Below are 57,671 nucleotides of genomic sequence, written 5' to 3'. Positions count from 1 at the left end.
GGATACTTCTTTAAATTTAGCGTATTGATTCTTCTCCTGTACAAAGGACTTAACCACACGAATCCCACGGAGGTTTTCCTTTGCAATGCTGTTCATCCTGTCCATCAGGGACTGGAATTTACCAAAGCGCGGTCCCATCAAGCCCATCACGACTGCCATGATTCCCATGATGATGATGACCATGAGCACGATAATCCACCAAAGTTCTGGCAAAGTGCGCACTGCCATGATAAAGGCACCAACAAAGAGCAGAGGTACCCGCATCAAGATCGTAAAGAGCATCATGACAAGGTTCTGAATTTGGTTGACGTCGTTGGTCATACGAACCACCAAATTCCCTGCATTAAATTCCTCTACATTGGCATAAGAAAAGCTCTGAATTTTCCGAAAGGTCTTCTCACGAATATCCGCAGACACTCCCTGAGAAATCTTAGCTGCCATGATTGTATTGGTCAGACCAGCCAAGAGACCAATTCCCGCAATCAGCAAGAGGAACTTACCGACACGGACAATTTCTTCCTTATCATTAGCCAAAACAGCAGTCAATACATCCTGTAAATAACTAGGTTGCATCAAGGTCGTTGCTACGACAATAGACGTCAACAAGACCGATGCCAAGGCATACCATTTGTAACGTAAAATGGCTTCTTTAAACATGATTCTTCTCCTTATAGTGTTGAATATTATCTTTTAATTGATCGGCTACCTGTCTGATCAAATCAAACTCTTCCTTTTGAATACCTCGAAAGAGAGAGTGGTGCATCTCCTCATGGAAGGATTTTAGGTGACAAATCTTGCTCCGACCTTTCTCTGTCAAGACCAACTGCTTATAGCGTCTGTCAAACTGAGAAGGTAAAACCCGAATAAAGTCATTTTTCTCCATTCGCTTAACTAGATTGCTGGCAACGGATTTGGAAATCTTCAACTCCGCTTCAATGTCTTTGACAAAGGTTTCAACTTCAGACCGTTCTGCTATGAAACGCAGGGCCCATCCCTGTGGTCCAGCTAGGTGCTCCACATCATATTCCTTTGCAATGGTTTCACTGATTTGTTCAATCTGATTTAATAGATTCCGAAAATCTGTAATAGTATGTCCCATAATAGCTCCTTTCTACGAAAATAATTACCATGAGAACTATTATAGTTCTCTTAGGAACTATTGTCAATTATTCCGTTTGCTATTTTCTGAAAATATTTTGTTGTTTCAGCACCATTACTTACTCAAAAACTATAATATATATACTGTATAACTTATATAAGATTTTATGTATCAATTATGGTATAATATATCTAAATTACACCAACTAGAAAGGATTTTTTATGACCAAACAAACCATTGCCATCTTGGGACCCGGTTCATGGGGCACCGCCCTAGGACAAGTTCTCAACGACAACGGTCATACTGTCCGTATTTGGGGAAATGTCCCCGAACAAATCGACGAAATCAATAAAGAACATACAAATAAGCGCTATTTCAAGGATGTTATCCTAGATGAAAACATCAAGGGCTATAAGGATTTGACTGAAGCCTTGGACGGTGTTGACGCTGTTCTTTTCGTTGTACCAACCAAGGTAACACGTCTCGTTGCCAAGCAAGTTGCACAAGCTCTCAAACACAAGGTAGTTGTCATGCACGCTTCAAAAGGCTTAGAGCCTGATAGTCACAAGCGCTTGTCAGAGGTACTGGAGGAAGAAATTCCTGCTGAACTCCGTTCTGAAATCGTCGTGGTTTCAGGGCCAAGTCATGCAGAAGAGACTATCGTCCGTGATTTAACCTTGATTTCTGCAGCTTCAAAAGACTTGGAAACAGCCAGCTACGTCCAAAATCTTTTCAGCAACCACTACTTCCGACTTTATACAAATAATGATGTCATCGGTGTAGAAACAGCAGGTGCCCTTAAAAATATTATTGCTGTCGGCGCTGGCGCTTTACACGGACTTGGTTATGGTGATAATGCCAAGGCAGCTATTATCGCTCGCGGTTTGACAGAAATCACACGTCTAGGCGTTGCTATGGGTGCAAATCCTCTGACTTACAGCGGTCTTTCTGGTGTTGGTGACTTGATTGTTACCGGTACATCTGTCCACTCCCGCAACTGGAGAGCTGGAGATCAGCTCGGTCGCGGTGAAAAACTCGAAGATGTAGAACGCAATATGGGAATGGTGATTGAAGGTATTTCAACAACTAAGGCAGCCTATGAGTTGGCTCAAGAATTAGATGTTTACATGCCTATTACCCAAGCCATCTACAAGGTCATCTACCAAGGTGCAGGTATTGAAGATGCCATCAAAGAAATCATGACGGGTGAATTCCGCCATGAAAATGAATGGTCATGAAGGAGATGCAATGACAAAAAAAGTTAGAAAAGCCGTTATACCAGCTGCAGGATTGGGAACACGTTTCTTACCTGCTACTAAGGCACTTGCCAAAGAAATGTTGCCAATCGTTGACAAACCAACCCTCCAATTTATCTTCGAAGAAGCGCTTCGTTCTGGCATCGAAGATATATTGGTCGTAACTAACAAATCAAAACGGTCCATTGAAGACCATTTTGATTCCAATTTTGAATTGGAATACAACCTCAAAGAAAAAGGTAAAGATGACCTCTTGAAACTGGTCGATGATGCAACGGCCATCAGACTTCATTTTATCCGCCAAAGCTATCCAAAGGGACTAGGAGATGCAGTCTTACAGGCTAAAGCCTTTGTTGGGAATGAACCTTTTGTTGTCATGCTGGGTGATGACCTCATGGACATTACCGATCCTACAGTCACCCCAATAACCAAACAATTGATCGAGGACTACGAAGCAACACATGCTTCTACAATCGCAGTGATGCCAGTTCCACACGAAGAAGTTTCATCTTACGGTGTGATTGCACCTCACGGCGAAGGAGTCAACGGTCTTTACAGTGTTGAAACCTTTGTGGAAAAACCAAAACCAGAAGATGCACCATCTGACCTTGCCATCATCGGTCGATACTTGTTAACACCTGAAATCTTCAATATCTTGGAAAATCAAGAACCAGGTGCCGGCAATGAGATCCAGTTGACAGATGCCATTGATACTCTGAACAAAACGCAACGTGTTTTCGCTCGTGAATTTACTGGCAAACGTTATGATGTCGGAGATAAATTTGGTTTCATGAAAACATCAATTGATTACGCATTGACCCATCCACAAGTCAAAGATAACGTCAAAGACTACATCATCGATCTTGCTAAACAATTCCAAGCTGAAGAAGAACAATAAAAAACTAGCAATCGCTAGTTTTTTTCTTATATCAAATAGAATATCCCTAGTAGAAAAACAATCAAGCTCATATAGCCAATGAAACTGAAAAAAATCTGTTTTCCTGTAAAGAGATTCTTTTCCACAAGAGGTGGAAGGAAAATCACAACCAAGCATCCTCCAATAGCTCCTCCAATATGTCCTGCCATGCTAATGGTTGGATTAAAAAGTCCCAAGACCAAGTTCAATCCCAAAAGGACCATATAACGTTGACCGAGAACCTGTAGATAAGGGCTACGACTAAATTTTCTCAAAAGAGCCATGGCTGCAAATAGACCAAAGAGCGAGGTCGACGCACCTGCGCCAACTACATCTGGTGTAAAGAAGAGAACAAAAAGGTTCCCCATTATCCCAGACAAGAGATAGAGGAGAAAGAAGCGCCGTGACCCAAACAGTCCTTCTAATTGATAACCCAAACCAAGCAAGGTAATGCTGTTAAAGATAAAATGTTCCCAACCAATGTGGACAAAGATAGGGGAAATCAACCGCCACAACTGAGTCGGATCATACCTCACCACTTGACCGTACATACCACCGAATTCAAAAATCGTATAGGCTGTAGTGGTCTGCCCAAATCGAAATATTTGTATCAAAAGAAAAACAAGAGCCGTGACTGCCAACAAGGCATTGGTCACAGGATAGCGCTTATCAAAAAAGTTCTTCAAAAATCAACAACTCCTTTACTGGAATATCAAATACATCTGGTTCAAAATCATAGACTTGAAAGTCTGCCAAGGTCGATACCGTCTCCCCTTGATAATCTGCTAGGTAGCGATCATAAAAACCGCCTCCATAACCCACTCGAAAACCCGCTTGATTCCAAGCTAAACCAGGAACATGGATCAACTTAACCACAGACTTATCCACAGGTTGTGAATAAGTACCAGATTCCCAAACTCCAAACCTGGATTTTACCAAATCATCAGGATTATATTCTACAAAATCCATACGCCCTTGTGAATAGGTCTTAGGGATGAAAATCTGCTTGCCATCCTTTTGAGCCTGTTCAATTATGTAAGAAGTATCAAACTCATGGGGCATGGAAAGGTAGGTCCCAAGCGACTTTGAGCCTTGATAGGCCTCCGAAGCAAGAAGGCGTTCCGTTAACTGCTGGCTCCATCTGGCTCGCTGACTACTAGTCAGGTCTTTCAAACTTTGCAAGACATCTTGCCGAATGCTCTTTTTATCCACAGAAACTCCTTTTCTTTCAGAAAAAGACTGGAAAAACCAGTCTAGTTTGCTTTTATTTTCAAAAAATCGCTCAACTTATCCACAGCAAAGGGAAGCACTTCCTCTTTGGGACTGAGACGAGGATTGTGAAGGGGATAAGGCGTATCCACACCCAACCAGAACATAACACCTGGAACCTTGTTGAGCAGGTAGCCGAAGTCCTCTCCCGTCATAGCAGGTGGGCAGTCAATCATTTCCACGCCGTCGACTTGTTCAAAATAAGTCATCAGTTCATCAGCCAGCTGGGGATTGTTCTCCACAGGCAGATAGCCGCTTGGATTGAGCTCGATCTCCAAGTCCACTCCAAAGGACAGGGCAATTCCCTCTGCTACTTCCCGCACTCGCTTTTGCACCAAGAGGCTCATGTTCTGAGTCAAGGACCGAATGGTCCCGTGCAAAAAGGCCGTCTCAGCAATGACATTGTTGGTCATGCCTGCGTGCATGGAGCCGAAGGTTACCACCGCTCCCTCGATTGGGTCGACATTTCGACTCACAACCGACTGCACCTGGGTCACAAAGTAGCTGGCCGCCACCAAGGCGTCATTGGCGGTATGGGGAAATGCTGCGTGGCCACCCTTTCCTGTAAACCGTATCTTGACTTCACAGGTCCCAGCAAAGAGGGTCGCACGGTTGGTGGCCATTTGACCAACTTTGAGGTCTGGCCGGACATGGAGCCCATAAAATTCATCTGGCAACCAATCCCCAAAAGCACCCGCTTCATACATGAGCATACCACCTGCTAGATTTTCCTCCGCAGGCTGGAACAAGAAGAGAAGGTTGTTTCTCGGTTGCTGCTCTGCCATTTTCTCCAAAAGCCCCAAGGCAATGGTCATGTGGAAATCATGTCCGCAGGCGTGCATTCGGTCTGGGTGGAGGGACTTGAAGTCCAGGTCCGTTTCTTCCACGATAGGCAGGCCGTCAATATCTGCCCGCCAGCCAATGGTCTTTTCAGGAGCAGAACCTGTCAGATAGACCAGGATACCTGTCTTCCATGTACGGACTTGGGCAAAAGAGCAATCTTCCAGCAAGTTCTCAATAGTTTCCATAAGAAAGGCGTGGGTCTTGAACTCCTCCATGCCCAGCTCTGGAATCTGGTGGAGGGACCGGCGTGTCGCGATTAAATCTAGCATAGCTACCTCTTAGAGTGTCCGCAAAGCCTCTTCCAAGGCTGTTTTTTGTTGGGTTTGAGCGTCGATTTCCTTGATGATGCGAGCTGGCACACCTGCCACTACTACGTTTTCAGGGACGTCTTGGGTCACAATAGCACCCGCCGCGACAACAGAGCCGCTACCGATTTGCACGCCCTCGATAACAACAGCATTGGCACCAACCAAGACATTGTCGCCAACACGCACTGGCTCGGCAGAAGCTGGCTCGATAACACCTGCAAGAACCGCACCTGCACCGATGTGGCTGTTTTTACCAACCGTCGCACGACCACCAAGGATAGCACCCATGTCAATCATGGTACCTGGGCCGATTTCCGCACCGATGTTAATCACCGCCCCCATCATGATAACGGCATTATCGCCAATGGTCACTTGGTCACGGATAATCGCACCTGGCTCGATACGGGCATTGACATTCCGCTTGTCAAGCAATGGCACAGCTGAATTTCGGCCGTCTTGCTCAACCACGTAGTCTTCATTTTCAGTCAAGTTTGCCAAAAGGGGCTCGACATCCTTCCAGTCACCGAATAGGACATTGCCAAGCTTTGTCACTTCAGCAGGAACAGGCCCAGCCAATTCACCTTCAAAAGTTACTTTAACAGTTGTCTTCTTCACAGCATTACCAATAAAGGCAATGATTTCTTGTGCAGTCATTTTTTGTGCAGTCATAATATTTTCCAATCTAAAAATAATATTTTTTCTATTATATCAAAATTTTCTGAAAATTTGGGAAGAAATGCAAAAAAATGAAAAAGAGGCCCTCAGTTCCCAATGTTATTAAGTTAGCTAACCTAATAACATTGAGCAGGAGCCAAATCTTTCCCTGTTATTCATTTAATAATGTTTGTGCCTGTTCATGCACAGTTGTCATCGTTTGTTTTAGTTGATCACGAACTGTTTTTAAACTATCCAAAACAGTAGCTCGTGCTTCTTCTGGAATCACTGTCGAGTCATCCCCTAATGTCGCAAATTGTGAATCCAGTGCTGATTTTTGTTGTTCAAGCATCGTTACAATTTGCTCACGATATGGTTTTAAAGTAGTCTGTGCTTCTTCTGGTAACTGAACAATTAGCTCATCAAAGTCAGCAACATAAGAGTCCATCAATGAGTTCAATGATGTTTTATATTCTCCGATAGTCTGAATCGCATCAATTTCTGCATCTGCCAGATAAGTCACTGTTGACTCTTTTAAAGTAACAGTCGAGGATTCAGATGTAGACTCTTTAGTAGAGGATTTCGTTGTGGATGTTTGTTCCGTTGAAGAGCTTTTTGACGTTGTTTCTTCCTTACTATTAGAGCAAGCCACCAAAGTAGTAACTGTTAGAAGAGCTGAGAAAATCAGCAACCATTTCTTTTTCATTATAAAACTCCTTTTGTTTATTACTACTAGATAATATTATTTTTAAGTATGAAAGTCAAGTATATCTAGAAAACAATTTATCTTTTTAGAATATACAAACCAGTAACCCTCTCAAATGCAGAATCATTATGAGAATCGCTAGGTTTTGATGGGATATTTCATACCATTCCTGACTAAACACTCGGATAAAGCTTAATAAGCTTGCAATAGTAATCTGCCAGATTGACTAGAAATTTTATACCGAACAAATTAGCATATTCATCTCCTAAAAATTGTTAATATCCCTAGTATGTATTACCATGCAATTTTGTAAATTTTTACAGTAAGCTACTGGGTCGACTCCATACAGCCCACTGCATGATCTCTAACCAATCCCTGTTGATTTAAGACTAGACCATGAAGAACTCCGCCGTAAACAGCTCCTCCGTCAATTCCCATTTTCCCATCTGGACTGGTCCAGATTTGACTAATGCGAAGTTGAGTTTGAAAGAGGTTATACACAGGTGTATGTCCAAAGACAATTATTTTTCCTGTGGTATTTTCAGCCTCATGGAAAGGGGTGCGTAACCAAACCTTATCATGATTATTGGTTTCACGCCAATCTGGTAAGGTCAAATCAACTCCTGCATGGACGAAGATATAGCGCTCAGTCTCCATATGATAGGGGCAAGATTTGACAAAATCAATCAGGTCCTCATATTGTTCCATCACTGTATTGGCATCCACCAGGCCATCTACCGGTGCATCCAAGGGACGCCCCAGTAAAGAATTGATGGTCGTATCTCCACCGTTTCTCCGATAGTGGTCGTAGCGGTCCAAGGGGTCACGCAGCCAAGCCAAAAACATTCGTTCATGATTCCCAGTCAGGCAGATAGCACCTTTTTCTCGGACTAATTGCCAAACCAACTCTAGACAAGCCTTTGAATTTTCTCCACGGTCAATTAAATCCCCAAGAAAAATCAGCTGTTGCCGCTCTTCATCCCATTTCTTCAAAATATCAAGTAGCAGTTCAAACTTTCCATGAACATCTCCAACTACAAAAAACTCTCTTTTCATAGACTCTATTCTACCATATTTAATAATCAAAGAAAAACTGACCGTTTCCGATCAGTTTGGTTTTCTTACAAACGTGCGTTCAATTCTGCACCGAGTTCTTCAAATCCTGGCTTACCAAGAAGAGCGAACATATTTTTCTTGTAGGCTTCTACACCTGGTTGGTCAAATGGGTTGATCGCATTGAGGTAACCAGAGATAGCAATCGCCAACTCGAAGAAGTAGAAGGTATAACCAAGTGTGAACTCATCTTGTTGTGGAAGGGTCACAAACATGTTTGGTACGCCACCATCTGTGTGAGCAAGAAGTACGCCGTCCGTTGCTTTTTTGTTTACAAAGTCAACGTCCTTACCTTGCAAGTAGCCAAGGCCATCAAGGTCCTCTGCCATTTCAGGAATCAAGATATTTTTTCTTGGTTTGTCAACACGTACCACTGTCTCAAAGATGTTGCGGTTTCCTTCTTGGATGAATTGTCCAAGAGAGTGCAAGTCTGTTGAGAAGTTAGCAGATGTTGGGTTGATACCTTTTTGGTCCTTACCTTCTGACTCACCTGCCAATTGTTTCCACCACTCGCTGAAGTATTGCAGTGATGGCTCGTAGTTAGCCAAGATTTCTGTTACATAGCCTTTTCTGTAAAGGATGTTGCGAACAGCAGCATATTGGTATGCTTCATTTTCAGCAATTTTATCAGATGTATAGGTCGTGCGGGCTGCGTTTGCACCTTCCATAAGGGCATCAATGTCTGCACCAGCTGCCGCGATTGGCAAAAGACCAACTGCTGTCAGGACTGAGAAACGGCCGCCGACATCATCTGGAACAACAAAGGTTTCCCAACCATTTGCGTCCGCTTCAACCTTAACAGCACCTTTTGCCTTGTCAGTTGTAGCATAGATACGCTTGTTAGCTTCTTCTTGACCGTATTTCTTCACAAGCAATTCTTTGAAGACGCGGAAAGCAATGGCAGGCTCAGTTGTTGTACCTGATTTAGAAATCACGTTAACTGAGAAATCCTTGTCTGCCACGTAGTCTACCAGGTCTGCAAGGTAGCTTGATGAGATAGAGTTTCCAGCGTAAAGGATTTGTGGAGCTTTGCGCTCTTCACGTGTTTGCAAGTTTACAAAGGCATTGCTCAAGAAATCAATAGCTGCTTTAGCACCAAGGTAAGAACCACCGATACCGATAACTACCAAAACTTCACTTTCATTTTGGATTTTAGCTGCAGCTTCCTTGATACGAGCAAACTCTTCTTTGTCGTAGTTTTCTGGCAAATCCAACCAGCCAATAAAGTCGTTACCAGGACCTGTTCCTTGACGGAGCATTTGGTCTGCAAGGGTAACTTGTGGTTGCATGTATTCTACTTCTTGAGCTCCAACGAATTGGCCCAAAACTTTTGAATAATCAAATGTAATATGTGTCATGTTTTTCCTCCATTTATGTACCATAATATGATAACGCTTTATCATATTTTTTTCAAGAAATTTATCAATTTTCATTTATTTTCATGAAATATGTTGTATAAATCTTAATTTTTGTGAAAATCTAACGAAATTTTCGCGTTTGTAATAATCCTCCAAAGTCTCTCCCGACTGGGTTACTGTAATCCATTTCGGGAAAATCTTAGATAGTAGGTAAAGCGGAATGAGGGCAGGATACCAAATGAACATGACTTCAAAGATGAACCGGTCGTTGTTGCCTCTTGAAATGTAACGTTGGCGGTATTCTTCTTTGAGAGAAGGGTGGGGAATATAGATATGAAATGGTACACCACCGCGTATAGACATGGCCAGCAACATTCTCATCAGAAAATTCAGCGCTACTAGGACTGTCTTTCCTTGTCTATGAAGAGTGTAGGCCTTATTGACATAGATTGTTTTATAGCGTCTATCCTTCAGTGGACGTTTGGTGGATTTTCGCTCCTCTTTCGTTAAATGACGAACACTGCTATTATCGTACTTAATGTCGGACATTTCTAAGTCCACAACATCTGTATATTTCTTAGCAAGTGTCGTTTTTCCCATACCTGGAAAGGCAAATAAAAACATAGGCTTTCCTCCTTATTCCTCAGTAGAATAGCAGAGCATCCAAAAAGTTTTCTTAAGCCACCCCTATCTTGCCCCTCATTTCTAAAAATAAGATAAGAAAAACCCTCTGAAAGCCTGATTTCAAAGGAGTTTTAGATTATACGCAAAAAGAGCACACACTCGACCTCGCTTAGGGCTGCTGGATTCCTCCCCTGACCCGCTTCACGCACGAATGTTGCTCCGCTTATTATTATAACACAATTTGACCAGAGTGCAAGTGGGGACCTAACAAGATGGATTGTCTGCATGGTCCTCTTGGGCTTTCATGATAAGCTTAGCAGCCTTCTGACTTTCTCTGCGTTGTCTAAAAAAATCTTGCATGATATTGGCACATTCCGCTTCTAAAATACCTGTTTCTACCTTGACACGGTGGTTGAGCCGCTCATCTGTCAGAATGTCATAGAGACTCCCTGCAGCTCCAAACTTTTTGTTGGTTGCTCCATAGATAACCTGCGGAATGCGTGCTAGGCCAATGGCTCCGCTACACATCACACAAGGTTCAATCGTCACAAAAAGGGTCGAATCAAGCAAGCGCCAATTCCCCTCAACATTGTTAGCCTCTTGGATTGCCATAACCTCAGCGTGCATGATTGCCTGATTGAGTTCCTCACGCGCATTATGCCCTCTGCCAATAATCTGGCCATCCTTGACAATCACACAACCAATTGGAATTTCATCCTTTTCTAGCGATTTTCTAGCTTCCTGCAATGCTTGAGTCATAAAATACTCTTTTTCTTCATGTGTATAGTTCATAAATCTATTATAGCACAGCCCTGATAACAGTTCAAAATCACTTCTTTATTCTCTACTATCAAAATTAATCTAACACTACTTCTTCCTTGTCACACATTTCTTTCAAAATGCTGCCCTTCTATCACCTTAAAAATATAAAAATACCTCCTCAGTCGAGAAGGTAGGGGGAGCAATATTGATATTCACAGATATTAATATATCGTTTATTGTCGATATTGTCAAGAAAATTTTTAAAAAAATATCAAAAACAGCCTCGAAAGGCTGTCTCTGATATTTTCTATTACAATTCGCCAACTAATTTCACAACATTTTCTACTGTGAAGCCATAGTTGTCAATAACTGTTTGGGCTGGAGCTGATGCACCAAATGTGTCAATACCGAGAACTTTACCGTCAAGGCCCACATACTTGTACCAACCTTGAGTTGCACCCATTTCAATTGCCAAGCGACGACGGATGGCATTTGGAAGGATTTCTTCCTTGTAGGCAGCGTCTTGTGCATCGAAGAGTTCAGTTGATGGCACAGAAACCACACGAACCTTAGTGCCTGCTGCTTCTAGTTCTTTGGCAGCTTTAACAGCCAAGTTAACCTCTGAACCAGATGCTAGAAGGATAGTATCAAAGCCTTCTGCTTCGTAAACCACATAGGCACCTTTGGCAACCTTGTTAAAGTCGGTTCCTTCCTCAACTGTCAAGTTTTGACGAGTGAGAACAAGGGCTGATGGTGTAGACTTGCTGGTCAATGACAAGTACCAAGCTGCCTGTGTTTCACGCGCATCTGCTGGACGGAAGACATTGAGGTTTGGCATAGCACGAAGTCCTGCCAAGTGCTCAATCGGCTCGTGAGTTGGACCATCTTCACCGACTGCGATTGAGTCATGAGTGAAGACATAAGTCACTGGAAGTCCTTGAAGAGCTGACAAACGAACCGCTGCTTTCACATAGTCTGAGAAGACGAAGAAGGTACCACCATAGACACGAAGTCCACCGTGGGCTGCCATACCGTTCAAGATAGTACCCATAGCAAATTCACGCACACCAAACTGGATATTGCGGTTGAGTGGATTTACTGAATCTTGCAAACCATCTTCCTTGATATAGGTCATGTTTGAGTGAGCCAAGTCAGCTGAACCTCCAAGGAAGGTTGGCAAAACTTTAGCCGCTGCGTTGAGGGCATCTTGTGATGAGTTACGAGTTGCTTGTGAGAAGCCATTTTCGTAAACTGGGAAGTCTTCTGGCTTGATTTCAACTACGTCACGACCTTCCAAGATAGCTGTTACTTCAGCTGCTAATTCTGGATGAGCTACTTTGTAGTCTTCAACTAATTTCACCCAAGCATCGTAGGCTGCTGCACCGCGGTCTGCTACATTAGCTTTGAAGTCCGCATAGACTTCAGCTGGAATTTCAAATGGACCATAGTTCCAATCAAGCGCCTTACGAGTTGCTTCTGTTTCTTCTGCACCAAGTGGAGCACCGTGAACGGCATTTGTACCTTGTTTGTTTGGTGAACCATGACCGATAACAGTCTTGATTTCGATAAGAGATGGCTTACCAGCTGCTTTTGCCTTTTCAATAGCAGCAAAGATGGCATCTACATCTGTACCGTCTGTTACGAGGTCTGTATGCCAGCCATAAGCATTGTAACGGGCACGTACATCTTCTGTGAAGGAGTCTTTTGTTTCGCCATCCAAGTTGATGTCATTTGAGTCGTAGAGAACGATAAGTTTTTCTAATTTTTGAAGACCTGCGTAAGAAGCCGCTTCTGCAGAAACACCTTCCATCAAGTCGCCATCACCACAGATTACGTAAGTATAGTGGTCAAAGATTGGGAAACCATCACGGTTGTACTTAGCTGCAAGGAAACGCTCTGCTTGCGCAAAACCTGTCGCAGTTGAGATACCTTGTCCAAGAGGACCTGTTGTTGCATCTACACCTGCTGTGTGACCAAATTCTGGGTGACCTGGTGTTTTTGAACCCCACTGGCGGAAGTTCTTGATTTCGTCCATGCTCACTTCTTCAAAACCTGAAAGGTGAAGTAATCCATAAAGGAGCATTGACCCATGACCTGCTGATAAGATAAAGCGATCACGGTTCACCCAGTTTGGCTGAGCTGGGTTGATACGAAGTTCTTTAGTAAAAAGGCTGTAGGCCATTGGAGCCGCACCCATGACGACACCTGGGTGACCTGATTTTGATTTTTCGATGGCATCAATACCAAGGAAACGAATCGCATTGACTGAAAGATTTGACATGTTTTTCTCCTTTTTTAAAGTCATGAATTTATTATACCATAAAGCGTTTTCTATGTCTGTTTGAAATGAAGCGAGAAATAAATTGTCCGTAGAAAAGAGGCAGGACTTTCGTCCCGCCCTTGGAGTGAACAGTAGTAATTCGCACATTTCATACTTTATCAGAGTTTATAGTACCTCTCCTCGTCTCTATGGAGCAAGAGAGTTCTCAATCTTATAACAAAGCCTTAAATTGAATATTTGAGTCTTCTAAGAAGCAATCATCAAAGCCACGTGGGTGGTGATATTCAATACGGTCCTTGTCCATCGGATAAGTATACTTGCCGCCAACTTCCCAGATGAATGGATGGAAATCATATTGCAAGCGTTCCTTACGCATTTTCCAGAGCTGCAAGATTTCATCTGTTGACGCCATGAAGTTAGACCAGATGTCATAGTGAACAGGGATGATTACCTTAGCACGCAAGTTTTCTGCCATACGGAGAAGGTCGATTGAGGTCATCTTGTCTTGGATACCGATTGGGTTGTCACCGTAGTTGTTGATAGCAACGTCGATGTTGAAGTCGCGACCGTGTTTTGCAAAGTAGTTTGAGAAGTGGGAGTCTGCACCGTGGTAGATGGTTCCGCCAGGTGTTTCAAAGACATAGTTGACTGCCTTGCGAGCCATGAGTTCATCTGTCACAGGAAGTCCTGCTAATTTACCACCATTTTCGTCATAACCTTCGATGGGAAGTGTCACCAAGCAAGTACGGTCGAAGGATTCTACAGCGTGAACCTTGATGTCTTTGAATTCAAAGCTATCACCTGGTGCGATGCGGATAATACGGTCAGCAGGCACACCCCATTTTTCCCAGATGTCGCCACTTTCAACTGGCCCGACAAATTTGACGTGGTCCAACTTTGGATTGTTGATGATGGCAGCGGCTGTGCTGATGTCCATGTGGTCACTGTGGACGTGCGATACTAGGTAGTAGTCCAATTCATTGATGGCAAATGGGTCGATAACCATTGGCTGAACACGCAAGTTTGGTTGCAATTTGCGCACACCTGCCATGTTAGCCATCTGGTGTCCCCAAACCATATCTTTCACTTTTTTAGTGGATTTTCCACGTGATGACCAGAGGTCCATGACCACGTTCGCACCACCTGGTGTTTTAATCCAGACACCGCAGTTTCCAAGCCACCACATAGCAAAGTTGCCTTCTGGCACTACTTCTTCTTCAATTTCTTCATTGAGCCAAGTTCCCCATTCTGGGAAGGTTGAAAGAATCCAGGATTCTCTTGTAATATCTTGAACTTTAGCCATTTTCCATTCCTCCTATAAGGTACGTTTCTATGCTTCTAGTATATGCTCCAAAGGCAACAAAAAAAAGACCAAATAAAACACAGGCTTGTGTTCACACTTGGACTTTACCCTAATACAGATCTGTTTCAATATCTTGACTGGATAAATTGGTTAATAATTCATTGGTAATCAGTTTTTGTAGCCGTTGTTTGAGTTCTCGAGCGGTCCTTCCGTCTGTGATATATCCCGACAAAAGCTTGTCTAGTTCTACTGCAAAAACTTGTTTTTCATCTGCCAAACTACGATATTTTGCAAAATGAGTCATGTTTAGCACATCATCAAAATCTAAAATGGGGTGAACCTGCACCAAAGGGAAATCCGTTTCCAACCCATCGCTGGTTGTAATCAAGAAATCAACCTCTAGTAAGTCTTCGACACTCTTGAATTGTTCAGTGGTAAAGACGGCGCCAATCTTCTTATCTGGCAAGTGATGCTGACATTGTTTATAAAGTAAGCGTTGGACTGACACCCCTTCATCACAGATTAAATAGACAATCTGTGTCTGTGCCTTGCGCGTCCCACTACGTCGAATAGCACCTCCTAGATGAATCGTCAAATAGGCAATATCTCCATCGGATAACTCAATCTGCCACTCCTCCTCCAAAATCTTTCCAGAAACCCGTGTCATAGCAAACAGGGTGCCGTATTTATCTTGGATTTGTTGGACCATTGGATTTTTAGATAGGATGCCGTAGGTTTTTCTGAACAACAGAGCCTTGCAATGCGCCAAGAGATGTTTGGCTAATTCATCTGGATTTTCCAATTCAAATGGTGAATGTATCTCAAAATGATGAATAAATCGCTCTACCACACGCTTCAAGTCAATGAAATCTTGGCTGAATACATGAACATCGCTATCCTTTCGATAGGATAGAAGTAAAATGGCAATCAGGGAGATTTCTATTTCATCCAATTTCAAATCAAAGGTTTGCAACAAGGCATCTTTCAATTCCTGAGCAACTCGGTACTCTATACGCTCTCGAACTTGTTCAAATTCTTTGAGAATGGCTCGTTCTTCCAAGTCATCCAGCTCCATATTGCGATAGCTAAGGAGCAAGAAAGGCAATACTTTGAGCATAAACTCGATTTCGTAGCGATTGATCTTCTTGCCCAGTTTCTTTTCTAACTGCGATACTTGTCCCTGTAAAAATTGTGCCATTTCTTCGGAGAAGAGCAACTGACACCCTACCAACTCAAACAACTTATCTTCTAGAACCTGCAAAAAACCTTTATTGGCGTCCAAGAAGATGGTATAGAGAAGCGAGTGGACATATTGGATTTTATTTAAAGGGTGACAAACCAGACTATAGCCCTGACTCTTAGATACATAGAGGGTCATCTTGTATTGTTCTTGAGCCAACTGGGTTCGAATTTCATTCAAATCATTTAAGACCGTATTACGAGAGACTTCTGTCAACTCCATTAGCCGTTCAATGGTCACTCTTTCTGGTGTGATACAGATATATACCAACATCAGCTGAATGCGCTCAGGCATGCTCATGACGTAGGTGTACGAATCAATAGAATCGAGAAGATCTCGACAGGCTAGTTTTTGCGCTTCGGTAAGTCGAATACCGATGCGAGGTAAGCTTTCAATACTCTCTACAGTTGTTGGTAAGGCATCATTGATTTTTTCTAGATGGTAATAGATTTTTCGACGTGATTGTTGCAAGCCCTTGGAAATAGCCATGATTGTCTCTGGTTCCTGCAGACCAATCAGGTACCTCAGTAGAGCGCAACTACTCTTATCTAATAACAAGATTCTCCTCCTCTTTCCCCCGTCCCGTTACTATCTTAACATAATTACCTTAGATATTCTAATAATTATTAAAATTCATCTGATTATTACTTGTTTTATATTGCATAAATATCTTTAGTTAGAATTAATAGATGCTTTTAATAATTTCTACTCGGGTAATCAATTCTCCGTGCATGTTATCTATCCGAAGGGCAACATTTTTCAAATATACACAAGCACCAATAGCAATGGTTTTCTCCTCTTCATTGAGTTTTCGTGTCACAAAATCTCTCAAAGTCTCGCTACCTTCACTTGGAATTTTTACTCGTGCGATGATATTAGCCACTTTTACTTTCTGGCTGGCACGCATGATAATATTATTGGAATCATCAAACTGAGTGAAGAGGTATTTTCGCACTGCAAATAGGATGGCGACCGAAATAATTCCAATCAAGTAATCACTACTAGAACCATGCTCTACAATCAGTTGGCGAGCAATGGCAACCAGGAGTACCTCAATCACGGTGCTAGGTGACTGTTTGCAAAGCATTTTGATAAATTCGACTCCGACCGCCAAGGTCATTGCACGACTCAGAAAATTTTGAATAAACGTATCCGCTTGGATATCACCAGCCAATGAGCTGAGTAGGTCTGCAAAAAGAAGCGTTGACAAGGCTAAAAGGGCTAAACCAAGTATGGCAGATAAAATCAATTCTAAATAGTAGGCTGTTTCTGTCAGACTATCCTGTAAAAATTTTCTCATCTTTCTCCTCATCAAAAGGGAAAAAGCAGTTCTCCTTTTTGGGGAGTCTGCTACTTTTCCCTACTGTTTTTTTCACACAAGAACTTAATGTTCGTCACCCTTTTGTCCATAGTAGGCATTAGGACCATGTTTACGGAGGTAATGCTTGTCCATGATATAGCTTGGCGCTGGCTCCACCCGTGGATTGATTTGTTCGGTGTAGCGGTTCATCCGAGCCACTTCCTCAAGGACAACGCTATGGTAAACTGCCTGAGCAGGATCCTTGCCCCAGGTAAATGGTCCATGATTGCGGACAACAATTCCTGGAACAGCGACTGGGTCGATACCACGACGCTCGAATTCCTCGATGATAACTGCACCGGTTTCTTTTTCATAGGCCGAGTTTACTTCCTCAGCCGTCAAGGAACGGGCACATGGTACCGGACCGTAGAAATAGTCCGCATGAGTTGTCCCATAAAATGGAATGTCACGTCCAGCCTGAGCCCAACCAACTGCTTCTGTCGAATGGGTATGTACAACAGCATGGACATTTGGCCAAGCCTTGTAGAGGGCAACATGGGTCGCCAAATCAGACGAAGGATTCAGATCTCCTTCCACTACATTTCCGTCCAAGTCGGTCACCACCATGTTTTCTGGGGACAATTTTTCATAGTCCACACCAGAGGGCTTGATGACGATGCGACCAAGTTCTCGGCAGACTTCTGATACGTTGCCCCAGGTAAACTTGACAAGCCCATGAGCAGGCAGGGCGACATTAGCTTCATAGACCCGTTGACGCATTTCCTGTAAATCTTTTGGCATTAGTTCAACCCCGCTTTCTCAATCAATGGATAGAGGAAATCTTGTGCTTCCTTGATAGCAGCACGTGTTTCCTCAACCGTTTCGCAATTTTCTGACCACATCTCAATCAAGAATGGACCTTGGTAATTGGTCTTTTTCAATACTGCAAACATATGCTCCCAGTCCACACAGCCCTGACCGAATGGGACATCACGGAATTGACCTTTGGAGTTCTCGGTTACCGCATAGGTATCTTTGAGGTGAAGAGCTGCGATGGAACGGTGTCCCAGATAAAATTCGCTGTAAATGTCATTGTGCCAAGCAGACACGTTTCCAGTATCTGGATAGACAAAGAGATAAGGCGAGTCGATTTCTTTCTCAACAGCTAGGTATTTTTCAATGGAGTTGATAAATGGATCATCCATAATCTCAATAGCCAACATGACCTGAGCCTGCTCAGCCCAGTCACAAGCCTTACGAAGATTCTTGATGAAACGCTCTCTGGTTTCAGGTGATTTTTCCTCATAGTAGACGTCATAGCCAGCCAACTGGATGACACGGACACCAAGGTCCTGAGCCAGTTGGATACACTGTTTCATGGTTTCTAAGGACTTGGCTTCAAGAACAGGATCATTGGAGCCAAGCGGGTAGCGACGGTGACCAGAGAAGCAAATAGTCGGAATGCGGACACCTGTTTCATAGATGGCTTTGACCAGCTCTAAACGCTCTTCCTTGGTCCACTCCAAACGAGCCAAACGTGCATCGCTCTCATCCACCGACATTTCCACAAAGTCGAAACCTAATTCTTTGGCAAACTCCAAGCGTTCCTTCCATGTGAAGTGTTTGGGCGTTGCCTTTTCATATATTCCGATTGGTCGTGCCATAGGCCTTACCCCCAGATACGACGGATTTCGTCTTTAAATTCACGCGCCGCAGCTGCTGGATCCGCCGCTTCTGTAATACCGCGACCTGCGATAAAGGTGAAGACATCTACTCCCTCAAAGAGTTTAAGGGTATCAACGTCCAAACCACCAGTTACAGAAACACGGAAGCCCATGTCAACCAATTTTTTCACTTTATTGAGGTCTTTTTCGCCCCAAGTTTCGCCAGCAAGGAGGGCGTCGCGTGATTGGTGGTAAATCGCTTGGGAAATGCCAGCATCCAACCAGAGTTGAGCCTGTTCATAAGTCCAGTCACCATAGAGTTCGATTTGGATTTCACCCTTGTCACCACGCACTTCCTTGATGGCCTTCAAAGCAGCTTCCATAGTTGGAATAGTTGCAGAACAGATACAAGTCATCCAGTCCGCACCACGAACGGCATTGTTTTTAGCAACCGTACCACCCGCATCCGCACACTTGGTATCTGCAACGATAATTTTGTCTGGGAAGAGGCTACGAAGCACTTCTACCAATTCGCTACCAACTTGAAGCAAACAAACGGTACCTGCCTCGATAACATCCACTTCATGACCAACGGAGACAACTGCTTTAATCGCTCCCTGCAAGTCTGAATGGTCAAGGGCAACTTGTAAATTTGGAATATGTTTCATGTTTTTTCTCCTAACTTTCTAAATCTAAACCTTCTAGGTAAGGACTGTTTTTGGACTCTTCCACCATTGCCAAGACTTCCTCAGGAGTTTGACAAGCAATCAAACGCTCAATGGAATTTTCCAATTCAAAGAGGGCAATAATTTGTGGAATAGCTACAGATGTATGAATCTTTGGATCGGTAGCTGCAAGAGTGAGCAGAACAGACACTTCTTTCCCATCTGAGAAGACGACTGGTTTTGTCAAGGTAATCAAAGCAAAGGAATCCTTCAAGACGCCAACACCTGCTTGGGCGTGAGGCATAGCCATACCAGGCATGAGCACATAGTAGGGACCATATTCTTCTGTCGAGGCAATGATGGCATCATAGTATTCTTCTGTCGCAGCACCGCTGTCAATCAGCGGTTCAACAGCCTTGTGAACAGCCTCCTGCCAGGTTTCCGCTGTCAATCCCAAGCGAATGGAATTATTTTCTGTAAATGATTTTTGTAAATTCATAGTTTTTCCCTTCTACACGCTATATGAAAGGGGGAGGGAAACTCCCTACCCCTAACGGCTATTTATAGCACTGCTTGTAATTTTGTTTTGATTTCGTTGTCGTCCATGAGGTTGTCAAGACCAACCAAGTGACCTTTCGTGCGACCTTCCAACTCAGAAATCAAGTGGTTAGAGGCTACGACAATATCATATCCTGCCGCCAAACCTTTTGCTTCACCAACTGAGCAGGAAGCTGATTGAAAATCTGTTACGCCGAGTTGACGAAGGGCATTTTCTACCTTCATCTTGATGACCATAGATGAGCCCATGCCATTTCCGCAGGCTGTTAAAACTTTAACCATAATTTCACTCCTATTTTATTTTTAATACATTATGTTCTGATTTTACAGACCAAGGATACTATTCTGCTTGTGCCTCGCCACGATAGTATGCTTCCTTATCTTTTGCTTTCGCAAATTGAAGTTGCGGAATAGCCAATAAGAAGAGGCAGACAAGAACATAACCAGCAATACCGAGGTACTTAAATGCAAGTCCAAATGGTAACCATGGCACTTCAAAGTCAATGTTTCCGTGGTAACCACCACTTAATTCAAGCAAGCCAACGCAGACTGCACCAAGAGCAACTTGAAGGACACCTGAGATGAAGGAAAGGATAGCTGCGGCTTTCCAACCACCACGTTTGTCAGCGTACACTGCGATTGCTGCGTTATCAAAGAATACAGGTACGAAACCAGTGATGATGAGGATTGGACTCTTGAAGACAATCAAGAGAACGATTGTAATCAACTGACCGATTAAACCGAAAGCAAAACCTGAAAGAACTGCGTTAGAGGAACCGAAGCCGTAAGAAGCTGCAACGTCCACCGCTGGGAATGAACCTGGAAGCAATTTGCTTGAGATACCTTGGAAGGCATTTGTCAATTCTGCTACGAACATGCGGACACCTTGCATCAAAATGAAAAGATATACTGAGAAGGTGAAGGCTGTTTGAATCACATACATAAAGAAGGCTTGTTTAGCTGGGTTGTATGGAGCACCTGAAGTGATAACTTCTGGATTTGCCATGATTTCTGGACCCAAGATGAACAAAATCAAACCGAAGAACACAAGCATCAAGGTTGCTGAAGCAACAACTGTATCGTGGAAGATGTTGAGGAAGCTAGGTAGCTTCAAGTTGTCCAAGTTTTCTTCTTTTTTACCAAGTTTTGGTGCGATCTTATCGACAAACCAGATAGCGAATTGTTGTTGGTGACCGATAGCAAATCCACCGCCGCCTGTTAATCGTTGCGTTGCTTCAACTGTCATGTTTGAGCTGACTGCCCAGTAAATACCACAGATGATACCGATCGCTGCTGTACCGAATTGGTTACGAAGAGCTGGGATGAGGAAGAGTACCATCAATGAGACTGTTGCTGCTTGTTGTACCATGATGTGTCCAGTGATGAACAGAGTACGTACTTTGGTAACCTTACGTAGTGCCACCAAGAGGATGTTGACACCGAAACCAATCAAGAGTGCTGTGGTAGCTGCTGATACGAAATCAGGGAACTCCTCAGCAATTTTCCCATTTGCTGCTGCAAGACCGAAGTAAGGGTCAATAACTGCCGCATCAATTTGGAACTTATAGTTCAAAGCCGCCAAAATCGGACGGAAGGTTGTTACCAAACCACCGGCTGCTACGTTCAAAATCATATAGCCGACTGTCGCTTTGATAAACCCTGCAAAAACATCATGAGGTTTTTTCTTTAGAAGGGCATAGCCCACCAAGACTAAAAGACCTACGAAGAAGGCTGGATTCTGCAGGATATTCTGTGAGAACCAGTTTAATGGGGTTTGAAGGAAATCCATTTTTCATTCTCCTTTTTTGAAATGATTTTTATGGTTTTATTATAAGTTATGTAAGCGGAAACAAAAAGACCAAATAAAGCACAGGCTTGTGTTCACTATTGGACTATTTCCGAACTTTAATGGCTGATTTAATCAGAATTCCTCCCTATCGTTCACCAGCTCATTTCTTCTAATTAATCAATAAATAGACGTTATTTTACCTAAAAAATTAGAAGAACCCCAAAAAACATAAAAGAAGAGGTTGGTTTAAAACCAACCTCTTCTAGAGGGAAGTGATACTCTCAATCCTTGTATTTATAAAAGATTCACAAGGTTTTGAGTAGTGCTCCACTGGAGAGCCAAATATTATTATTCTTCCGATTTTTTATTTCTTCCTTGCGCAGCAACTGTCAATCCAAGTCCAGCAAGTCCGAGACCTAGAAGTGCCAAATCGCTTTGTCGGTCACCCGTAATCGGCAGACTCACCTTGCTTGCAGCACTTGTCGCTTGTCCAGATGCTTGAGCAGTAGTAGAAAGACTCGGTTTTTCAGCCTCTTTCTTAGCCTCCATACTGCCTTTCACAACAATACGTGTTTCGCTATCAACAACTGTTTCTGATAACAAATTAGTAGCAACTACCTTACCATCAATCAAGACATCCTGATAAACCAGAACTTTCTTACCAGTTTTGCCTTCTTGAAGGACATAAGATTGATCGGTAGAGAGACTTGCATCATAGCGAATTTCCTCTACGATAGGAAGAATTTTTTCTTCTGTACGTTCCTTGGTAGTAAAGTCTAGACTTGGTTTTTCTTCAGCAGTAGGCGCTGTATCTGGAACTGCCGTAGTGATGTAAGGCAAGCGAATCACCGTTGCAGTCAATGGCGCAAGTACAACTGCATCATCTGTCAATGTCACACCTACCAAATCAGTCAGCTCTGCTATTCCAGCCCGCTTACCATCGACCAGCACTTGACCCTTCAGCAATTCTTTGTAACTATCAGAAAGAACAAAACTGCGCTCCTTACTGTCTGCGTTAACAAAGACAGCATAGCGGTCCCCATTGCTTGCAATGGTTTGATAGGCAATGACCACATCATTTTTTGCAATACCATTTTGACCTGGAATTGAAATCAAGCTAACCTTCTGTTCAACTTCTTCTTTTGTTCCCAAACGGAAGGCATCTGTTGATTTGCGCAAGGCAATCAATCCTTTTGTAAAGGCCTGAGTACGGGTATTCTCTGGATAGAGCGCCTCATCTGTCGCTTTGGTCCAGTCAAACTTGTTGACCGCATCAGATGAATCGTAAGAGTCATGAATGTAGTATGGGTAATCAAATGGTGTACCATCAGCATTTGTCAACAAATGCGCCTTGTTTGGTACCTTGTCCTCTGTAACTGGGTTCTTGTAATCAGGATGGCGGAACTGTTTGGTCCGTCCATACTCCTGACCAGAATGAATAAACGGTGTCCCTTGAGCAGTCAAGACTAGCAAATTACCCAAGCGTTGACGTTGGTGAATTTCAGTATAGTTTTCAGCAACTGACGGATCCTTCTTGATGGACTGAGCGATAATATCAAAGAGGGTCAAGTTATCATGCGCAGCAATATACTGGATCACATCGCCTGGATCATCTGCCAAGAAGTTGCCTGGTTGTGCCTTGATGTTATTAAAGACAGATTCTACACTCTTAGCACCACCTGTGATAAAGGCTGGCTGACCTTCGTTTGGATAACCAGATTTAAGTGTATTACGAATGTCATCTGAGAATACCGCAACCGTATCTGTTGAACTCATCCAGTCTTGGTCCGCTGGCTGAACAGGCTGATTGGCATCACCTGTAAAGGTTCTCCATCCTTCACCAAGCATAATAATGTTTGGATTGAGTTTTTGAGCCTCAGTAAAGGCCAGCTCAATTGCTTCGGCATCATGATCCCCCATCATATCGAAACGGAAACCATCTACCTTAAACTCATCCACAAGATACTTGATGGAATCAACTAAGACACGACGGCTCATGTAGTGAGTGGTTCCCAGACGACCACCACCAAAGCTTGATTTAGCCGTACCATCTGCCTCCATGAAGTGATAATAGTTTGGCTCTAAATCTTCAAACAAGAAGGTCTTAGAAGTGTGGTTATAGACCACATCCAAAATCACACCCATGCCTTGTTTGTGGATTTCATTGACTAGGTTTTTGAATTCCTCGATGCGTTTCATTGGATCGGTCGGATCTGTAGAATACATACCTGTAAAGGCAAAGTAGCTCTGTGGATCATAACCCCAGTTATAGTTACTGTTGCTTGATGCATACTCACTGAGACGCTCTGCATTTTTCAATTCATTGACAAAATAGTAGCTCATAACTGGGAGCAGTTGAATATGGGTCACACCCAGTTCTTTAAGGTAGCTGAGACGCTCTGCAAAGGCCGCAAAGGTACCGAACTGAGCTGTCAATTCATCAGAAATAGCAGGGTCTGATGTGAAGTCACGAACATGTGCTTCATAGATAATCGCATCTTCACGCTGATTGAAGTTAGGAATTGTGGCATAGTCCAAACCACTTGGACCAACTTCTGATGGATCCACAATCGCAGCTTTTGCAATCCGATAAGATGGATCTGTATCTGCCAAATCACTATTCCACTCCGCTAAAGACTTAGCATATGGATCTAAAACAAGAACAGATTGATCCCCACGAGTGATTTCATAATGGTAGTAGTAACCACGATAGTCCGCGATACCAAGACCTGATTGACCATTCAATTCAAGGTCCCATTGTCCCTTATCGCCCTTGGTCATGGCCAATTTACCGACCACCTTAGACTGGTCATCCTTATCATAAAGAACAATTGCTACACTGTCTGCGCTTGGAGACCAGAGAGTCATATCAACGACACTACCAGCCTGACGCACACGCGCACCAAGCTCCCCATCATAAGCATAGAGCTCATCCTTCAATTGCCAGCTCATAGTTGTTGTGAAGCTATCATTGCCATATTTGAGGGTATAGCCCGCATTTTCTTGGTTGAAATCCCCGAGGACCCGCACCTTGTTGCTAGTAAGATCCAAGACAAGGTCCGTCACAGCAACTGTCTGACCATTTTTATCTGTTACAGACAATTTCTCCAAGATGCTATCCTTATCAGCACCTTCCAGCGTTGTAAAGGCTGCTTCTAGAGCTGTTAGGCTAACATGAGAAACACCTGTTACACGGACATTATTGACAAAATAAGGGTTGGTGTAAATAGTCGCATCATCATCCTTGAGGAAGATTTGTGTCTGATTTTTCAAATCTTTAAAGCTATAATCTTTCTGCTGAATCTTCACATCATCTCCTGACTTGCTTTCATCCAATAGCAGGAAGCCAATGGAACTTGGTAAATCTGTCAATTTAACATCGATATAGGCACCGTACTTGCCTTGGTTTTCAAAATCAATACCATTTGGCCAGTCACCCAAGGTAACATCAGTCACATCACCCCAAATCCAGAGACCTTTTTGGTCATAATTGCCATCGGTACGGAAGTAATTGATACGGATGTAGCCTTCTTTAAGCGGTTGATAGAGGCTGAGTTGGTAGTTTTCATCAAACCAAGCTTCATTCATCTTGGTGCTAATCCGTTCAATGGCCTTGTCACCTGTGATGTTCTCACCAGAAGTGTTATTAATCAACAGACTAATCTTGCTGGCTGTTTCATCTTTCATCTTGATGTCCAGATAATAGCCATAGTCATCCTGTTTAGCCGTGCTGAAATTGGTTGCACCTGTTGGCCAAGCACCAACATCTGACGATGGTTTTTCGACATCATCCCATGTCCATAAACCTAAGCTAGATAGATTATCAGATGGTAGAGTTTTAAAGTGAACACGGAAGTAGCCTGCTTCAATTGGCTCTTCAGTCGCTCCTTGCACACTTGCATTGACGATGTCACCTGCTTGAGTCTGAAGGAGCATGGTGCCACCTTGACCGATTGTTGGAAGTTCGACTTGAACAACCCATTTACCGTCTTTCTCGATAGCTTGATACGTTTTTCCTGTGTAGGCATCTGTGACAACCACATCTTTACCAGATACTTCAATCGCCATTTCCTTGCTCTCGGTATTGGTTGAGAAGACAAGATAGGCAGCTTGATCTTGGTAACTGCGTTTGCTGATAAGCCAACCTTGGCTATCATTTCCAGCAAGTGTGCTTGTAGCACCACGTGAGAGCAATGTTGAATTGGCATTGCGGAAAGCCAACAATTTCTGATAGTGGTCTGTGATGTCGCTAGTCTCTACCTTGCTCCAATCGAAATCGTACCGGTTGTCATAAACTGGCCAGTTGTTTTGTCCTGATTGACCTAATTCTTCACCGTAGTAGATGACTGGCTGTCCTTTAGCAGTAATCAAGAGACTAGCAACCAATTTCAGTTTATCCAGATTTCCTTCTTTTTCTGCGCCACCAAGACTGTAGAGGAAACCATCTTCGTCATGACTGCCCAAGAATTGACCCAGAGAAGCTGCACTAGTCAGAACCTTGCTACGTTCTTCCAGCTCTTTTCCAGCTGCTTTCAGTTGACCATTGACCAGATATTTAGCAATATCCTTGAAACCAAAATCCAACAAGCTGTCCATAGTACCGATTCCCAAGTCACCCTTGGTATCTTTATAGTTAGCTCCCCAAGTTTCCCCAATCAAGTGGAAGTCAGGGTCTCTATCCACCAATTCATTTTTGAAATGCTGCCAGGTTGTATCATCAACGTGTTTGACTGTATCGACACGGAAAGCATAGATAGAGTTGCCCTTGGCAGTTGTTGAGCGTTCCAACCAAGATGCCTGCCAAGCAACCAACTGATTGCGAACGGTAGCTTCTTCTGTCTTGAAGTCAGGCAGTCCTGAAAGCGAACCGAGCTGATCATCTCCCTGCTTATCTTCTTCCTTAGTCCGTACCATACCTGCAAAGGTTCCTTCTGTACCATAGCCAGCATGGTTAAGCACCACGTCAACAATAATGTTGATGCCTTTTTCCGCCGCGGCATCAATTAATTCATGAAAATCAGCTAAACTTCCCAAATGCGGATTTAGTTTCTCAAAATTGGAGGCCCAATAACCATGGTAAGCATAGTACTCTCCATCTGTTACGCTACCGACATTCTGTGGAATATTTTCCACAATCGGAGTCAACCAGATAGAGTCCACACCCAATTCTTTCAAGTAGTCCAGCTTGGCTGTCACTCCTTTGAAGTCCCCGCCTTGGTAAAGACCGCGTGGGTTGGAGGCCGTTCCTTCTACCAGCTTGTCATTGCTGGTGTCTCCATTGTAGAAACGGTCTGTCATCATGAAGTAGATGACTTGCTCGTCCCAGTCTTTTTCACCATCTTCCTTGATACGCTCTGTAATGGTCACATCCAGGCTGGTCTCGTAGTAACCGTTGTCCTTGTCATAGACCTTTACAGGAAGACTATATGTCCCTGGCGCTGTGCTAGACGTCGCTTTAATGGTCACACGATTGAGCTCAGTAGAGATTGGCACAAGACCTCCACCGATGGCACTTGTATCGACTTCCATTTTAACTATTTCAGCATTTTCAGGGTTAGTGACAGTTACAGATACCAAGCCGCTTTCATTGTAGTTGAATGGTGCTTTGCTACTAGCCTCAACAGTCACATTTTTTGTACCCGGAGTCGCTTTACTTGTATCGAGTTCTACTTTCTCTTCGATAAAATATGGATTGGTATAGATTTTGTCGTCGTCATTGCGAAGGAAAATTTGGCTATGCCGTTTACGATCTGCAAAGGCTAAATCAATGGTTTTATTGCCTGCCAAATCTGGATTATTCTGATTGATTAGCAGAAATCCAAGCTTAGAATCTAAACCGTTCGAGAGGGGAATGTCAACATAAGCTCCGTATTTGCCAAGTTTAAAATCAACGGCACCTGTTGGCCAGCCATCACTCGCTTCAGTCGTATCGCCCCAAGTCCATACGCCCCAACCTTCATAATTGTTGTCTTCACGTGTGTAATTGATGCGGAGAACATTTTCATCTTTGAGCGGCTCATAGCTAGACACGCTGTAGTCACTAGCGATCCAGGCTTCATTCTGTTCTGGAACAAGAAGCTCCACTTTTTGGTCCGATTCTGTTATTTTTTCCCCATTCTTGAGAACCAGATAACCAATCGTTCCTGGTGTCTCAGATTTTTTAATATCAACGTAATGACCGTAGTCATCCACTTGGCTACTTGAGAAATTCGCTGTATCCGTTGGCCATTGATTACCATCGGACGGCTCTGCCACTCCTCCCCAAGTCCACAGTCCTTGACTTTCTGGTGCTGTTTCATCTACATTTTCAAAGTGCAGACGAATGCTGCCTTCTTCGATAGGAGCTTCCTCTGAAGCAGTTGCATCGGCTGTTTCTCTTACCGCTGTCGCTTCAGCTACCATAGAATCTGTAGTTTCTATCACAGTTGTGGTCGCTTCTACCGCGCCGCCATCCTGTTCCGAAAGAGTCGCTGAACTAGTTGACGCAGGGAGGACGACTTCCTCTGCCTGCACTAGTTGACCTGCTCCACTTAAAAACAGAGCAGCCGCAATCCCAACAGAGGCTACACCTACATTTAGTTTACGAATGCCAAAAATCTGTTTCTTCTCTAGCATCCCTGTTCGTTTCATATTCTGAACGGATTTCTTTTTCATAGACTCCTCCATATAAATAAGTTTGAATTGTACACTACCAGTATATACAATTCCAAGGAGTCTTTGCAAACGTTTTCTTAAATGTTAACGGTAACAAGTTTTGGTCTACTATCTAACTAAAATAGAATAAATAGCTCCCTCCTCTTGTACTCCTAGACGGCCTACTGACCAAAAAAAGAGACTACTGAGGTGTAGTCTCCCTTTCAATTAAGGTTGCCTGGCAGTAATGCCCCTGTCTAGCCAGAGGCTTGCCATCTAATATCGTCATTAAATGTTTGACGCTAAGAGCCCCCATTTGACGAATCGGCTGCTTCATCGTCGTCAAGGCTGGTCTGGACATCCGATCTAAAAAGAAGCCGTCAAAACCAATTACCCCAACGTCATTCGGAATAGACTTTCCTAGAGCTTGTAAACCTCTTGTAACCCCAAGAGCGAGACGATCCGATGCGCAGATAAAGCAGGTATTTTCTGGTAAATAATCAAGATTTTTCACAAATTCTTCCGCAACACGAGAACGATTTTCCAATCGATAGAGATGAGTTTCTCGGCCCTGCATCGCATCTTTGTAGCCTTCTTCTCTCCCTTTTTCAAAGGCTTCTGGCAAGTCAATCCCTACAAAAACAATCCTCTCATAACCTTTTGATAAAGCAAACTGGGTTGCGGACCTAGTCGCCAAACGATTGTCTGAATCTACAAAAGGAAGGCCTTCTTGATTCTCCCCGAATAAAATCAATGGCTTCCGCAGACCTTTCAGCCAGGGGTAGTCATCCTTTCGAGCGCCAGTCACAATGTAACCATCACATTGATCAGTGATCTGACTTGGATTGGTCACCAACTGCAAGGTATAATTTCGATGATTGAGCTCATCAGCAATTCCTGCAAGAAGGTCGATATAGTACGGCTCTACCACATCCATCTTTTCGAGAATGACAGCCTGAACAATCAATGTCCGTTGCTGAGCCAAGGCCTTGGCCGCCACATTTGGCTTATAGTTTAATTCTTCCATCGCAGCTGTTACGAGCGTCCGCAGCTCTTGTGTAACTTGTTCTGGATGGTTGATGACACGCGAAACAGTCATCTTTGATACATTGGCTAACCTAGCCACATCGGCTAATGTCGTCATAGAACTCCTCCCTAATTCTATTTCTGCTGCTTATCTTTTAGCAAGCAAACAGTCAAAATCGTGCAAACGTTTTCTTTAGGTTATTATATACTATTTATTACTAAAAAGTAAAGACCTTTCGAATACATTTATCGTCATTTAGTTTTCCTCCTACTACTTCCTTAGCCCACCTTGCCTAACTTCATCTATGCCTGCGGCTCATCGCCTCGTGCTAAAAGTACTATATAAAAATATCCATTCCCTCTAAACAAAAAATACTCCAACCGCTAGACCAATCAATGTCTAACAATTGAAGTAGCTTTGTTAAATTCTGTCCATTTTCTGTACGATTGTGGAAATGAATAAGATAAATTAATTTGCTTAGCTTACTCAACATCTACCTTTTGAATGCGAGCTAAGAATTGCTTAGTACGTTCTTCTTTTGGCTGGTCAAAAATGTCTTCTGGTCGACCTTCTTCGATAATCCGACCACCATCCATAAATATGACTCGATCAGCTACCGCACGCGCAAAGCCCATCTCGTGCGTCACAACCACCATGGTCATACCTTCTTTTGCCAACTGCATCATGACAGCCAGGACTTCACCAATTAACTCAGGATCCAAGGCCGAGGTTGGTTCATCAAAATAGATGACCTCGGGATTGGTCGCAATGGCTCTGGCAATGCCGACCCGTTGCTGCTGACCTCCGGACAGCTGACTTGGATAGAAATCATATTTATCAGATAATCCCACCTTGTCCAAGGCTGCCTTACCGATTCTTTCAGCCTCTTGTTTGGGTACTTTCCGAGCCACAATCAGACCTTCCGTCACATTTTGTAAGGCAGTTTTATTGGCAAAGAGATTGTAGTTTTGAAAAACGAAGGCTGTGCGCTTGCGAATGCCTGCAATTTCCTTCTTGGTCATCTGAGCCAAGTCATAGCTGTCCTCACCGAAGACTAAGTGACCCGCGTCAGCTTTTTCCAAAAAGTTTAAAGAACGAAGAAGAGTCGTTTTTCCTGATCCAGATGGACCTAAAATGACGACCACCTCACCTGGATTGACCTCTACATCAATGCCTTTTAACACCTGCTGACCACCGAAGGCCAGCCTTACTCCATTTGCTTGAATCATCTGAACCTCCTAATAGACTGCCAACTTCTTCTCGCCATAGGCTTGAAGCTTGGTCAAAATAGTTGAAAAGAGTAGATAAACAAGGGCCACCTCACAATAGAGGGCAAACGGTTCATAGGTCCTTGCTGCAATCTGCTGAGTCGCCATAAACATCTCCAAGACGGTAATATTGGCAGCCAGCGATGTATCCTTGACCAATCCAATCAAGGTATTGGACAAGGGCGGGAAGGCCACTCGAAAGGCCTGTGGGAGAATAATCCGACGCATGGTCTGGGCAAAACTCATCCCGACAGAATAGCCAGCCTCCAACTGCCCCTTAGGCACGGACTCGATAGAAGCCCGTATGGTTTCCGCAGCGTAGGCACCTGTATTGACAGAAAAAACCAAAACCGCCGACGGAAAGGCATCCAAGACAATTCCTAGACTTGGTAGTCCAAAGAATATCACATAGAGTTGAACCAAGAGCGGTGTCCCTCGAACAACCCAAATATAGAAACGAGCCACTTGTTTGAGAATGGGAATCTGAGCAATTTGCACCAAGGCAGTCCCAATAGCAATTAACAAGCCAAAGGTAAAAGACAGGATTGTCAGTGGGATAGTCACCAACAATCCTGGAACAAGTATTTGTGAAAATGAATCAAGCAATAGTTGCCATACTCTCTCTGTCATTGTTTCTCCTGATTACTTAGCTTTTGATACGTCTTCACCAAAGTATTTGTTTGAAATTTCAGCTAATTTTCCTTCACTAGCCAATTCTGCCAAGGCTGCATCAATCTCTTTCACAAGATCTTCATTTCCTTTTGCAACTGGGAAGGCTGTTGTCGATACGTCATCCGTCAAGGTCACAACCTTAATCGGTGCATCAGCATGCTGTTTCACATAATCCAAGTACACCAAGTTGTCATTGATGGTAGCATCCACACGACCTGTATTTAACAATTCAACTGCCTGAGAGAATCCATCCACGCCGACAACTTTTGCACCATTTTCACGCGCCAAATCTGCCCAGTTGCTTGTCAAGCTGTTGGCTGATTTCTTACCAGACAAATCTGCAAAGCTTGTAATGTCAGTATTATCCTTCTGTGTTACCAAGGCTCCATAGATGTATGTATATGGTGTTGAAAAATCGTATTTTGCCTTACGCTCATCTGTAATACCGACTTGGTTAGCGATAGTATCAAAACGGGCTGCATCCAAACCTGCAATCATGGAATCCCATTCTGTTTCAACAAATTCCACCTTAACACCCAATTTCTCAGCAACGGCTTCGGCTACTTCTACATCATAACCGACCAGTTTTCCGCTCTCATCGTGGTAAGAGTAAGGAGCATAGGCACCTTCAGTACCGATTTGAATAACGCCTTCATCCTTAATTTGTGCCAAGAGGGTTTGGTCTGTACTATTCGATGTACCTGCAGATGAATTGCAGGCTGCTAACACGATACCCGCAAACAATAAACTTGTAAACATAGCTATTTTCTTCATAATTAAAACACACTTTCTTTTTCAGATTTTACAATAGTATCATGAATAACTATTTCCAGCCAATATATTTTTTCTATCAGGGACATTAAAATTTTTAATCAAGTATCGGAGCATAAAAAAAGACCTACTCGGTCTCAGAACGTAGACGAACTCCTAAAAATATTAAAAATTGAAGAGGTTTGCGAAAGATAGCAAGTCATTAAACTCTTAGAAACATTGATATTCAGGCGTTTCTGAGAGTTGTTTTATTTTCAACATAAAGAAAAAAGATTGAAGAAAATTGCCCAAAATGGACTTTTTCTTCAATCTGAGACCTACTCGGTCTTTATATCTCATATTAATTATACTCCAGCTGGTGGGTAAATATAGCTGACTGTCCCTTCGCTAGTCGTTGTTGGATCAAAGAAACCACGGACATTACTTGGATAGTATACTCCACCATAGTTTGATTCCTTAACTTGAATGTGCCCGTTAGCTGCCACATCTGTTACATAGGCAACATGACCGTAGCCTCCATCTGTCCATACAGCAATAGCGCCAACTTTTGGAGTAGTTCCCACTTCATATCCAAGCGCTGCCGCACTAGCTGCCCAATCTCCACCATTACCCCAATAGTTTCCGACCCAAGGAGCCATTTCTTTGGCACCCCAAGTACACTGACCAGCTGGATAGGTATTAGCCGTATATTCCACAGCAACCTCTGACACCATATTGGTAGCCAAAGCAGCCTTTGCAGTGGCTGCAGCTTTCTCAGCTACAATTTTTTCTGCAGCAGCTTTGGCTGCTATTTTTGCAGCTTCAACCTTTTTTGTTAACGCTGATACTGTCGGACTATCGCTTATAACTGTGTCATCTGCACTGACATTCACCATTCCCAACCATAAAAGATTTCCTATGAGGGCTGTAAACAGTCCCAATTTGAATTGTTTTTTTATCATTTGATAACTCATAATATTTGATTCCTTCGTGTTTTTCTGCCCTATCTATCCTAAGGGATAATCCTTGCAGAGAGCTTAAAGAAATGTAACAAATATTACAGATAACTTGCAATCTCTTAACAATCACAGTGTTCGGACTTTTTGTCAAAAAAACGGCCTCCAATACGGAAGTCGTTTTCTTATTATTTACATTTATTTCGCTAGGATATTCACTAATTTGGTTACTTCACAACAATATTCACCAATTTGTTCGGAACACTAATCACCTTCACAACTGTTTGCCCAGCGATTTCAGCTTGGACTTTTTCGTCTGCCAGAGCAACTTTTTCAAGTTCAGCTGGTGCTAAGTCTTTGGCTACAGTCAAGCGAGCTTTTACTTTGCCTTTGATTTGGACAACGATTTCCACTTCGCTTTCTACCAGCTTGCTTTCGTCATAAGTTGGCCATGCGACATAGCTGATTGACTGACCAGTATTTGTCAGACCCTGCCAGAGTTCTTCTGCCAAGTGTGGTGCAAATGGGGCAATCAGTTGGACAAAGCCTTTAGCGTATTCGACATAGAGCTTTTCTTCCTTGTTGGCTGCGTTGACAAAAATCATGAGCTGGGCGATAGCCGTGTTGAATTTCAGGTCTTCGATATGCTCTGTCACCGTCTTCACAGTTTCATTGTAAACTTTATCAAGCGCTCCGCTATTTTCCGCCACAAGCTCCTTGGTCGTCACGAGGCGATAAACACGGTCAAGGAACTTACGGCTGCCCTCGAGACCTTCTTCTGACCAAGCGATTGACGCGTCAAGTGGACCCATAAACATCTCATAGACACGGAGGGTGTCCGCACCGAATTGCTCGACCACATCATCTGGGTTAACCACATTTTTAAGGGATTTGGACATCTTAGCAGGTGCCTGCTCCAACTCCTCACCAGTTTCGATGTTGAAGAAAGAACCGTCGCGTTTTTCAACCTTATCTGTCGCTACAAGGGCACCACGGCTGTCGCGGTAGCTAGTTCCCAAAATCATCCCTTGGTTAAAGAGTTTTTGGAATGGCTCTTTGGTCGGTACAACGCCAAGGTCATAGAGGAACTTGTGCCAGAAGCGAGCATAAAGTAAGTGAAGGACTGCGTGCTCGGCACCACCGATGTAGATGTCCACTGGCAACCAAGCTTTGAGAAGCTCCTCGTCTGCCAATTTCTCATCGTTGTGCGGGTCGATGTATCGGAGATAGTACCAGCTAGAGCCCGCCCATTGTGGCATGGTGTTGGTCTCACGGCGACCTTTTACGCCGTCTTCACGCACCACTTCCAACCAGTCTGTCAAGTTAGCAAGAGGGGACTCCCCTGTACCTGAAGGCTTGATGTCTGAGGTTTTTGGCAATACCAGAGGTAACTCATTTTCTGGGACTGCTGTGGAAGTACCATCTTCCCAGTGGATGATTGGAATCGGCTCACCCCAATAACGTTGACGGCTGAAGAGCCAGTCACGGAGACGATAGGAAATTTTCTCCTGACCGAGACCATTTTCTTCCAACCAAGCCACCATTTTGGCAATAGCTTCTTCCTTATTCAGACCGTCTAGGAAGTCCGAGTTGATGTGGGCACCATCTTCTGTGTAAGGTGCTTCTTCTACATTGCCACCTTCCAAAACTGGAATAATGTCCAAACCAAACTGTTTGGCAAATTCCCAGTCACGCTCATCGTGGGCAGGAACAGCCATGATAGCACCTGTTCCGTAGCTTGCAAGGACATAATCAGCAATCCAGATTGGAATTTCCTTGTTGTTCACAGGGTTGATTGCGTAAGCACCTGTCCAAACACCTGTCTTGTCTTTGGCAAGATCTGTACGGGCAAGGTCTGATTTAAGAGAGGCTTGGCATTTATATTCTGCCACAGCTTCTGCCTGCTCAGGCGATGTAATGCTGTCGACCAAATCATGCTCAGGAGCAAGGACAGCGTAGGTCGCACCAAAAAGCGTATCAGGACGAGTTGTGAAAACAGTGAAGTCCTTGTCTGTGTCCTTGATTTTGAAGGTCACATTGGCACCCGTTGACTTGCCGATCCAGTTGCGTTGCATATCCTTGATCGACTCTGGCCAATCAACGTCTTCCAAGTCATTGAGCAGACGCTCTGCATAGGCTGTGATTTTCAACATCCATTGACGCATTGGCTTACGAACAACTGGGTAGCCACCACGCTCAGATGTTCCGTCAGGAAGGACCTCTTCGTTGGCGATAGCTGTTCCCAATTCCTCCACCCAGTTGACAGGCACTTCTGCCTCGTAGGCTAGGCCTTTTTCATACAACTTAGTGAAAATCCACTGAGTCCACTTGTAGTAGTTAGGATCAGTCGTATTAACCTCACGGTCCCAGTCGTAAGAAAAGCCAAGGGCGTTAATCTGACGCTTGAAGTTGGCAATATTTTCCGCTGTAAAGTCAGCTGGGTCATTTCCCGTGTCCATAGCGTATTGCTCTGCTGGCAGACCAAAGGCATCCCACCCCATTGGGTGAAGAACGTTGTAACCTTGGGCACGCTTGTAACGGCTGAGAATATCTGTCGCAGTATACCCCTCTGGGTGACCAACGTGCAAGCCCGCACCAGATGGATAAGGGAACATGTCTAGGGCATAAAAGTTTGGCTTGTCCGCATCTGTTCCCGTCTTAAAGGTATGATTTTTTGCCCAAAATTCCTGCCATTTGGGCTCGATTTCCTTGTGATTGTAGAAGCTCATGTCATTTCTCCATGTCAATAAATTATCTTTACTATTATATCACGTTTTTGGGGAATTGGGAAAGACAAAAAACAGCCAGTTTTCACTAGCTGTTTTCCCATTTTTACCAAATAATCACACGGTCTTCTTTTGCACGCCACATGCCGTCGCCTTCTTGAACGCCAAAGGTTTCATGGAATTCATCGAAGTTTGGCAACTGAATGTTAGTACGCAGATGACCTGGTGCGTGGACATCGACACTCGCCAACATCTGCATGTACTCAGGACGAGCCTTCATTCGCCAGATGCGAGCAAAGTTAGTGAAGAATTCCTCTGCGGAGAAGTCTTCCTCTGACTTGGCTGCTTCTAAGGCTGCTGCAATCCCACCAAGGTCGGCAATATTTTCTGACACGGTCAATTTACCATTGATTTTGGCACCGTAAGAGTCCTGACCCTCAAACTGGTCAATGACCTGCTGGGTACGGGCTTCAAAGGCTGCATAGTCTTCCTCTGTCCACCAGTTGTTTAGACTGCCATGCTCATCAAAGGAAGCTCCGTTGGAGTCAAAGGCATGGGAAATCTCGTGGGCAATCACGGCACCGATACCGCCGTAGTTAGCTGATGAAGACTGCTCTAGCGAGTAGAATGGCGCCTGCAAAATCGCCGCCGGGAAGACAATCAAGTTTTTCTGTGGGTTATAGTAGGCGTTGACCATGTGGGCTGGCATACCCCATTCCTTAATATCCACAGGCTTGTTCCACTTGCTCCAACCATGAGCAATGTCAATCTTGTTTAGTTCGATGGCATTTTCCACCAAGGACTTGCTTGGGTCAACAATTTTCTTATAGTAACGCTCTGGCAAGGCTTCTGGGTAGCCGATGTAAGGCTTGATAACATTGAGTTTGACAATGGCCTTGTCACGCGTTTCCTGAGCCAACCAGTCTGCCGTTTCCAAACGAGACTTGTAAACCTCAATCATCTTGGCAACTTTTGCTTCCACATCCGCCTTAGCCTCTGGTGAGAATTTCTCCCCAGCATACCAAAGACCGAGGGCTTGGTTAAAGTAGCCTTGTGCCAAGTTATAGGCTGCTTTTTCTTGATTTTGAGCCTGCGGTGTACCAGAAAGAGCACGGCTGTAGGCTCCTGCTAGAATACGGATTTCATCCGACAGGAAGGCTGTATAAGCTCCTGCCGCTTTCAAAATCAAGGTCGCCTTCAAAAGCTCCCAATTATCCGCACTGTAAATGTCCTTGGCAGCCTGCCAGAAACGTTCCTCAGGCACGATAATCTTGTCTGGCGTTTGACCTAAAATCGCTATGAAGAAATCATCCAAAGGCAACTCTGGTGCCAAGGCAGTAAAATCTGCCCACTCGTAGGGGTGATAGAGTTTGGCGTACTCAGAACCTTCTTCATTTGAAAGGACATACTTGGCAATCGTAGCATCCAGTTCCAAACGCTTGTCCAAGAGGTCCTTGATTTCCTCATCACTGAAACCAAATTTTGGCAGGAGGGCTTCTTGGCTCTCTCTCCAGATTTTGAGTAACTCTGCTCCTTTTTCATGCCCTTCCTCATAGTAGGTCGTATCTGGCAGGATAATGCCTAGAGAGTCCGCCCAGAGGACGTTGGTGGTCGCATCCATAAAGTCAGGTGCCACACCGAAAGGCATGAGGTTTGGCTTGCCTGCCAACTCATATTCTGCCAACTTGCTGGTAAATTCTTCGAAAGAGTTGAGAGCCTTGTACTCTGCAATCAAGGCCTGAGCAGGTTCTGCCCCCAGACGGTCACGGGTTTCATAGTCGGCTACTTGCTTGTGGAAGGCTACAAAGTTTTGCAAAACGCTATCTTCTGGGACATCTTCTCCCGCCAACCAAGCGTTTGTCGTGTCAATCATGAGCTTTTCAATCTCATCCGCCAGGTCTGAGAAACCACCTGTTCTTGGCTTATCGTCTGGAATCACGGCTGTTTTTGCCCATTCACCATTGACGTATTCGTAAAAATCATCTTGTAAACGTGTCATTGATTCTCTCCTTTGTCTTTCTTAATGACTATAATAACAAAAAATTCTGACAATTTCACTTATCAGATGACCGTGACCAAGTATTTTTTAGAATAATACTCGAACAAACCACAAAAAGGCTGACAACGGCACAGGTCCCTGACATGGTTAAATCCAGTTGATTGGCCACTAAAAAACCTAGCACAACCGTTAGAATAGCGATACCTTGCCCTAAAAGAAGCAATTGCCAAAAGGATTTGACCCAACGTAGGGCAGCCATACTTGGTGCCACCAAGAAAACAATAACAGTCATCGAGCCAATCGCTTCAAAGGCCAGAACAGTAGTTAAGGAAACTAGAATCAAAATGACCATTTCTAACATCCTTGTTCGTAAGCCAGACAAACGAGCATGGTTGCTGTCAAATAGGTACACTTGTAAACGATGGTAAGCCCAAGCAAAAAATAGAACGATAACCAACCAAGCCAAACTCGACTTGACCAGACTAACAGGGAGTGACCAGGCTAGAACATCCATACGATGAAGCGGAGCAAAAAGTACTTCCCCCTGCAAAACCAGATCCACATCCAAGTGAACATTGCGAGCAAAAAGAGAAATAAGCAAAACCGCCACCGCAAAAAAGAAAGAAAAAACTAGACCTGTTGCGGCATCATGCGCTATCTTTCGACTATGCAGACGGTCAATGGCAAGAACCGATAATAACCCAAACAGACTAGCACCAACTATTAGCAACGGCGAATCCAAACTGTGACTAATAAAAAATCCCAGAACAATCCCAAGCAAGACAGAATGCGATAGCGCATCTGCCAGCATTGATTGATTTTTTACAACCAGTATCGAGCCAAGCAAGCCACAAGAACTAGCAATAACCATCAAAATGAGTAATACTTCAAACACGACCATTCTCCTTTCTGACATAGGTAACAGACACAAATGCAGACAGGGTCAGACCTGTCAGACAGACGATAATAGTCGGTCCGGTCGACAAACCCGATACACTAGAACTAATCCAAGTCCCTACGAAAGCCGACCCAATTGCAACGATTCCTGCCAGTAACAGACTCTTGTGATACGATTTTCCCAACATCAAGCCAAAGACAGCTGGTGCAATCAAAAAACTACTCATCAAAATAGCTCCAACCAACTTTAATCCTACTGCAATTAGGCAAATCATCAAAAACATCGTCAACTGCTGTAAGTACTTTACACGAACACCAATGACCCTTGCAAAAGTTTGATCAAACAGATACAGCTTATAGTCTTGATAAAAGAAAGCAAACAATACCAAAGCCAATAGGGAAATGAGTCCGATGAGTATCACATCATCCAGCTGAATAAAGGCTGCCTGTCCAAATAGATAGGTTTGCAATCCAGCCTGGGAAGACCCTGCAAAGGCTTCATTTCCCTGAATAGCATTTTTCAAGACCATTCCCAAACCAAAGAAAGAAGCAGACACCAATGAAAGGGCATTGACTAGGCTGTGACCACCTTTTCGACGTAGCAAATGGACAAGTGCATAAGAAAGGTAGCCTGATAACACTGCTCCTAACAGCAAGTAGAGAGGATGTCGCGACTGAAAAATCATGAAAGAGACAATCACTCCAGGATAAGAAGCATGCCCAAGAGCATCCCCAAGCAAACTCTGTTTAGTAAGAACAGATATACTTCCGATAGTACTGGCTGCTACAGCTAGGCTAACGGTCCCTAAAGCAACTGTCCAGAAAGAATACTCTTTGAAAACCTCAAACATGACTGCCTCCTTTGGCATTTCCTAGAAACAGCCCATTTCCTATACCGTAGGTCGCCTGATAATTCTCGCTTGTCAAAGTCTCATCCATCGGACCAGAATCAATCACATGCTTATGAAGCCAGACAAGGTGATCAAAGTAGGCATCCAGCGTCGTTAAGTCATGATGAATGACAATGGAAGTTTTCCCTTCACATTGGAACTCCTTGAGCATATCCATGATCATGATTTCTGTTGCCTGATCAATCCCTGCCAGAGGCTCATCCATAAGGTACAATTCTGCTTCCTGTGCCAGGGCTCTCGCTAAAAATACCCGCTGACGCTGCCCACCTGAAAGCTGATCAATCTGACGATGGCGTAAATCCGCAATTTTTAATCGTTCTAGAGCCTGCTCAACAATCTGTCTATCAGCCTTAGTCGGTCTTCGAAACATTCCCTTACTATGAGCGAAGCGTCCCATCAGAACAATTTCAAAAACTGTTGCAGGAAATTGCCAGTTTACTTGACTGGATTGGGGAATATAGGCTACTTTTTGAGCAATCACCCTCTCTAGACCTGCCTCCTGACCAAGCAAGCGAACCTGTCCTGTGTCAGGTTTTTCCAACCCCAAAATGACCTTGAACAGACTGGACTTCCCAGCACCATTTGGTCCAACAATAGCCGTCCGACTCCCTCTGGGAATCACCAAATTGACATCTTCTAAAGCCATGGTCTGGCTGGCTGTATATGCTAAATTGACATCTTTTAATTCAATGATTGCTGACATATTTCCTCCTATTTTAAAAAATGATATACCTCATTCATACTCAATGAAAATCAAAATCAGACCAACCTACCAAGCTGAGAAAGTCGATAAGATTAAGATACCGCATCAACAAATTGCTGGCAAACCCTATACCTCGCTCATTTCAACACATCAGTACATGAATTTGATTTTCGCAAAGCACCAATGCTTCTTTCAATTGTATGTTTATAATTCTGTTAAAAATGGTCCAAAAACGGAAAGAACTCGACCTAGACCGAGTCCTTTTTACTACTCATTTGAAATCCCTATTCACGCACAGACTACTGATATATAAAGTCCAGCTGTGAACCAACAGCACCGAGGTCTGCAAACAGTATTTCTAGTCAAGGACCTCAGATTTGCTACTAACGCCTATCCTCCCCCAAGCGTTGCCACCTCCTATGAAAAGAGTCCTATACTGCTTGTGCTCAAAACAATTGATTGTCCCTCATATTGGTACCTTTCAACTATAACCTTCGGCAATTTCTCTAGTCTTCATTGAATAGCAAGTCCGTTCGACCTGTACTATTTCAGATATTTAACCATCAATGTAACATTATGTTTGTACATGTCGATAAAGGTATCCCCTTCCTCGCCTTCTGGTGCCAAAGAATCTGAGAATAACTCCTTACCTTCGCCAGTAACAACTTCAACCTGACCACCTTTGGCTTTTACTGCCTCTTGCAATTTCTCCATGCGTTCTGGATTAGTTGTAGACTCTGTAAAGATAGCCTTGATATTATGGTCGATGATTAGGTTAACTGTCTCAATCATGTCACTATTAGCCACTTCTGAGTCGGTGCTCACTCCCTGAGGAGCATAGAGAGTGAAGTCATAACTAGCAGCAAAGTAATTAAAGGCATCATGTGGCGTTACCAAATAGCGACTTTCTTTTGGAATCACACTTAATTCTTTTTCTACCCAGGCATGCAAATCATCTAGCTGCGCTTGGTATTTTTCTGTATTTTTCTGAATCATCTCAGCTTTAGCAGGCAAGAGTTTTTGTAGTTCCTCTGAAGCTACAGCTACAGCTGACTTGTACAAGGGAATTGAAAACCAAAAGTGCGGATCGACAATTTCTTCCCCATCCTCATCCATCGTATTCAAGTCTTTTGCATTAAAGTTTTTAGAAACAGCTACTCCGGTCTTCTCCAAAGCTTCAACCATTTTACCTTCAAAGTGCAAACCGTGGTAGAGAACAAGGTCAGCCTTTTGTAATTTTGATAAATCACTAGATTTGGCTACGTACAAATGAGGGTCTTCTCCTGCTGGAATCAGCAAATCACGTTCCACCTCATCACCCGCCAACTGATAGACCATGTCATTGAGAAAGGAAGTAGTCACAGCCACTCTTGGCTTACTAGAGCCTTCTGTGGTTTGCGATGGACGACAAGCTCCTAGCCCTATTAGGGACAATAGCAGAGCAAAACTGAACAATATTTTCTTCATATAGGTTCTCCTTTTATTTTTATTAAGCATACCTAACTATATAATTAGATTAAGCTAAAAAATTCGTTTTGTCAACTGATTTTTAAATTTTTTGATATAATAGTTTCAGTAGAAAGCGAGTTCTCATGACACCAAACAAAGAAGATTACCTAAAATGTATTTATGAACTGGGTCAATTAGACCAAAAAATTACCAATAAACTCATCGCAGAGAAGATGGCCTTCTCCGCACCAGCCGTTTCTGAAATGCTCAAAAAAATGGTAGCCAAAGAGCTCATTTCTAAGGATGCCAAGGCAGGTTATCTCCTCAGCCAAACCGCCCTTGAAATGGTAGCCAACCTCTATCGCAAACACCGCTTGATTGAAGTATTCTTAGTTGAGCAACTTGGCTACTCTCCAGAAGAAGTACATGAAGAGGCTGAGATTTTAGAACACACCGTTTCAGATCACTTTATCAATCGCCTAGACCTGCTACTGGAACAGCCTCAAACTTGTCCTCACGGGGGAAGCATTCCTCAAGCAGGACAACCGCTCATCGAACGCTACCAGACACGGCTGTCACAGCTAACTGAGACAGGGAACTACCAGCTTGTCCGTATCCATGACTTCTATCAACTCCTTCAGTACTTGGAACAACATGAATTAGCTGTCGGCGATTTACTAACCGTCACAGACTTCGACCACTTTGCCCAAACCATCACCATCCAGTACAAGGACAAAGAGCTCGCCGTCCCAACAGCCATCGCTCAACAATTATTCATCGAAAAAAGCAATCGCCCAGCCTAAACAAGCTGAGCGATTTTTTTCTTCTAAAATAAATAGTTACCTCTTTTTCAAATTACGGAAAATAGATCTGGCTGCAAAAAATAGTTGCCCACATACATACACTAACCAAAGTAGGAAACCTATATAAAACAGCCCAATAGAAAGTGAGGGTTATAGGTTAAAGGCTGCAAGACAAACATGAGAATCCCTACCAACCCCCACCGCATGCCCCAGGTCATCTTTCTCTGGATAACCCACTCCAGCCAATCTTCTCCAACTGAACTTCTGGTTTCCAGATACTCTTGATTAAGGTCTTGAAAAATTTTTCTCATATTCTTGCTCACCTCATCCTAACTTCAAAGCATAAACTACTACTTTTCGACAATATTATTATAGCACATTGTTTTCAAATAACCAATACTGTCGAAAAAACCAACCTACTTGGGCTGGTCTTCTTGTAATCGCTCTTTTAGGCGACGACGGTATAAAATCTGCGATGGAATGAAATAAAGAAAACTTGCCAAAATAATCCAACGTTTATCTATTCCACTAAAGTAAATCACTAAAATCAAAAGAAACGCAGTCGTCAAATAAAAGAAATGATTTTTGAGTAATTTTTTCATGGCAGCCTCCATACCTATTTTTCAATATTAGTATATCAAAATACACAAATAGAGTACATACCATTGCCAAAAGTTTTACTTATTTTTCGTATCCAAAACAATGGTCACCGGCCCATCATTGACCAGACTGACCGCCATATCCGCCCCAAAAATACCCACTTCAACAGGCACAAAGGCTGACAGGGCTTTGTTAAAAGCATCATAGAGTTGGCTGGCTAGGGCAGGAGCTGCCGCTCCTGTAAAAGCAGGGCGATTGCCTTTTTTGGTGTCCGCAAAAAGGGTAAATTGGGAAATGGATAAAATCTTGCCCCCTATATCTTGAACAGACTTGTTCATCTTGCCTGCCTCATCTGAAAAAATCCGCATATTGACAATTTTCCGAACAGCATAGTCCAGGTCTTCCTGGCTGTCATCTGGCCCCACACCGACTAGGAGCAAAAGCCCTTGTTCAATTTGCCCATGGATACTTCCTTCGATGGTCACACTGGCCTGTGATACACGTTGTAATACAATTTTCATCTTATCCGTTGGTCCTTTTCACTGAGTAAACTTCTGGCACTGACTTAATCTTGTCCACCAGACTGGTCAAGGTTGCCAGGTTGGAAATACCAAAGGAAACGTGGATGGTCGCAAACTTCATATCCTTGGTTGGCTGGGCATTAACCGAAGAAATGTTCTTGCTGGCATTGGTCAAAACCTTGAGAACATCGTTGAGAAGACCTGAGCGGTTGAGACCGTAGATGTCAATGTTTGCCATGTATTCCTTGGTCGAATTCTCATCCTCCCAGTCCACATCAATCAGGCGGACATCATAGTTTTCTTGGCTCTTGAGATTCATACAGTCTACACGGTGAACGGCTACCCCACGCCCCTTGGTAATGTAGCCGACAATTTCATCGCCAGGTACTGGATTACAACATTTGGCAATCCGTATCAGCAAGCCTGACGCCCCTTCAATCACCACGCCACCTTCGTGACGGATTTTCAGACTATCTTTGTTGTCGTGTTTGACTTCGCCACCGTTGACCAATTCATCCGCGACAGCTTTGGCCTTAGCCCGCTCAGCTTCGCGACGCTCTTTTTCTGTCAGACGGTTAAAGATTGATATGGCAGAAACTTCTCCAAAACCAACTGCCGCAAAAAGGGATTCGTCGGTCTTATAGCTGGTCTTTTGCAGGACCTCATCCATGTGACGACGGTCCAGGTATTGGTTGGGAACGTAGCCATTTTCTTGGAGTAGGTTCTGAAGCATCTCACGCCCTTTTGAAACAGACAATTCCTTGTCCTGGTTCTTGAAGAACTGCTTGATTTTATTGCGAGCCTTGTGGGTTTTAACCAGGTTGACCCAGTCACGACTTGGACCGAAAGAGTTGGCTGAGGTGATGATTTCCACCTGATCGCCTGTCTTAAGCTTGGTCGTCAGAGGCACCATACGGCCGTTGACCTTGGCACCTGTCGCCCGCTCGCCGACCTTGGTATGAATTTCATAGGCGAAGTCAATCGGTACGGAGTCCTTAGGCAATTCACGCACCGCACCATCTGGCGTGAAAACGTAAATACGCTCTGTAAAAATATCGTCCTTGACAGAATTTACAAAGGTTTGCGCATCCCCAGCTCCTTCTTGGAGTTCAATCAGGTTGTTAATCCAGCGCAACTCTTTTTCACTGGCAGTTGCCTTGCCACCACGCTTGTAAGCCCAGTGAGCTGCCACCCCGTATTCCGCCACCTGATGCATTTCCATGGTCCGAATTTGGAACTCGATTGGACCTCTCGGTCCGTAAACCGTGGTATGAATAGACTGGTAGCCGTTAGCTTTTTGGTTGGCAATGTAGTCCTTGAAGCGACCTGGCATAGGTTTCCACAATTCATGAATATACCCTAACATAGCATAGACATCGCTCGGAGTATCCATGATACAACGAATGGCAATCAAGTCATAGAGTTGATCAAACCGCTTTTTCTTATCGTGCATTTTGCGATAGATAGAGTAAATATGCTTGGGTCTACCGTAAATCTGACCATGTAGATGACGCTCTTCTGTATAGTCTCTTAGCTTATCAACAACTTCATTGACCAACTCTTCCCGTTCACGACGCTTCTCGCTCATCATTCGAGTAATCTTGTAGAATTCAATCTCATTGAGATAGCGGAAAGACATATCTTCCAATTCCCACTTGATAGAAGAAATACCTAGACGGTGGGCAAGCGGTGCATAGATTTCCATTGTTTCACGTGAAATACGTTCCTGCTTGTCCTTGCGCAAGTGCTTAAGAGTCCGCATGTTATGCAAACGGTCGGCTAATTTGACCAGAATTACCCGCATATCTTGAGACATAGCAATCAGCATATTTCGGTGGTTTTCAGCCAGCTGCTCCTCATGTGACTTATACTCAACCTTACCCAGCTTGGTCACACCACCGACAATATGGCGGACCTCTGGACCAAATTCAGCCTCCATATCATCCAAGGTTACATCCGTATCCTCAACCACATCATGTAAGAAACCACAGGCAACCGTCACAGCATCCAGCTTGAGTCCTGCTAAAATACCTGCTACCTGGATCGGGTGTACAATATAGGGTTCGCCCGATTTACGAAATTGGGACTTGTGTGCCTCTGTCGCAAAATCCAAAGCTTTCTTGACAAATATAACATCTTCTTCCGGTAAATAGGTGGCTGTCAAGGCAACCACTTCCTCCCCAGTGTAGTTAATTTCTTTCATATCTCTACTCTTCCTCTTATATTTCCTACTATTCTACCATTTTCACGAAAAAAGAAAAAGGAATCTAACATAAGACTACTAATTACAAACAATCTAAACCAAGTTCAGATTCAGCGAACGTTCTTGTTTTCTTTCGTTTTCTTGTTGTTTTCACTCATTTTTCAAACGAACGTTCAGAATTAGTCTTGAATTTTGCATTTCTTAGCTGTATAATGATTGTAGAAGATTATTATAAAAAAGAAAATGGAGGATTCTTATGAATTTTCGTTTCAGTAAGTGTGCCATAGCACTCACACTAGCTCTCTTGGCTGCAAGCAATCCAAAATTAGCTCAAGCCGAAGAGATTCTCAACACAACTCCAGCTTCTTCAACAGAAGCAAGTCAGGCTGTACCAGTTGAAACTGACACCACAGAGAAAGCTGATAGTACAGAATCTCCTGCTCCAGCCACTACCGAAGCTGAAAATCCAAGCTCTTCCGAGACAGCTGAAACTAGTGATCCTACGAGCGAGACAACTGACACAACTGCTTCAGAAGCACGCACGGTCACTCCTGCTGCAACTGAAACTAGTCAGCCTGTTGAAGGACAAACTGTTGATGTTCGCATTCTCGCAACAACTGACCTCCATACGAACTTGGTCAACTATGACTATTACCAAGATAAACCAGTGGAAACGCTGGGTCTGGCAAAAACAGCTGTTCTTATCGAAGAGGCAAAAAAAGAAAATCCAAATGTTGTATTGGTAGATAATGGAGACACCATTCAAGGTACTCCTCTTGGAAATTACAAGTCTATCGTTGATCCTATTGAAGAAGGCGAACAACATCCTATGTACGCCGCCTTAGAGACGCTGGGATTTGACGTCGGCACACTTGGCAACCACGAATTTAACTACGGCCTTGCCTACCTCGAAAAAGTAATTCGTACAGCCAACATGCCTCTAGTCAATGCCAATGTCCTCGATCCGACTACGAAAGACTTTCTCTACACCCCTTATACCATTGTGAAAAAGACATTCACAGACACCGAGGGTAAAAAGGTTACACTAAATGTCGGTGTTACAGGGATTGTTCCCCCTCAAATTCTCAACTGGGACAAAGCTTATCTAGAAGGAAAAGTGATTGTCCGTGATGCAGTTGAAGCTGTTCGCGATATTATCCCAACCATGCGAGAAAATGGTGCAGACATCGTTCTGGTCCTTTCCCACTCAGGTATCGGCGATGACCAATATGAAGTCGGCGAGGAAAATGTCGGTTACCAAATCGCCAGCCTGTCAGGAGTTGATGCGGTTATCACAGGTCACTCCCACGCAGAATTCCCAGGAACTGCCGAAAAACCAAGCTTCTATGCTAAATACTCTGGCGTGGATGATACAAATGGTAAAATCAACGGCACTCCTGTCACCATGGCGGGTAAATACGGTGATCACCTCGGCGTCATCGACCTCAATCTGGTCTTTAAAGATGGCAAATGGACAACTACTTCTAGCAAAGCGGCTATTCGTAAAATCGATACAAAATCATCTGTAGCAGATGGTCGCATCATCGACCTTGCTAAAGAAGCTCATAACGAAACCATCAAATATGTTCGTCAACAAGTCGGTGAAACAACTGCTCCAATCAACAGCTTCTTTGCCCTTGTTCAAGATGATCCTTCTGTACAGATTGTTAACAATGCACAGATTTGGTATGCAAAACAACAGTTGGCGGGTACCTCAGAAGCTAATCTACCAATCCTATCTGCGGCTGCACCATTTAAGGCTGGTACTCGAGGCGATGCTTCAGCCTATACAGACATTCCTGCTGGCCCAATCGCCATCAAGAACGTAGCAGACCTTTACCTCTACGACAACGTTGTAGCCATCTTAAAAGTCAACGGTGCCCAACTCAAAGAATGGTTGGAAATGTCCGCAGGGCAATTCAACCAAGTTGATCCAAGCTCAACAGAGCCACAAAACCTAGTCAACACAGATTTCCGCACTTACAATTTTGACGTTATTGACGGAGTAACTTATCAGTACGATATTACGCAACCAAATAAATACGATCGTAATGGTAAGGTAGTCAACGAAACTGCCAGCAGAGTTCGGAATCTGCAATACAATGGGCAAGATGTGACGGCTGATCAAGAATTCATCGTCGTGACCAACAACTACCGTGCAAACGGTACTTTCCCTGGGGTCCGCGAAGCTTCTGTCAACTACTTGCTCAACCTGGAAAACCGCCAAGCCATCATCAATTATATTATCGCTGAGAAAGTTATCAACCCTACGGCAGACAATAACTGGACCTTTACAGATAGCATCAAGGGACTCGACCTCCGCTTCTTGACAGCAGATCGTGCGAAAGCTCTAGTTGCTGACCAAGAAGGTATTGTCTACCTACAGGCTTCAACTGCCAGCGAAGGGTTCGGTGAGTTCAAATTCGTCTATACTAAACCTAAAGTAGTGACTCCAGATGAACAGCAGTCAGATCAAGGTAACACAGGTCAAGATATTGTACTCGAATCTGGTCAACGAATTACTCTTCCAGCGGTAAATCCACCAGCTCCTGCTCCACAACATAAATTGGCTAGTCCACATTCACAAGCGAGCACCAAGACACTCCCTGCAACAGGAGAAGCTACCTCTATGCTTAGTCTGCTTGGTCTCACTTTGATTGGTTTTGTCGGCGCATGGACTAAGAAAAAAGAACATTAAAATAATCAGCAAGAGTTTGGGAGCCCAAACTCTTCTGTTTTATAAAGGAGAAATTATGTTCCAAAACATTCCACGCCTTACTAGCGCAACCTTATGCCTACGCCTCATCCGAGAAAACGATTTGGAAGACCTCTGGGAAATCTATTCCAACCCCATTCACTTTCAGATGACACCCAACACCTCCACACAAAATAAAGAAACTCTCCGCAAGCGTATCGGTCATTTCCAAAGAGATTTTGACAAGAAAAAACGCCTGTTTCTAGGAGTAGAATGCGGGAGGAAATTGATTGGCGTTTTGGAAGTTTTTGACCACAAGAAACGGTCTGCGTCGGTGACCATTGGTTATCGGATTCACCACGCCTTCTGGAATCAAGGTCTGGCTAGCCAAGCAGTTAGCCTGCTCTGCCATTACTTGATAAAAGAATGCCAAATAAAAGAAATCGTCGCCCTCGTCCTACCCGAAAACCAAGCCTCACAAAAGGTACTGATAAAGAATAGCTTCCAACAAATCGGGCGAGTTGAGGAAGACTGGAAGGGATTGGGACAAGTTAACCTTTTAAGGTTTGAACGAAGACAGTAAAAAAAAACAGGGCAATAATCAAGAGCTTGTTTTTTCAAGCTCTTTTTTTACCCTCATATACTCTCTAGATGAATTAATCAAAGCATATAAAAATAGCTCGAAGACGTACTCGAGCCGTTTTTATATTTATATCGCTACTCCCAATAAATCGGTACATAGCGGGTTTCTTTGGGACTTTTTACTGTATAGGTTCCCAAATCTACCCAGTTTGATTGATTCGCTAACCGCTGCTCTACTCTAAACTCCTGACAAAGTATCGTTGTTTCCAAGCGAATGTTTCCATACTTCCTTGCAAAAACAGGGTAAGAAACGCTTTCTGAAGCAAAAATGAGATTCCCCAAAGCCGTTTTTCTAGGACGACTAAACTCCATAATTCTGCCTTCTTCTCCACCGTAAATCGAAGAAATCAGATTTTCACTCATAATGGTTTCATGATAGGTTGCTTCGAGAGAAGTACGACTATCAGACGCTTGAAAACCTCGACTAGACGTACTCGATAATTGACGAATAAAAGCCTTTCTCACTTCATGATTTTCAAACTCATAGGTCTGCTCTGTTGCTTGATTATACAAAACCAATTCCGAGATAATCTGATAGCTAGTCCCTGGAACTCTACCAAATTGATTAAGAGCAACAAAGACTATCAAGAAAAATCCAAGAGCAGCAAAAATAGGGGTACTCAATCTTTTCATGGGCAATCTCCATCACATATCTCCTCAATCTTCGCTAATTGCAACGACCATTGAGCTATGAACGAATCCATCATGATCCTGTTTGTTCGAATCGTTCGGAGCGATACATTCACTATTTGCTAACGTGTTTTCGGGACAAACTTCTTCCTTAAAACGACAGATCATTCATCTTTATCACAACTTATAGTATATCAACATATTTTTTAAAAAACAACTAATCAAGTATGTAAATGTAAACCAAATCATGTAAAATATGACCAAATAACTGCAATCACGATGGCTGGCAGCATATTGGCCACGCGAATCTTTTTGTCCCAAACGATATTGACACCGACACAGAAGATGAGGGCGGAGCCGATAAAGGAGAGATTGGCAAGGGCTTAAGCCGTCATCAGAGGCTCAATCAAGCGCGCCAAAAGAGTCACAGAGCCTTGAAAAATCAAGACCGGTACTGCGGAAAATCCTGCTCCCTTACCCAGACTTGCTGTCATGATAAGGATGATGATAAAGTCCAGAATGCTCTTAATGGCGAGGAGGGTATAATCTCCTGTCAAGCCGTCTTGGATTGAGCCGATAATTGCCATGGCTCCGATACAAACAGTCAGGGAGGCGGTCAAAAAAGCATCCAAAAACTGAGAGTCCTGACCATTGCCAGACTTTTCACGCAGCCAGATACCCAGCTTTTCAAACCAGCCTTCGATATAAAGGACCTCGCCTAGAAAGGTCCCAAAAGCCAGACTGAGCACAAAGAGCAGGGTGTTCTGGGTGACCAGTTGACCATTTTCCACTCTTAAAAGACCTGTCAGCGTTCCCGAAATCCCTAAAAATAGAATAGCAATGCCGCTGGCCATCGTCAATCCCGACTGATGCCGTTCTTTCAGTAAATGTCCAAACCAAGACCCTAGCAAACCTGCTAGGGCAATGGCCACCGTATTGATAATCGTACCTAAGGCAAACATATACTACCTCAACAATTCCGTCGCGTAGCTAATGGCAGAAAGGGCATAGAGTGGAGCCGTCTCCGCTCGTAAGATACGAGGTCCTAGACCTGTCTTGACCGCTCCTGCTCCTTCAAATGTAGCGACTTCCTCAGGCGACACGCCACCTTCTGGACCGATGATAACAAGGACTGACTGACCAGCTTCTAAGCCAGACAAGATTTTCACTAGATTGGCTTGTTCGCCCTCTTTAGCGGCCTCTTCATAGGCTAAAATAATCTGGTCAAAGTCTGCTAGTTGGGCTAGGAAATCCGCTTTTTTCTCAAATAATCGAACAGCCGGAATGCGATTGCGTTTGCTTTGTTCGGCTGCGCCTTGGGCGATTTTTTCTAACTTTTCTGCTTTTTTTGCCAGTTTTTTACCGTCCCATTTGACCACAGACCAGTCAGCTGGAAAGGCCCAGAGGGCTGCCATACCTAACTCTGTTGCCTTTTGAGCGACAAATTCGAGCTTATCTCCCTTGGGAAAGCCCATGGCAATGGTCACGGAAACGGGTAATTCAACATTGTCTACCAGTTCTTCGATAATTTCAACAGATTGGCTCTGGCTGTCCACTACCCGTGCCAAGCGTTTGATGCCGTCATCAAAGACCAGGACAATCTGGTCGTCTGCCTGCAATCGCATAACAGAAAACATGTGCTTGGCAGTGTCCTTATCGGTAATCTGGAAAACACCCTGTGGTGCTCTGCCATTGACAAAATACTGCTGCATCCTAGCCTCCAATCACACCTGAGCGGTCAGCTGTTTTCTTGAAGACGCAGCAATTCCACTCGCCCTGAATCATGTGGGTCTCAAGGAAGAAGCCCGCCGCCTCCGCAGATGCTCGCACCATGTCCCACTTGTCCGCGATGATGCCGCTCATAATCAGATAGCCCTCGTCCTTGACCAGACGGTAGGCATCCTCGGTCAGATGGATGAGAATATCCGCCAAGATGTTGGCAACGATAACTTCTGCTTTAATATCAACGCCACGAAGGAGATCACCTGCCGCAACATGAATATTGCTGGTGTGGGCGTTGAGGTCAATGTTTTCCTGGGCCACACGCACCGCCACTTCATCCAAGTCATAGGCGTAAATCTCCTTAGCACCCAAGAGAGAACTTGCAATGGAGAGGACGCCTGAGCCTGTGCCGACGTCAATGACCGTTTCGCCACCACGCAGAACCTGCTCCAAGGCAAAGAGGCTCATCTTGGTCGTCGGGTGGGTTCCCGTACCGAAAGCCATACCTGGATCCAGGCGGATAATCTTCTCACCAGCAGTCGCCTCATAGTCGGTCCAAGACGGCACAATGGTCAAATCATGGGTAATGCGGGCTGGCTCATAGTATTTCTTCCAGTTGTCCGCCCAGTCTTCCTCTGCCAATTCCTGACTTTCTAGGCTGACCTGACCCGTTTCCAAGCCAAAGCCTGTCAAATCCGCCAATTGAGTCGCCAAGTCTGCCTTAACTTCCTCAATATCTACAGTATCAGGATAATAGGCCGTAATTGCAATCATATCCGACTGCTCCACCTCGGGATAGAGTTCACCAAAACGGTCCTCCTGTCCCACATAGTCAGCCGAGTCGCTAATCGCCACCCCCTGACTGCCCGTTTCAATCATCAGATTTGAAACTGCCTCTTCTGCATCACGATGCACGTGAATCATTAATTCTTGCCATGAGTTCATGTTTGTTGTTCCTTTTCTTTTCTATGCGTCAATCACTGTATTATTGTACCGATTTCTAACCTATTTTACAAGTTAATGTTATAAGGTAAGTAAAATCAAAATAATTTTCGAATAAATGAAACGATAGGAAAATCTGAGCGGTGGTTCTGATTTCTGAAAGGTGGTGGTGCCTATGCAAATAGACACAAAATCCAACGGAAAGGAGAACCTAATTTGTCAGCAGATGAACTAATGGTCATCATAGCTTTTGCAAGCTTACTTGTAAATATGCTTGGTTTGATCATTACAATCATCGTAACCATGCTAGATAAAAAATAGACCGCCCAAGATTTCAAGCTGGCGGTCTATTTTGTCCAAAAGCCGAACCATCGTTATGGTCCTGTCAGGGCGTTGAGCTGGAACTCAGCGCCTTTTCTATTTTTATAGTAGCAAAAGTTTCACACGCAGTCAAGCAAGAGAGGAAACGGAATGTCAAATAGAATCTATTACCCTCAATTCTATACCTACTGCACCATATTGTTCTAACTGTTCTCGCGAATAGTAAACTTCCATATCTTCTGGTTTCGCCTCTCTGATACTGCTTTGCGTATACCCCCAAGATAATAAATCCAGTTCTTTGTATAACTGAGCAAAATTATCAAATATGTGAAGATCTAATACTTGCACCTCGATCGTTTGCGTCTGATTCTCTGTACAATAAAAACGGATGCGATCTCCAATTTGTATATGCTTGCGCTTCTCATCGTAAAGTCGTAGCTCAATGGTCTTCTGACCAGACTTCATCATTTCAAACGGTTTTGGAGCCAGTAACATTTCATGAACCATCTCAATACCTCGGATACGGATAAAATTCCCCTTCCACCAAGTCTGCTCTGCCTTTTTCAAAAGCCTCACCGTCCCAAGCAATCGCGAACTCTTGGGCTTCTGGGTCCGCCAAAAAGTCCATGAGGTCGTCTAAACCTTGGTCGGCGGTGTCCTTGAGAAAACCTGCGAAGTAGGTCAGAAACTCTGCTGAAAAGCCCTTCTTGGCGTCAAATGGCAGAGCGACCAGGTAGTCTTCCGCATCAAAGCGGGACTTGTCCTGGTTGTAGAAAAGGACATACTCCTCCAAGAAAATATCCTCCGCAGAAGCATTGCCTTCGTCGTCCACCGTTTCAACCCCAGCCGAGTTCTGTGCTTCCAAGATAAAAGCCAGCTCAACTGCGTGGTTTTTCTTGTCCCAGTTGAGCTCGTAATCGTAAGTAAAATGTTTGTCCAGTGCCGCTTCCAGCACATCTAAAAAGCCATGTTTCGCCATCCTATTTCCTCTTTTCTATAAATTCCAATAAATTTATTTCTCGACCGTATTTGACGGAAGACTGCTTGTCTTTCTCAAAAATGGACTTGGTTAAATCTAGTTGATTCACCGCTGCCAAGGCTACAGCATAGTGAATAACGTCAGCTAATTCTTCTGCCAGACGAGCAGAGCTGTCGTCTTCGCCATCCATCATCTTGCGGCCTGCACGTTGATTCAGTAGCTCTGCCACTTCACCAATTTCTTCCACTAATTTCATAAAGAGACTTTGCTCTGGAACTGTCGTCCCATAGTGGTCACGCAAGTATTCTTCCAAAACACCCACCGTCAACTCCGTCATCTTCGTTTCTCTCCAAATCCTAAAATTGTAGTATAATGATTATACCATAAATGCACTGAAAGGAAGCCTATGCCAGCCAATCTCGCCCTTCGTATGCGGCCAAAATCCATTGATGACGTCATCGGTCAGGAACACCTGGTCGGTCCTGGAAAGATTATCCGTCGCATGATTGATGCCAATATGCTGTCGTCCATGATTCTCTACGGTCCGCCTGGGATTGGCAAAACCTCGATTGCGTCCGCTATTGCTGGCACGACCAAGTATGCCTTTCGGACCTTTAATGCCACGACCGACAACCAAAAACGCCTGCAGGAAATCGCTGAAGAAGCTAAATTTTCTGGCGGTCTGGTCCTCATGCTCGATGAAATCCACCGTCTCAACAAGACCAAGCAGGACTTTCTACTTCCTCTCTTGGAAAATGGCAATATCATCATGATTGGGGCAACGACTGAAAATCCATTTTTCTCAATTCTGCCCGCCATTCGTAGTCGGGTGCAGATTTTTGAATTGCATCCTTTGCAAACCAGCCACATCCGACAAGCCTTGGAACTGGCTCTGACAGACACCGATCGTGGTTTTGATTTTCCCGTCACCATTGAGCCTGAGGCTCTGGACTTCCTAGCCAATGCTACCAACGGTGACCTACGTGCCGCTTACAATTCGCTAGAACTGGCTGTACTTTCGACCAAGGAAAGCAAGGACGGTAGCCGCCACATTGATCTGGATGCCGTAGAAAATAGCCTGCAAAAATCCTACATCAGCATGGACAAGAACGGCGATGCCCACTACGACATTCTCTCAGCCCTGCAAAAATCCATTCGAGGCAGTGATGTCAATGCCAGCCTCCACTACGCCGCTCGTTTGATTGAGGCAGAAGACCTGCCTAGTCTGGCTCGTCGCTTGACGGTCATTGCCTATGAAGACATCGGCTTGGCCAATCCAGATGCTCAGATTCATACGGTGACTGCACTTGAAGCGGCTCAGAAAATCGGCTTTCCAGAGGCTCGCATTTTAATTGCCAATGTAGTAGTCGATTTGGCTCTTTCTCCCAAGTCTAATTCTGCCTATCTGGCTATGGAGGCAGCTCTGACTGATTTGCGGAAAAATGGTCATCTGCCTATTCCAAATCACCTGCGGGACGGCCATTATGCTGGTAGTAAGGAGCTGGGAAATGCTATTGGCTACCAGTATCCGCACGCCTATCCTGAAAAATGGGTGGACCAACAATACCTGCCCGACAAGTTACTGAATGCGGACTACTTTACCGCCAATGACACCGGCAAATACGAGCGTGCCTTGGGCATGACCCAAGAAAAAATCAAGCATCTAAAACAAAATAAGAAAAAAAGTTGATAACGTTTTCATTTTTTGCCGATTTTCTCTTGATTTTTTTTAAAAATGTGGTAATATTAAATCATAAATAAGAACTGCTGTGGTATACGAATTCATACCTATGTGTTGACCGACTATTTTTGTATTACTAGGGAGACAAAGATCTTTTGGCAGTATGCAGGCTGGTACACCCAGAAGCAACTAAGTCAAAAACACGTCACCCACCTGCTTCTAGCGTGCGGGATCAATACAATTCATGAATAACCGGTACCAATACAGCATTTTTATTTTGCCCTTCCTTAGCTCAGCTGGCAGAGCAGCGGACTCTTAATCCGTGGGTCGTAGGTTCGATCCCTACAGGGAGGATTGGTTGATATGAGGAAAGTCTTGTTTTATCAAGGCTTTTTCTCGTTTTTTGAGTGAATTTGTTCTACATTTGTTCTACACTTTATTTTTTATACTTTTCTTCATCAAAGGTCACCAGTCTACGAATTTCATCATGATTCTCAACTTCTATTTCCTTCATAAGATGACCATAAGTTTCAATTAGTTGTTTAATATCTTTATGTCCCAATACTTTTGCCACCACCCAAATATCAACTTTTTTTGCTAATAAGTAACTTCCGTAAGTATGACGAGTACCATTCGTTGTCATGGTTGCTGGCAACTCTAGCTTTCTCAATACTTTACGCAAATATTTTACAATTGCAGTACATGTAGGGACTCCATACAAATAATTGAAAAAAACCAAGTTTTCAGTATTCTCTACACCTCGTTCACTCAACACTTTTTCTTGCTCTCTTCTTAATTTCAAAAATATTCTTGCCATTTCTGGACTTATGGGTGTTTCTCGAACTGACCAAGGTGTCTTAGGCCCATAGAATTTCTTTTTGTCACCAGAATACCTTCTATATGTTTTTAAGACCAATCTTTCAAAATCTATATCTTCCCAACAAATTGCAGCTCCCTCTCCTGGACGATAGCCTGTCGTAAAATATGTATATAGCATATATGGAATAACAGATTTTTCATAGTCCATTATAGATTTTAGATATACTAATATTCTTTCATAATCCTCTGTACTATCTATATACTTTTCCTCTGGTGATTTCCGAGACTTCTCACCCTGTATTTTAACTCCGTCAGTAAAATCTGATATTAATGCCCCATCACGACTTGACATAGCAATAACATTTTTTACTACTGAATTAAACCTTGAAACTTGATCTACTAAAACCCTAGAACAATAGTCATTTATAAAGTCCTGATACTCACTATGAGTTATCTTATTTGCAGGAACAGAATTAAAATACTCTTTGATTACCTTCCCACGTTGAATATGTTTATCTTTTGAGGATTTACTCAACTTACTAGGAATAATTACCAAACGATGCCATTCAATCCACATTTCATATAATGTAGCGTTTGTTTTAAAAACAGATCTTACAGCTAATTTTTGCTCAATTGCTCTTGCTTCATACATTGCTTCCTTTTTTGTCCGAAAACCTGAACCAAATGCAATCAATTGGCGATCTTTTCCATAAATTCTATAATCCCATAGTTTCTTTTTACCTCTTTGTCTATATGTAGCCATTTTTCTCCTTTAAAAAAATCAAGGAGTTTATCCCTGATAGTATATCATATTTACTTAAACAATAATATTGACGCAAAATTTTCTTCAAAATATTTCCGAGTTTTACTTGCCAAAAATCTATATGGACTGCCTTTACCTGATGGATACAAGACGAATCCATCTTTGTTTTGCTCAATATCCATCTCATTTTTAAACCTTGGATTTAATAGAATATCGTTGATTAATGTACTACGACTGACTGACAATAATTCTAAAACATCATCTACAACCCACCATTTGCCCTCTTCAGTTTTTGAAAGTAACTGTAAGTACTCATCTTTATCAACTACCACCAAATTTTCTGGAATAGGAATTGAAACATTAAAAACTTGACTCTGTTTTACATCTCTTCTCTCTAATAACGCTACCATTTATTACTCCTTTCAATTTCCGAACAAATTCTTTTCCAGGAATGGGCACGTCGGAGCGTTTTTCCGAACTATTTCTTCTCCTGGAATCGGCACGTCGGAATGTTTTTCCGAACATTTTTACACGTGAGACCAAATAAAAAAGCAAGCCACTTAGTGACCTGCTTCTAAGTTAAAATGAAATTGGCTAGATTCTAAATCTCACCGATAATATCATAAACTTTATCAAAATTATCACGTTTGA

53 protein-coding genes, 1 tRNA gene, 2 other RNA genes and 1 pseudogene (1 of these 57 running past the window's edge) are annotated in these 57,671 nt (G+C 43.6%); 10 read left to right on the top strand and 47 right to left on the bottom strand.

Annotated elements, in window-relative coordinates:
- Positions 1–657: the 5' end (the start) of an ABC transporter ATP-binding protein gene (locus tag K5Q34_RS03500; RefSeq protein WP_024384182.1), read on the bottom strand. Its footprint begins 1,053 nt before the window's first position; only the first 657 of its 1,710 coding nucleotides appear in the window; its start codon is at positions 655–657; its stop codon lies off the left edge, out of view.
- On the bottom strand, positions 650–1,099 hold the full coding sequence (locus K5Q34_RS03495) for a MarR family winged helix-turn-helix transcriptional regulator (RefSeq protein ID WP_221864529.1): 450 nt from the start codon (positions 1,097–1,099) through the stop codon (positions 650–652). Before K5Q34_RS03495 ends, K5Q34_RS03500 begins: the two co-directional genes overlap by 8 nt.
- Positions 1,100–1,320: 221 nt before the next feature.
- Here K5Q34_RS03495 and K5Q34_RS03490 point away from each other — a divergent pair, with 221 nt between their 5' ends.
- Together K5Q34_RS03490 and galU are read left to right on the top strand one after the other, a co-directional pair.
- Positions 1,321–2,337, top strand: coding sequence for an NAD(P)H-dependent glycerol-3-phosphate dehydrogenase (locus tag K5Q34_RS03490; RefSeq protein WP_105134315.1), 1,017 nt, complete (start codon positions 1,321–1,323; stop codon positions 2,335–2,337).
- Positions 2,338–2,347: 10 nt separating this feature from the next.
- Entirely contained in the window at positions 2,348–3,253 is a 906-nt protein-coding gene (gene galU, locus K5Q34_RS03485; protein ID WP_024407660.1) for a UTP--glucose-1-phosphate uridylyltransferase GalU, read from the top strand.
- Positions 3,254–3,279: 26 nt separating this feature from the next.
- Here galU and K5Q34_RS03480 read toward each other — a convergent pair whose 3' ends face one another.
- The 31 genes from K5Q34_RS03480 to K5Q34_RS03330 form a co-directional block, all read right to left on the bottom strand.
- A complete protein-coding gene (locus K5Q34_RS03480) occupies positions 3,280–3,957 on the bottom strand; it encodes a rhomboid family intramembrane serine protease (protein WP_221864528.1) in 678 nt (225 codons plus the stop codon).
- On the bottom strand, positions 3,941–4,483 hold the full coding sequence (locus tag K5Q34_RS03475; protein ID WP_221864527.1) for a 5-formyltetrahydrofolate cyclo-ligase: 543 nt from the start codon (positions 4,481–4,483) through the stop codon (positions 3,941–3,943). Before K5Q34_RS03475 ends, K5Q34_RS03480 begins: the two co-directional genes overlap by 17 nt.
- Positions 4,484–4,524: 41 nt before the next feature.
- Complete coding sequence (locus tag K5Q34_RS03470) at positions 4,525–5,652, bottom strand: N-acetyldiaminopimelate deacetylase (protein ID WP_221864526.1); 1,128 nt, start codon at positions 5,650–5,652, stop codon at positions 4,525–4,527.
- 9 nt (positions 5,653–5,661) lie between these two features.
- On the bottom strand, positions 5,662–6,360 hold the full coding sequence (dapD, locus tag K5Q34_RS03465; protein ID WP_221864525.1) for a 2,3,4,5-tetrahydropyridine-2,6-dicarboxylate N-acetyltransferase: 699 nt from the start codon (positions 6,358–6,360) through the stop codon (positions 5,662–5,664).
- A 157-nt stretch (positions 6,361–6,517) separates the two neighbouring features.
- Positions 6,518–7,051, bottom strand: coding sequence for a hypothetical protein (locus tag K5Q34_RS03460; RefSeq protein ID WP_024407665.1), 534 nt, complete (start codon positions 7,049–7,051; stop codon positions 6,518–6,520).
- 327 nt (positions 7,052–7,378) lie between these two features.
- Positions 7,379–8,107, bottom strand: coding sequence for a metallophosphoesterase family protein (locus K5Q34_RS03455; RefSeq protein WP_221864524.1), 729 nt, complete (start codon positions 8,105–8,107; stop codon positions 7,379–7,381).
- A 65-nt stretch (positions 8,108–8,172) separates the two neighbouring features.
- A complete protein-coding gene (locus K5Q34_RS03450; protein ID WP_221864523.1) occupies positions 8,173–9,522 on the bottom strand; it encodes a glucose-6-phosphate isomerase in 1,350 nt (449 codons plus the stop codon).
- 81 nt (positions 9,523–9,603) lie between these two features.
- Positions 9,604–10,146, bottom strand: a complete 543-nt coding sequence (locus K5Q34_RS03445; RefSeq protein WP_105126018.1) for a hypothetical protein — start codon at positions 10,144–10,146, stop codon at positions 9,604–9,606.
- Between the two features lie 133 nt (positions 10,147–10,279).
- An RNA gene (ffs, locus tag K5Q34_RS03440) (signal recognition particle sRNA small type) lies at positions 10,280–10,375 on the bottom strand.
- Between the two features lie 35 nt (positions 10,376–10,410).
- Positions 10,411–10,938 (bottom strand): tRNA adenosine(34) deaminase TadA, encoded by a 528-nt coding sequence (tadA, locus tag K5Q34_RS03435; RefSeq protein ID WP_029170954.1) that lies wholly within the window; start codon positions 10,936–10,938, stop codon positions 10,411–10,413.
- 280 nt (positions 10,939–11,218) lie between these two features.
- Entirely contained in the window at positions 11,219–13,189 is a 1,971-nt protein-coding gene (tkt, locus tag K5Q34_RS03430) for a transketolase (protein WP_172114915.1), read from the bottom strand.
- 211 nt (positions 13,190–13,400) lie between these two features.
- The gene (gene ulaG, locus K5Q34_RS03425; RefSeq protein WP_002938500.1) at positions 13,401–14,492 is read right to left on the bottom strand and encodes an L-ascorbate 6-phosphate lactonase; all 1,092 of its coding nucleotides are present in this window, start codon (positions 14,490–14,492) and stop codon (positions 13,401–13,403) included.
- 109 nt (positions 14,493–14,601) lie between these two features.
- Entirely contained in the window at positions 14,602–16,290 is a 1,689-nt protein-coding gene (locus K5Q34_RS03420; protein WP_172114914.1) for a transcription antiterminator, read from the bottom strand.
- 124 nt (positions 16,291–16,414) lie between these two features.
- Positions 16,415–17,032, bottom strand: coding sequence for a hypothetical protein (locus tag K5Q34_RS03415; RefSeq protein WP_012775380.1), 618 nt, complete (start codon positions 17,030–17,032; stop codon positions 16,415–16,417).
- Between the two features lie 84 nt (positions 17,033–17,116).
- A complete protein-coding gene (locus K5Q34_RS03410) occupies positions 17,117–17,833 on the bottom strand; it encodes an L-ribulose-5-phosphate 4-epimerase (RefSeq protein ID WP_024381206.1) in 717 nt (238 codons plus the stop codon).
- Entirely contained in the window at positions 17,833–18,696 is an 864-nt protein-coding gene (locus K5Q34_RS03405) for an L-ribulose-5-phosphate 3-epimerase (RefSeq protein ID WP_221864522.1), read from the bottom strand. Before K5Q34_RS03405 ends, K5Q34_RS03410 begins: the two co-directional genes overlap by 1 nt.
- 5 nt (positions 18,697–18,701) lie before the next feature.
- Complete coding sequence (locus K5Q34_RS03400) at positions 18,702–19,364, bottom strand: 3-keto-L-gulonate-6-phosphate decarboxylase UlaD (RefSeq protein ID WP_221864521.1); 663 nt, start codon at positions 19,362–19,364, stop codon at positions 18,702–18,704.
- Between the two features lie 10 nt (positions 19,365–19,374).
- Positions 19,375–19,860 (bottom strand): PTS sugar transporter subunit IIA, encoded by a 486-nt coding sequence (locus K5Q34_RS03395; protein WP_014736516.1) that lies wholly within the window; start codon positions 19,858–19,860, stop codon positions 19,375–19,377.
- A gap of 62 nt (positions 19,861–19,922) precedes the next feature.
- Positions 19,923–20,201 carry a PTS sugar transporter subunit IIB gene (locus K5Q34_RS03390; RefSeq protein ID WP_009910950.1) on the bottom strand — a complete coding sequence of 93 codons (279 nt, stop codon included), beginning with the start codon at positions 20,199–20,201 and terminating at the stop codon, positions 19,923–19,925.
- 58 nt (positions 20,202–20,259) lie between these two features.
- Complete coding sequence (locus K5Q34_RS03385; RefSeq protein ID WP_221864520.1) at positions 20,260–21,708, bottom strand: PTS ascorbate transporter subunit IIC; 1,449 nt, start codon at positions 21,706–21,708, stop codon at positions 20,260–20,262.
- 348 nt (positions 21,709–22,056) lie between these two features.
- Positions 22,057–28,362 carry a pullulanase gene (locus K5Q34_RS03380; protein WP_221864519.1) on the bottom strand — a complete coding sequence of 2,102 codons (6,306 nt, stop codon included), beginning with the start codon at positions 28,360–28,362 and terminating at the stop codon, positions 22,057–22,059.
- Between the two features lie 181 nt (positions 28,363–28,543).
- Positions 28,544–29,485, bottom strand: coding sequence for a LacI family DNA-binding transcriptional regulator (locus tag K5Q34_RS03375; protein WP_002939863.1), 942 nt, complete (start codon positions 29,483–29,485; stop codon positions 28,544–28,546).
- A 365-nt stretch (positions 29,486–29,850) separates the two neighbouring features.
- Complete coding sequence (locus tag K5Q34_RS03370; RefSeq protein WP_105136550.1) at positions 29,851–30,597, bottom strand: amino acid ABC transporter ATP-binding protein; 747 nt, start codon at positions 30,595–30,597, stop codon at positions 29,851–29,853.
- A 9-nt stretch (positions 30,598–30,606) separates the two neighbouring features.
- A complete protein-coding gene (locus K5Q34_RS03365) occupies positions 30,607–31,266 on the bottom strand; it encodes an amino acid ABC transporter permease (protein WP_002938543.1) in 660 nt (219 codons plus the stop codon).
- 12 nt (positions 31,267–31,278) lie between these two features.
- Positions 31,279–32,067, bottom strand: coding sequence for an amino acid ABC transporter substrate-binding protein (locus K5Q34_RS03360; protein WP_253214081.1), 789 nt, complete (start codon positions 32,065–32,067; stop codon positions 31,279–31,281).
- A gap of 356 nt (positions 32,068–32,423) precedes the next feature.
- Entirely contained in the window at positions 32,424–33,032 is a 609-nt protein-coding gene (locus K5Q34_RS03355; protein ID WP_044680372.1) for a CHAP domain-containing protein, read from the bottom strand.
- Between the two features lie 209 nt (positions 33,033–33,241).
- Entirely contained in the window at positions 33,242–35,743 is a 2,502-nt protein-coding gene (gene leuS, locus K5Q34_RS03350) for a leucine--tRNA ligase (RefSeq protein ID WP_221864517.1), read from the bottom strand.
- A gap of 103 nt (positions 35,744–35,846) precedes the next feature.
- Complete coding sequence (locus K5Q34_RS03345) at positions 35,847–37,739, bottom strand: M13 family metallopeptidase (protein ID WP_221864516.1); 1,893 nt, start codon at positions 37,737–37,739, stop codon at positions 35,847–35,849.
- A 55-nt stretch (positions 37,740–37,794) separates the two neighbouring features.
- Positions 37,795–38,634 carry a metal ABC transporter permease gene (locus tag K5Q34_RS03340; protein WP_014638790.1) on the bottom strand — a complete coding sequence of 280 codons (840 nt, stop codon included), beginning with the start codon at positions 38,632–38,634 and terminating at the stop codon, positions 37,795–37,797.
- Positions 38,627–39,487 carry a metal ABC transporter permease gene (locus K5Q34_RS03335; RefSeq protein ID WP_221864515.1) on the bottom strand — a complete coding sequence of 287 codons (861 nt, stop codon included), beginning with the start codon at positions 39,485–39,487 and terminating at the stop codon, positions 38,627–38,629. The genes K5Q34_RS03340 and K5Q34_RS03335 overlap by 8 nt, the downstream gene beginning before the upstream one ends.
- Positions 39,480–40,250, bottom strand: coding sequence for a metal ABC transporter ATP-binding protein (locus K5Q34_RS03330; protein WP_044768090.1), 771 nt, complete (start codon positions 40,248–40,250; stop codon positions 39,480–39,482). Before K5Q34_RS03330 ends, K5Q34_RS03335 begins: the two co-directional genes overlap by 8 nt.
- A 43-nt stretch (positions 40,251–40,293) precedes the next feature.
- Here K5Q34_RS03330 and K5Q34_RS03325 point away from each other — a divergent pair, with 43 nt between their 5' ends.
- Complete coding sequence (locus K5Q34_RS03325; RefSeq protein ID WP_253214082.1) at positions 40,294–40,563, top strand: hypothetical protein; 270 nt, start codon at positions 40,294–40,296, stop codon at positions 40,561–40,563.
- Positions 40,564–40,793: 230 nt separating this feature from the next.
- Here K5Q34_RS03325 and K5Q34_RS03320 read toward each other — a convergent pair whose 3' ends face one another.
- Positions 40,794–41,717, bottom strand: coding sequence for a metal ABC transporter solute-binding protein, Zn/Mn family (locus K5Q34_RS03320; protein ID WP_044754415.1), 924 nt, complete (start codon positions 41,715–41,717; stop codon positions 40,794–40,796).
- Positions 41,718–41,842: 125 nt separating this feature from the next.
- On the opposite strand from K5Q34_RS03320, the gene K5Q34_RS03315 reads away from it, so the two are divergent.
- On the top strand, positions 41,843–42,502 hold the full coding sequence (locus K5Q34_RS03315) for a metal-dependent transcriptional regulator (protein ID WP_172114892.1): 660 nt from the start codon (positions 41,843–41,845) through the stop codon (positions 42,500–42,502).
- Between the two features lie 119 nt (positions 42,503–42,621).
- Here K5Q34_RS03315 and K5Q34_RS03310 read toward each other — a convergent pair whose 3' ends face one another.
- From K5Q34_RS03310 to K5Q34_RS03295, 4 genes are all read right to left on the bottom strand, one after another.
- The gene (locus K5Q34_RS03310) at positions 42,622–42,813 is read right to left on the bottom strand and encodes a hypothetical protein (RefSeq protein ID WP_238137229.1); all 192 of its coding nucleotides are present in this window, start codon (positions 42,811–42,813) and stop codon (positions 42,622–42,624) included.
- A gap of 105 nt (positions 42,814–42,918) precedes the next feature.
- On the bottom strand, positions 42,919–43,104 hold the full coding sequence (locus tag K5Q34_RS03305) for a hypothetical protein (protein ID WP_169051094.1): 186 nt from the start codon (positions 43,102–43,104) through the stop codon (positions 42,919–42,921).
- 75 nt (positions 43,105–43,179) lie between these two features.
- Positions 43,180–43,623: a D-aminoacyl-tRNA deacylase gene (dtd, locus tag K5Q34_RS03300; RefSeq protein WP_105136556.1), complete on the bottom strand. Its 444-nt coding sequence runs from the start codon at positions 43,621–43,623 to the stop codon at positions 43,180–43,182.
- A gap of 1 nt (position 43,624) precedes the next feature.
- Positions 43,625–45,826 carry a bifunctional (p)ppGpp synthetase/guanosine-3',5'-bis(diphosphate) 3'-pyrophosphohydrolase gene (locus K5Q34_RS03295; RefSeq protein WP_014636726.1) on the bottom strand — a complete coding sequence of 734 codons (2,202 nt, stop codon included), beginning with the start codon at positions 45,824–45,826 and terminating at the stop codon, positions 43,625–43,627.
- 256 nt (positions 45,827–46,082) lie between these two features.
- Here K5Q34_RS03295 and sntA point away from each other — a divergent pair, with 256 nt between their 5' ends.
- Together sntA and K5Q34_RS03285 are read left to right on the top strand one after the other, a co-directional pair.
- Entirely contained in the window at positions 46,083–48,524 is a 2,442-nt protein-coding gene (gene sntA, locus K5Q34_RS03290) for a bifunctional 2',3'-cyclic-nucleotide 2'-phosphodiesterase/3'-nucleotidase (protein ID WP_205026805.1), read from the top strand.
- A 55-nt stretch (positions 48,525–48,579) separates the two neighbouring features.
- Complete coding sequence (locus K5Q34_RS03285) at positions 48,580–49,104, top strand: GNAT family N-acetyltransferase (RefSeq protein WP_044769025.1); 525 nt, start codon at positions 48,580–48,582, stop codon at positions 49,102–49,104.
- 134 nt (positions 49,105–49,238) lie between these two features.
- On the opposite strand, the gene K5Q34_RS03280 is transcribed toward K5Q34_RS03285, so the two are convergent.
- From K5Q34_RS03280 to prmA, 4 genes and pseudogenes are all read right to left on the bottom strand, one after another.
- Complete coding sequence (locus K5Q34_RS03280) at positions 49,239–49,796, bottom strand: hypothetical protein (RefSeq protein ID WP_024407692.1); 558 nt, start codon at positions 49,794–49,796, stop codon at positions 49,239–49,241.
- 242 nt (positions 49,797–50,038) lie between these two features.
- Positions 50,039–50,755: pseudogene (locus K5Q34_RS03275) on the bottom strand (DUF554 domain-containing protein).
- Positions 50,756–50,758: 3 nt separating this feature from the next.
- Positions 50,759–51,505 (bottom strand): 16S rRNA (uracil(1498)-N(3))-methyltransferase, encoded by a 747-nt coding sequence (locus K5Q34_RS03270; protein WP_208498289.1) that lies wholly within the window; start codon positions 51,503–51,505, stop codon positions 50,759–50,761.
- A 1-nt stretch (position 51,506) separates the two neighbouring features.
- On the bottom strand, positions 51,507–52,460 hold the full coding sequence (gene prmA, locus K5Q34_RS03265; protein WP_221864513.1) for a 50S ribosomal protein L11 methyltransferase: 954 nt from the start codon (positions 52,458–52,460) through the stop codon (positions 51,507–51,509).
- A gap of 213 nt (positions 52,461–52,673) precedes the next feature.
- Between prmA and K5Q34_RS03260 the strand changes: the two genes are divergently transcribed.
- Entirely contained in the window at positions 52,674–52,778 is a 105-nt protein-coding gene (locus K5Q34_RS03260) for a putative holin-like toxin (protein WP_221737275.1), read from the top strand.
- Between the two features lie 153 nt (positions 52,779–52,931).
- Here K5Q34_RS03260 and K5Q34_RS03255 read toward each other — a convergent pair whose 3' ends face one another.
- From K5Q34_RS03255 to K5Q34_RS03245, 3 genes are read right to left on the bottom strand one after another with little or no spacing between them, the layout of a single operon-like run.
- Positions 52,932–53,285 carry an ASCH domain-containing protein gene (locus K5Q34_RS03255; protein WP_172114881.1) on the bottom strand — a complete coding sequence of 118 codons (354 nt, stop codon included), beginning with the start codon at positions 53,283–53,285 and terminating at the stop codon, positions 52,932–52,934.
- 1 nt (position 53,286) lies between these two features.
- Entirely contained in the window at positions 53,287–53,757 is a 471-nt protein-coding gene (locus K5Q34_RS03250; RefSeq protein WP_172114879.1) for a DUF3013 family protein, read from the bottom strand.
- 1 nt (position 53,758) lies between these two features.
- Positions 53,759–54,094: a MazG nucleotide pyrophosphohydrolase domain-containing protein gene (locus K5Q34_RS03245; RefSeq protein ID WP_172114877.1), complete on the bottom strand. Its 336-nt coding sequence runs from the start codon at positions 54,092–54,094 to the stop codon at positions 53,759–53,761.
- A gap of 69 nt (positions 54,095–54,163) precedes the next feature.
- Here K5Q34_RS03245 and K5Q34_RS03240 point away from each other — a divergent pair, with 69 nt between their 5' ends.
- The 3 genes from K5Q34_RS03240 (at position 54,164) to K5Q34_RS03230 (ending at position 55,792) form a co-directional block, all read left to right on the top strand.
- Positions 54,164–55,447, top strand: coding sequence for a replication-associated recombination protein A (locus K5Q34_RS03240; RefSeq protein ID WP_172114875.1), 1,284 nt, complete (start codon positions 54,164–54,166; stop codon positions 55,445–55,447).
- 71 nt (positions 55,448–55,518) lie between these two features.
- Positions 55,519–55,712: non-coding RNA, 6S RNA (ssrS, locus tag K5Q34_RS03235), on the top strand.
- A gap of 7 nt (positions 55,713–55,719) precedes the next feature.
- Positions 55,720–55,792, top strand: a tRNA-Lys gene (locus K5Q34_RS03230).
- 82 nt (positions 55,793–55,874) lie between these two features.
- Here K5Q34_RS03230 and K5Q34_RS03225 read toward each other — a convergent pair.
- Together K5Q34_RS03225 and K5Q34_RS03220 are read right to left on the bottom strand one after the other, a co-directional pair.
- Positions 55,875–57,020 carry a site-specific integrase gene (locus tag K5Q34_RS03225; protein WP_205028553.1) on the bottom strand — a complete coding sequence of 382 codons (1,146 nt, stop codon included), beginning with the start codon at positions 57,018–57,020 and terminating at the stop codon, positions 55,875–55,877.
- Between the two features lie 50 nt (positions 57,021–57,070).
- The gene (locus K5Q34_RS03220; protein ID WP_205028554.1) at positions 57,071–57,430 is read right to left on the bottom strand and encodes a DUF771 domain-containing protein; all 360 of its coding nucleotides are present in this window, start codon (positions 57,428–57,430) and stop codon (positions 57,071–57,073) included.
- Positions 57,431–57,671 lie beyond the last annotated feature (241 nt).

This window comes from Streptococcus sp. 2018110 (assembly GCF_019754115.1).
Classification (GTDB): domain Bacteria; phylum Bacillota; class Bacilli; order Lactobacillales; family Streptococcaceae; genus Streptococcus; species Streptococcus hashimotonensis.
The sequence above is the reverse complement of the archived record's forward strand: the minus strand, read 5'-3'. Positions and strand labels throughout refer to the sequence as shown.

What these genes read in the sequence shown, in the direction of transcription:
- K5Q34_RS03250 (WP_172114879.1), bottom strand. Translation starts at nt 53,757, where the DNA reads ATGGCGAAACATGGCTTTTTAGATGTGCTGGAAGCGGCACTGGACAAA.
- K5Q34_RS03255 (WP_172114881.1), bottom strand. Translation starts at nt 53,285, where the DNA reads ATGGTTCATGAAATGTTACTGGCTCCAAAACCGTTTGAAATGATGAAG.
- ulaG (WP_002938500.1), bottom strand. Translation starts at nt 14,492, where the DNA reads ATGGCTAAAGTTCAAGATATTACAAGAGAATCCTGGATTCTTTCAACC.
- K5Q34_RS03270 (WP_208498289.1), bottom strand. Translation starts at nt 51,505, where the DNA reads ATGCAGCAGTATTTTGTCAATGGCAGAGCACCACAGGGTGTTTTCCAG.
- K5Q34_RS03460 (WP_024407665.1), bottom strand. Translation starts at nt 7,051, where the DNA reads ATGAAAAAGAAATGGTTGCTGATTTTCTCAGCTCTTCTAACAGTTACT.
- dapD (WP_221864525.1), bottom strand. Translation starts at nt 6,360, where the DNA reads ATGACTGCACAAAAAATGACTGCACAAGAAATCATTGCCTTTATTGGT.
- K5Q34_RS03365 (WP_002938543.1), bottom strand. Translation starts at nt 31,266, where the DNA reads ATGACAGAGAGAGTATGGCAACTATTGCTTGATTCATTTTCACAAATA.
- K5Q34_RS03355 (WP_044680372.1), bottom strand. Translation starts at nt 33,032, where the DNA reads ATGAGTTATCAAATGATAAAAAAACAATTCAAATTGGGACTGTTTACA.
- K5Q34_RS03405 (WP_221864522.1), bottom strand. Translation starts at nt 18,696, where the DNA reads ATGGCACGACCAATCGGAATATATGAAAAGGCAACGCCCAAACACTTC.
- K5Q34_RS03470 (WP_221864526.1), bottom strand. Translation starts at nt 5,652, where the DNA reads ATGCTAGATTTAATCGCGACACGCCGGTCCCTCCACCAGATTCCAGAG.
- K5Q34_RS03280 (WP_024407692.1), bottom strand. Translation starts at nt 49,796, where the DNA reads ATGAAAAGATTGAGTACCCCTATTTTTGCTGCTCTTGGATTTTTCTTG.
- tkt (WP_172114915.1), bottom strand. Translation starts at nt 13,189, where the DNA reads ATGTCAAATCTTTCAGTCAATGCGATTCGTTTCCTTGGTATTGATGCC.
- K5Q34_RS03385 (WP_221864520.1), bottom strand. Translation starts at nt 21,708, where the DNA reads ATGGATTTCCTTCAAACCCCATTAAACTGGTTCTCACAGAATATCCTG.
- K5Q34_RS03320 (WP_044754415.1), bottom strand. Translation starts at nt 41,717, where the DNA reads ATGAAGAAAATATTGTTCAGTTTTGCTCTGCTATTGTCCCTAATAGGG.
- K5Q34_RS03410 (WP_024381206.1), bottom strand. Translation starts at nt 17,833, where the DNA reads ATGCCAAAAGATTTACAGGAAATGCGTCAACGGGTCTATGAAGCTAAT.
- K5Q34_RS03225 (WP_205028553.1), bottom strand. Translation starts at nt 57,020, where the DNA reads ATGGCTACATATAGACAAAGAGGTAAAAAGAAACTATGGGATTATAGA.
- tadA (WP_029170954.1), bottom strand. Translation starts at nt 10,938, where the DNA reads ATGAACTATACACATGAAGAAAAAGAGTATTTTATGACTCAAGCATTG.
- K5Q34_RS03495 (WP_221864529.1), bottom strand. Translation starts at nt 1,099, where the DNA reads ATGGGACATACTATTACAGATTTTCGGAATCTATTAAATCAGATTGAA.
- K5Q34_RS03345 (WP_221864516.1), bottom strand. Translation starts at nt 37,739, where the DNA reads ATGACACGTTTACAAGATGATTTTTACGAATACGTCAATGGTGAATGG.
- K5Q34_RS03315 (WP_172114892.1), top strand. Translation starts at nt 41,843, where the DNA reads ATGACACCAAACAAAGAAGATTACCTAAAATGTATTTATGAACTGGGT.
- K5Q34_RS03245 (WP_172114877.1), bottom strand. Translation starts at nt 54,094, where the DNA reads ATGACGGAGTTGACGGTGGGTGTTTTGGAAGAATACTTGCGTGACCAC.
- K5Q34_RS03305 (WP_169051094.1), bottom strand. Translation starts at nt 43,104, where the DNA reads ATGAAAAAATTACTCAAAAATCATTTCTTTTATTTGACGACTGCGTTT.
- sntA (WP_205026805.1), top strand. Translation starts at nt 46,083, where the DNA reads ATGAATTTTCGTTTCAGTAAGTGTGCCATAGCACTCACACTAGCTCTC.
- K5Q34_RS03380 (WP_221864519.1), bottom strand. Translation starts at nt 28,362, where the DNA reads ATGAAAAAGAAATCCGTTCAGAATATGAAACGAACAGGGATGCTAGAG.
- galU (WP_024407660.1), top strand. Translation starts at nt 2,348, where the DNA reads ATGACAAAAAAAGTTAGAAAAGCCGTTATACCAGCTGCAGGATTGGGA.
- K5Q34_RS03375 (WP_002939863.1), bottom strand. Translation starts at nt 29,485, where the DNA reads ATGACGACATTAGCCGATGTGGCTAGGTTAGCCAATGTATCAAAGATG.
- K5Q34_RS03285 (WP_044769025.1), top strand. Translation starts at nt 48,580, where the DNA reads ATGTTCCAAAACATTCCACGCCTTACTAGCGCAACCTTATGCCTACGC.
- leuS (WP_221864517.1), bottom strand. Translation starts at nt 35,743, where the DNA reads ATGAGCTTCTACAATCACAAGGAAATCGAGCCCAAATGGCAGGAATTT.
- K5Q34_RS03390 (WP_009910950.1), bottom strand. Translation starts at nt 20,201, where the DNA reads ATGGTTAAAGTTTTAACAGCCTGCGGAAATGGCATGGGCTCATCTATG.
- K5Q34_RS03450 (WP_221864523.1), bottom strand. Translation starts at nt 9,522, where the DNA reads ATGACACATATTACATTTGATTATTCAAAAGTTTTGGGCCAATTCGTT.
- K5Q34_RS03370 (WP_105136550.1), bottom strand. Translation starts at nt 30,597, where the DNA reads ATGATTCAAGCAAATGGAGTAAGGCTGGCCTTCGGTGGTCAGCAGGTG.
- K5Q34_RS03330 (WP_044768090.1), bottom strand. Translation starts at nt 40,250, where the DNA reads ATGTCAGCAATCATTGAATTAAAAGATGTCAATTTAGCATATACAGCC.
- K5Q34_RS03310 (WP_238137229.1), bottom strand. Translation starts at nt 42,813, where the DNA reads ATGAGAAAAATTTTTCAAGACCTTAATCAAGAGTATCTGGAAACCAGA.
- K5Q34_RS03445 (WP_105126018.1), bottom strand. Translation starts at nt 10,146, where the DNA reads ATGTTTTTATTTGCCTTTCCAGGTATGGGAAAAACGACACTTGCTAAG.
- K5Q34_RS03335 (WP_221864515.1), bottom strand. Translation starts at nt 39,487, where the DNA reads ATGTTTGAGGTTTTCAAAGAGTATTCTTTCTGGACAGTTGCTTTAGGG.
- K5Q34_RS03295 (WP_014636726.1), bottom strand. Translation starts at nt 45,826, where the DNA reads ATGAAAGAAATTAACTACACTGGGGAGGAAGTGGTTGCCTTGACAGCC.
- K5Q34_RS03220 (WP_205028554.1), bottom strand. Translation starts at nt 57,430, where the DNA reads ATGGTAGCGTTATTAGAGAGAAGAGATGTAAAACAGAGTCAAGTTTTT.
- prmA (WP_221864513.1), bottom strand. Translation starts at nt 52,460, where the DNA reads ATGAACTCATGGCAAGAATTAATGATTCACGTGCATCGTGATGCAGAA.
- K5Q34_RS03455 (WP_221864524.1), bottom strand. Translation starts at nt 8,107, where the DNA reads ATGAAAAGAGAGTTTTTTGTAGTTGGAGATGTTCATGGAAAGTTTGAA.
- dtd (WP_105136556.1), bottom strand. Translation starts at nt 43,623, where the DNA reads ATGAAAATTGTATTACAACGTGTATCACAGGCCAGTGTGACCATCGAA.
- K5Q34_RS03395 (WP_014736516.1), bottom strand. Translation starts at nt 19,860, where the DNA reads ATGAATTTACAAAAATCATTTACAGAAAATAATTCCATTCGCTTGGGA.
- K5Q34_RS03400 (WP_221864521.1), bottom strand. Translation starts at nt 19,364, where the DNA reads ATGAAACATATTCCAAATTTACAAGTTGCCCTTGACCATTCAGACTTG.
- K5Q34_RS03490 (WP_105134315.1), top strand. Translation starts at nt 1,321, where the DNA reads ATGACCAAACAAACCATTGCCATCTTGGGACCCGGTTCATGGGGCACC.
- K5Q34_RS03415 (WP_012775380.1), bottom strand. Translation starts at nt 17,032, where the DNA reads ATGAGAAAATTTTTACAGGATAGTCTGACAGAAACAGCCTACTATTTA.
- K5Q34_RS03360 (WP_253214081.1), bottom strand. Translation starts at nt 32,067, where the DNA reads ATGTTTACAAGTTTATTGTTTGCGGGTATCGTGTTAGCAGCCTGCAAT.
- K5Q34_RS03240 (WP_172114875.1), top strand. Translation starts at nt 54,164, where the DNA reads ATGCCAGCCAATCTCGCCCTTCGTATGCGGCCAAAATCCATTGATGAC.
- K5Q34_RS03325 (WP_253214082.1), top strand. Translation starts at nt 40,294, where the DNA reads ATGAAAATCAAAATCAGACCAACCTACCAAGCTGAGAAAGTCGATAAG.